The organism is Lentzea sp. NPDC036949 (genome assembly GCF_055608075.1).
This window is the reverse complement of sequence record NZ_JBVJRA010000004.1, coordinates 1-57,671: the sequence shown is the minus strand read 5'-3', so window position 1 is coordinate 57,671 and position 57,671 is coordinate 1. Positions and strand designations below refer to the sequence as shown.

At 70.5% G+C, this 57,671-nt stretch carries 43 protein-coding genes and 1 pseudogene (1 of these 44 running past the window's edge); 26 read left to right on the top strand and 18 right to left on the bottom strand.

Going from position 1 to position 57,671, the window contains the following annotated elements; translation table 11 throughout:
• The 3 genes from ACZ7CD_RS12660 to ACZ7CD_RS12650 form a co-directional block, all read left to right on the top strand.
• Positions 1 to 1,262 carry the end of an ATP-dependent helicase gene (locus ACZ7CD_RS12660; RefSeq protein WP_470378928.1) on the top strand. Its footprint begins 1,876 nt before the window's first position, so the window shows 1,262 of its 3,138 coding nt (coding positions 1,877-3,138); the start codon falls outside the window, past its left edge; it ends in the stop codon at positions 1,260 to 1,262.
• Between the two features lie 198 nt (positions 1,263 to 1,460).
• Positions 1,461 to 1,661: a hypothetical protein gene (locus ACZ7CD_RS12655; RefSeq protein ID WP_470378927.1), complete on the top strand. Its 201-nt coding sequence runs from the start codon at positions 1,461 to 1,463 to the stop codon at positions 1,659 to 1,661.
• Between the two features lie 190 nt (positions 1,662 to 1,851).
• Positions 1,852 to 5,211, top strand: a complete 3,360-nt coding sequence (locus ACZ7CD_RS12650; protein WP_470378926.1) for an ATP-dependent helicase — start codon at positions 1,852 to 1,854, stop codon at positions 5,209 to 5,211.
• Positions 5,212 to 5,264: 53 nt separating this feature from the next.
• Here the strand turns inward: ACZ7CD_RS12650 and ACZ7CD_RS12645 are convergent, their stop codons facing one another.
• On the bottom strand, positions 5,265 to 5,804 hold the full coding sequence (locus ACZ7CD_RS12645; RefSeq protein WP_197289137.1) for a hypothetical protein: 540 nt from the start codon (positions 5,802 to 5,804) through the stop codon (positions 5,265 to 5,267).
• Between the two features lie 75 nt (positions 5,805 to 5,879).
• The gene (locus ACZ7CD_RS12640) at positions 5,880 to 6,260 is read right to left on the bottom strand and encodes a DoxX family protein (protein WP_470378925.1); all 381 of its coding nucleotides are present in this window, start codon (positions 6,258 to 6,260) and stop codon (positions 5,880 to 5,882) included.
• Positions 6,261 to 6,322: 62 nt separating this feature from the next.
• On the opposite strand from ACZ7CD_RS12640, the gene ACZ7CD_RS12635 reads away from it, so the two are divergent.
• Both ACZ7CD_RS12635 and ACZ7CD_RS12630 read left to right on the top strand, forming a co-directional pair.
• Positions 6,323 to 7,732, top strand: coding sequence for a M20/M25/M40 family metallo-hydrolase (locus tag ACZ7CD_RS12635; protein WP_470378924.1), 1,410 nt, complete (start codon positions 6,323 to 6,325; stop codon positions 7,730 to 7,732).
• Positions 7,729 to 8,769: a potassium channel family protein gene (locus ACZ7CD_RS12630; protein WP_360386391.1), complete on the top strand. Its 1,041-nt coding sequence runs from the start codon at positions 7,729 to 7,731 to the stop codon at positions 8,767 to 8,769. The genes ACZ7CD_RS12635 and ACZ7CD_RS12630 overlap by 4 nt, the downstream gene beginning before the upstream one ends.
• On the opposite strand, the gene ACZ7CD_RS12625 is transcribed toward ACZ7CD_RS12630, so the two are convergent.
• Both ACZ7CD_RS12625 and ACZ7CD_RS12620 read right to left on the bottom strand, forming a co-directional pair.
• Positions 8,741 to 9,169 (bottom strand): hypothetical protein, encoded by a 429-nt coding sequence (locus ACZ7CD_RS12625; RefSeq protein ID WP_470378923.1) that lies wholly within the window; start codon positions 9,167 to 9,169, stop codon positions 8,741 to 8,743. The two genes, ACZ7CD_RS12630 and ACZ7CD_RS12625, sit on opposite strands and share 29 nt — an antisense overlap.
• Positions 9,170 to 9,243: 74 nt before the next feature.
• Positions 9,244 to 9,816: a single stranded DNA-binding domain-containing protein gene (locus tag ACZ7CD_RS12620; protein ID WP_360386396.1), complete on the bottom strand. Its 573-nt coding sequence runs from the start codon at positions 9,814 to 9,816 to the stop codon at positions 9,244 to 9,246.
• 79 nt (positions 9,817 to 9,895) lie between these two features.
• On the opposite strand from ACZ7CD_RS12620, the gene ACZ7CD_RS12615 reads away from it, so the two are divergent.
• Complete coding sequence (locus ACZ7CD_RS12615) at positions 9,896 to 10,564, top strand: response regulator transcription factor (RefSeq protein WP_053739297.1); 669 nt, start codon at positions 9,896 to 9,898, stop codon at positions 10,562 to 10,564.
• Positions 10,561 to 11,865, top strand: a complete 1,305-nt coding sequence (locus tag ACZ7CD_RS12610; RefSeq protein WP_470378922.1) for a sensor histidine kinase — start codon at positions 10,561 to 10,563, stop codon at positions 11,863 to 11,865. The genes ACZ7CD_RS12615 and ACZ7CD_RS12610 overlap by 4 nt, the downstream gene beginning before the upstream one ends.
• 32 nt (positions 11,866 to 11,897) lie before the next feature.
• Here ACZ7CD_RS12610 and ACZ7CD_RS12605 read toward each other — a convergent pair whose 3' ends face one another.
• Positions 11,898 to 12,797 carry a neutral zinc metallopeptidase gene (locus ACZ7CD_RS12605; RefSeq protein WP_360386401.1) on the bottom strand — a complete coding sequence of 300 codons (900 nt, stop codon included), beginning with the start codon at positions 12,795 to 12,797 and terminating at the stop codon, positions 11,898 to 11,900.
• A gap of 15 nt (positions 12,798 to 12,812) precedes the next feature.
• Complete coding sequence (locus ACZ7CD_RS12600) at positions 12,813 to 13,901, bottom strand: neutral zinc metallopeptidase (protein WP_360386403.1); 1,089 nt, start codon at positions 13,899 to 13,901, stop codon at positions 12,813 to 12,815.
• A 478-nt stretch (positions 13,902 to 14,379) separates the two neighbouring features.
• Between ACZ7CD_RS12600 and ACZ7CD_RS12595 the strand changes: the two genes are divergently transcribed.
• The 4 genes from ACZ7CD_RS12595 to nudC are packed head-to-tail and all read left to right on the top strand — an operon-like array spanning position 14,380 to position 19,658.
• The gene (locus ACZ7CD_RS12595; protein ID WP_458429256.1) at positions 14,380 to 16,020 is read left to right on the top strand and encodes a DUF2207 family protein; all 1,641 of its coding nucleotides are present in this window, start codon (positions 14,380 to 14,382) and stop codon (positions 16,018 to 16,020) included.
• A 10-nt stretch (positions 16,021 to 16,030) separates the two neighbouring features.
• Positions 16,031 to 17,314 carry a M16 family metallopeptidase gene (locus ACZ7CD_RS12590; RefSeq protein ID WP_360386409.1) on the top strand — a complete coding sequence of 428 codons (1,284 nt, stop codon included), beginning with the start codon at positions 16,031 to 16,033 and terminating at the stop codon, positions 17,312 to 17,314.
• Positions 17,311 to 18,699 (top strand): M16 family metallopeptidase, encoded by a 1,389-nt coding sequence (locus ACZ7CD_RS12585; RefSeq protein ID WP_470378921.1) that lies wholly within the window; start codon positions 17,311 to 17,313, stop codon positions 18,697 to 18,699. The genes ACZ7CD_RS12590 and ACZ7CD_RS12585 overlap by 4 nt, the downstream gene beginning before the upstream one ends.
• A complete protein-coding gene (nudC, locus tag ACZ7CD_RS12580) occupies positions 18,696 to 19,658 on the top strand; it encodes an NAD(+) diphosphatase (RefSeq protein ID WP_470378920.1) in 963 nt (320 codons plus the stop codon). Before ACZ7CD_RS12585 ends, nudC begins: the two co-directional genes overlap by 4 nt.
• Before the next feature lie 18 nt (positions 19,659 to 19,676).
• Here the strand turns inward: nudC and ACZ7CD_RS12575 are convergent, their stop codons facing one another.
• Positions 19,677 to 20,882 (bottom strand): FAD-dependent monooxygenase, encoded by a 1,206-nt coding sequence (locus tag ACZ7CD_RS12575; RefSeq protein WP_470378919.1) that lies wholly within the window; start codon positions 20,880 to 20,882, stop codon positions 19,677 to 19,679.
• A 56-nt stretch (positions 20,883 to 20,938) separates the two neighbouring features.
• Here ACZ7CD_RS12575 and ACZ7CD_RS12570 point away from each other — a divergent pair, with 56 nt between their 5' ends.
• Positions 20,939 to 21,409: a MarR family winged helix-turn-helix transcriptional regulator gene (locus ACZ7CD_RS12570; RefSeq protein ID WP_360386418.1), complete on the top strand. Its 471-nt coding sequence runs from the start codon at positions 20,939 to 20,941 to the stop codon at positions 21,407 to 21,409.
• Here ACZ7CD_RS12570 and ACZ7CD_RS12565 read toward each other — a convergent pair.
• The 4 genes from ACZ7CD_RS12565 to ACZ7CD_RS12550 all read right to left on the bottom strand — a co-directional run bounded on the left by ACZ7CD_RS12565 (position 21,395) and on the right by ACZ7CD_RS12550 (position 29,494).
• Complete coding sequence (locus ACZ7CD_RS12565; protein ID WP_458429253.1) at positions 21,395 to 22,411, bottom strand: DUF2399 domain-containing protein; 1,017 nt, start codon at positions 22,409 to 22,411, stop codon at positions 21,395 to 21,397. The two genes, ACZ7CD_RS12570 and ACZ7CD_RS12565, sit on opposite strands and share 15 nt — an antisense overlap.
• Positions 22,412 to 22,689: 278 nt before the next feature.
• Positions 22,690 to 26,838: an SbcC/MukB-like Walker B domain-containing protein gene (locus ACZ7CD_RS12560; RefSeq protein WP_470378918.1), complete on the bottom strand. Its 4,149-nt coding sequence runs from the start codon at positions 26,836 to 26,838 to the stop codon at positions 22,690 to 22,692.
• Positions 26,835 to 28,025: a TIGR02678 family protein gene (locus ACZ7CD_RS12555; protein WP_360386431.1), complete on the bottom strand. Its 1,191-nt coding sequence runs from the start codon at positions 28,023 to 28,025 to the stop codon at positions 26,835 to 26,837. Before ACZ7CD_RS12555 ends, ACZ7CD_RS12560 begins: the two co-directional genes overlap by 4 nt.
• Positions 28,022 to 29,494 (bottom strand): DUF2397 domain-containing protein, encoded by a 1,473-nt coding sequence (locus ACZ7CD_RS12550; RefSeq protein WP_470378917.1) that lies wholly within the window; start codon positions 29,492 to 29,494, stop codon positions 28,022 to 28,024. Before ACZ7CD_RS12550 ends, ACZ7CD_RS12555 begins: the two co-directional genes overlap by 4 nt.
• A gap of 72 nt (positions 29,495 to 29,566) precedes the next feature.
• Between ACZ7CD_RS12550 and ACZ7CD_RS12545 the strand changes: the two genes are divergently transcribed.
• Positions 29,567 to 30,499 (top strand): cobalamin biosynthesis protein, encoded by a 933-nt coding sequence (locus tag ACZ7CD_RS12545; RefSeq protein ID WP_360386437.1) that lies wholly within the window; start codon positions 29,567 to 29,569, stop codon positions 30,497 to 30,499.
• Here ACZ7CD_RS12545 and ACZ7CD_RS12540 read toward each other — a convergent pair.
• Genes ACZ7CD_RS12540 through ACZ7CD_RS12525 form a run of 4 tightly spaced genes read right to left on the bottom strand, consistent with a single transcriptional unit; the run spans position 30,407 to position 32,958 of the window.
• Complete coding sequence (locus ACZ7CD_RS12540; RefSeq protein ID WP_470378916.1) at positions 30,407 to 31,234, bottom strand: SURF1 family cytochrome oxidase biogenesis protein; 828 nt, start codon at positions 31,232 to 31,234, stop codon at positions 30,407 to 30,409. The genes ACZ7CD_RS12545 and ACZ7CD_RS12540 overlap by 93 nt on opposite strands.
• A 4-nt stretch (positions 31,235 to 31,238) precedes the next feature.
• A complete protein-coding gene (locus ACZ7CD_RS12535; protein ID WP_470378915.1) occupies positions 31,239 to 31,787 on the bottom strand; it encodes a DUF1349 domain-containing protein in 549 nt (182 codons plus the stop codon).
• A 5-nt stretch (positions 31,788 to 31,792) separates the two neighbouring features.
• Entirely contained in the window at positions 31,793 to 32,509 is a 717-nt protein-coding gene (locus ACZ7CD_RS12530) for a fructosamine kinase family protein (RefSeq protein WP_458429247.1), read from the bottom strand.
• A complete protein-coding gene (locus tag ACZ7CD_RS12525) occupies positions 32,506 to 32,958 on the bottom strand; it encodes a low molecular weight protein-tyrosine-phosphatase (protein WP_360386448.1) in 453 nt (150 codons plus the stop codon). Before ACZ7CD_RS12525 ends, ACZ7CD_RS12530 begins: the two co-directional genes overlap by 4 nt.
• Before the next feature lie 63 nt (positions 32,959 to 33,021).
• Between ACZ7CD_RS12525 and ACZ7CD_RS12520 the strand changes: the two genes are divergently transcribed.
• The 4 genes from ACZ7CD_RS12520 to ACZ7CD_RS12505 are packed head-to-tail and all read left to right on the top strand — an operon-like array spanning position 33,022 to position 35,819.
• Complete coding sequence (locus ACZ7CD_RS12520) at positions 33,022 to 33,228, top strand: hypothetical protein (RefSeq protein ID WP_030472678.1); 207 nt, start codon at positions 33,022 to 33,024, stop codon at positions 33,226 to 33,228.
• Between the two features lie 37 nt (positions 33,229 to 33,265).
• Positions 33,266 to 34,261, top strand: a complete 996-nt coding sequence (gene cobC / locus ACZ7CD_RS12515) for an Rv2231c family pyridoxal phosphate-dependent protein CobC (protein WP_360386450.1) — start codon at positions 33,266 to 33,268, stop codon at positions 34,259 to 34,261.
• On the top strand, positions 34,258 to 35,082 hold the full coding sequence (locus tag ACZ7CD_RS12510; RefSeq protein ID WP_360386453.1) for a Nif3-like dinuclear metal center hexameric protein: 825 nt from the start codon (positions 34,258 to 34,260) through the stop codon (positions 35,080 to 35,082). The genes cobC and ACZ7CD_RS12510 overlap by 4 nt, the downstream gene beginning before the upstream one ends.
• Positions 35,079 to 35,819: a zinc ribbon domain-containing protein gene (locus ACZ7CD_RS12505; protein WP_360386456.1), complete on the top strand. Its 741-nt coding sequence runs from the start codon at positions 35,079 to 35,081 to the stop codon at positions 35,817 to 35,819. The genes ACZ7CD_RS12510 and ACZ7CD_RS12505 overlap by 4 nt, the downstream gene beginning before the upstream one ends.
• Positions 35,820 to 35,829: 10 nt before the next feature.
• Here the strand turns inward: ACZ7CD_RS12505 and ACZ7CD_RS12500 are convergent, their stop codons facing one another.
• Entirely contained in the window at positions 35,830 to 36,834 is a 1,005-nt protein-coding gene (locus tag ACZ7CD_RS12500) for an LLM class flavin-dependent oxidoreductase (protein WP_360386459.1), read from the bottom strand.
• Between the two features lie 240 nt (positions 36,835 to 37,074).
• On the opposite strand from ACZ7CD_RS12500, the gene ACZ7CD_RS12495 reads away from it, so the two are divergent.
• A complete protein-coding gene (locus ACZ7CD_RS12495; protein ID WP_470378914.1) occupies positions 37,075 to 37,779 on the top strand; it encodes a hypothetical protein in 705 nt (234 codons plus the stop codon).
• Between the two features lie 5 nt (positions 37,780 to 37,784).
• On the opposite strand, the gene ACZ7CD_RS12490 is transcribed toward ACZ7CD_RS12495, so the two are convergent.
• On the bottom strand, positions 37,785 to 37,997 hold the full coding sequence (locus tag ACZ7CD_RS12490) for a hypothetical protein (RefSeq protein WP_470378913.1): 213 nt from the start codon (positions 37,995 to 37,997) through the stop codon (positions 37,785 to 37,787).
• A gap of 1,164 nt (positions 37,998 to 39,161) precedes the next feature.
• Here ACZ7CD_RS12490 and dpdE point away from each other — a divergent pair.
• Genes dpdE through dpdD form a run of 8 tightly spaced genes read left to right on the top strand, consistent with a single transcriptional unit; the run spans position 39,162 to position 56,522 of the window.
• Positions 39,162 to 42,257: a protein DpdE gene (gene dpdE, locus ACZ7CD_RS12485; protein ID WP_470378912.1), complete on the top strand. Its 3,096-nt coding sequence runs from the start codon at positions 39,162 to 39,164 to the stop codon at positions 42,255 to 42,257.
• The gene (gene dpdF / locus ACZ7CD_RS12480; RefSeq protein ID WP_470378911.1) at positions 42,254 to 44,692 is read left to right on the top strand and encodes a protein DpdF; all 2,439 of its coding nucleotides are present in this window, start codon (positions 42,254 to 42,256) and stop codon (positions 44,690 to 44,692) included. The genes dpdE and dpdF overlap by 4 nt, the downstream gene beginning before the upstream one ends.
• Positions 44,693 to 45,688, top strand: coding sequence for a hypothetical protein (locus ACZ7CD_RS12475; protein WP_470378910.1), 996 nt, complete (start codon positions 44,693 to 44,695; stop codon positions 45,686 to 45,688).
• Positions 45,689 to 45,738: 50 nt separating this feature from the next.
• A complete protein-coding gene (locus ACZ7CD_RS12470; protein ID WP_470378909.1) occupies positions 45,739 to 48,657 on the top strand; it encodes a hypothetical protein in 2,919 nt (972 codons plus the stop codon).
• The gene (locus ACZ7CD_RS12465) at positions 48,654 to 49,397 is read left to right on the top strand and encodes a hypothetical protein (protein WP_470378908.1); all 744 of its coding nucleotides are present in this window, start codon (positions 48,654 to 48,656) and stop codon (positions 49,395 to 49,397) included. Before ACZ7CD_RS12470 ends, ACZ7CD_RS12465 begins: the two co-directional genes overlap by 4 nt.
• Positions 49,394 to 53,815 carry a protein DpdJ gene (dpdJ, locus tag ACZ7CD_RS12460; protein WP_470378907.1) on the top strand — a complete coding sequence of 1,474 codons (4,422 nt, stop codon included), beginning with the start codon at positions 49,394 to 49,396 and terminating at the stop codon, positions 53,813 to 53,815. Before ACZ7CD_RS12465 ends, dpdJ begins: the two co-directional genes overlap by 4 nt.
• 2 nt (positions 53,816 to 53,817) lie before the next feature.
• The gene (gene dpdK, locus ACZ7CD_RS12455; RefSeq protein ID WP_470379111.1) at positions 53,818 to 54,345 is read left to right on the top strand and encodes a phospholipase D-like domain-containing protein DpdK; all 528 of its coding nucleotides are present in this window, start codon (positions 53,818 to 53,820) and stop codon (positions 54,343 to 54,345) included.
• Positions 54,345 to 56,522 carry a protein DpdD gene (gene dpdD, locus ACZ7CD_RS12450; RefSeq protein WP_470378906.1) on the top strand — a complete coding sequence of 726 codons (2,178 nt, stop codon included), beginning with the start codon at positions 54,345 to 54,347 and terminating at the stop codon, positions 56,520 to 56,522. The genes dpdK and dpdD overlap by 1 nt, the downstream gene beginning before the upstream one ends.
• A 652-nt stretch (positions 56,523 to 57,174) precedes the next feature.
• Here dpdD and ACZ7CD_RS12445 read toward each other — a convergent pair.
• Positions 57,175 to 57,671 (bottom strand): annotated as a pseudogene (locus ACZ7CD_RS12445) (IS3 family transposase); the annotation flags it as partial.

Below are 57,671 nucleotides of genomic sequence, written 5' to 3'. Positions count from 1 at the left end.
CGGTGCCGGGGGTGCAGGAGGGCGCGTGGCCCGACCTGCGGCTGCGCGGCACGGTGCTGGGCGTCGAGCGGATGGTGGACGTGCTGGCCGGCCTGGAGCCGTCGGTGTCCGCGGTGGCGCCGATCCTGGCCGAGGAACGCCGCCTGCTGCTCGTGGCGGCGTCGCGGGCCCGGTCGAAGCTGCTGATCAGCGCCGTCCGCGGCGAGGACGAGCAGCCGTCGCGCTTCCTGGACGAGATCGAGTCGTCCGCCGAGGACGAGCGCAAGCTCCACCGCCCCCAGCGCGGCCTGGTGCTCGCCGAGCTGGTCGGCGAGCTGCGCCGGGTGGTGTGCTCGGACGCGGAGCCGGCCGACCGCCGTTCGCGCGCCGCCACCCAGCTGGCCCGCCTGGCCGAGGCCGGCGTTCCCGGCGCGCACCCGGAGTCCTGGTACGGCGTCGCCGCCGTGTCGTCAGACGATCCACTGTGGACGGAAGAGCAGAAGGTCAGCGTGACCCCCTCGACCATCGAGGTGATCACCAAGTGCCCGCTGCGCTGGGTCGTCGAACGCCACGGCGGCCAGGACCCGGCCGAGCTCGCCTCCGTCACCGGCACCCTCGTCCACGCCCTCGCCCAAGCCGCCGCCTCGGGTGCAGACGCCCGCGAGCTGCGCGTGAAGCTCGACGAGGCCTGGGCCGCCGTCGACGCGGGCGCCCCCTGGTTCTCCCGCCGCGAACGCATGCGCGTCGAGAAGATGCTGGACACGTTCCTCGCCTGGCTCACCATGACCCGCAGCCAGCTCACCCAGGTGGCGGTCGAGGAGGAGATGTCCGTCGAGGTCCCGAAACGCGACGGCGGCCCCTGGCTCCAGGTCCGCGGCCGCGTCGACCGCCTCGAACACGACGCCGACGGCCGCCCGATCGTCGTGGACATCAAGACCGGCAAGAACCCGGTCTCCCGCGACGCCGGCCAGGAACACCCCCAGCTCGCCGTCTACCAGCTGGCCACCTCCCTGGGCGGCTTCACGCACATCGGCCTCGGCACCGAACCGGGCGGCGCCCGCCTGCTGTACGTGGCCCGCGAGGACAAGAAGACCGGCGCCGTGGAACGCACCCAGGCCCCCCTGGACGAACAGGGCGTCCGCGCGTGGCTGGAGGTCGTCCAAGACGCGGCCGAGTCCGTGCTCGGCCCCTCGTACACGGCGCGCGAGAACGCCGACTGCGACCGCTGCCCGGCCCGCACCACGTGCCCGGTCCACCCGTCCGGACGCCAGGTGAGCGAGTAGGTGGTGAGGCCCGCCGGTGACCTGCACCTCCCTCCCGGCGCACCGCCGGGCGACCGCGTCCACCCGGCTGGTGCGGAGCCGTTCGGAGCAGGTAGGAAGATGTGCCGGTGACGTTGCTCAGCACCCCGGTCCGGTTCTTCGCCTCGTGCGCTGAGCCGCGCCTTGCCACGGGCGCATGCCGCGCGCGTGGTGGGCGGTGTGGGGTTGTTGGGTGGCGTGGGGCCGTTGGGCGCGCGGTGGGGGAACGACGTGTGGGTGCTGGGGGGCCTGCTGGCGCGGCGCGGCTCCCAGCGGCTGGCGCGCTGGCGCGCATGGGACGGCACGGAGCCGTCGGACGGCATGCGGGCGGTGAGCAGCGGCCGTGCGTTGGCCGCCGTGCGCGCGTTGAGCGCGGTGTAGTTGTCGGCTGGCGTGCGCGCGTTGAGCACGAGCCGTGCGTCGGGCTCCGTGCGCGCGTTGAGTACCGGCCGTGCGTTGGCCGCCGTGTGCCCGTCGAACACCATGCGCGCGTTGAGCACCGGCCGCGCGTTGACCGCCATGCGCGCGTTGATCGGTCTCGTCCCGCTCCCCACCCCACAGGCAGGCGGCCATGACCGTCAGCCCCTTCGAGATCGCCGAAGCCCTCGGCCTCAACAAGCCCACCCCTGAGCAGGCCGAGGTCATCGCCGCCCCCGCCCGCCCGGCCCTGGTCATCGCCGGCGCGGGTGCGGGCAAGACCGAGACCATGGCCGCGCGGGTCGTCTGGCTGGTGGCGAACGGGCTGGTCGAGCCGGACCGCGTTCTGGGCCTGACGTTCACCCGCAAGGCCGCCCGCCAGCTCGCGGACCGGGTGCGGGCGCGGCTCAGGCGGCTCGCCGGCTCCACCCTGCTCGACGACCTCGACCCCAGCGGCGAGCGCAAGATGGCGGTGTTGACCGGCGAACCCGTCGTGCTCACCTACCACGCCTACGCGGGGCGGCTCGTCACCGAGCACGGGTTGCGGCTCCCGGTCGAGCCCGGGGTGCGGCTGCTCACCGAGACCGCGGCGTGGCAGCTCGCGCACCGCGTCGTGTCGACGTGGGCCAAGGACCTCGACACCGACAAGGTGCCCGCGACCATCACCGGGTACCTGCTCTCGCTCGCCGGTGAGCTGGGTGAGCACCTCGTCACGCCCGAGCAGCTGCAGGACCACGCCGCGCGGCTCACCGAGCTCGTCGAGAACGCCCCCAAGGCGCCGCGGCAGCGGGACGCGTTGCCCGAGAAGCTCAAGGAGATCGTTGCGGCGCAACGGTTGCGGGTCGCGTTGCTGCCGTTGCTCGACGCCTACCAGCAGCGCAAGCGCAGGGAGGCGGCGCTCGACTTCGCCGACCAGATGTCGCTGGCCGCGCAGCTCGCCGGGTTCCCCGAGGTCAGCGAGGGCGAACGGGCCCGGTACGGCGCGGTGCTGCTCGACGAGTACCAGGACACCGGGCACGCGCAGCGCGTGCTGTTGCGCAGCCTCTTCGGTGAGGGCGCGCCGATGCCGGTCACGTCGGTGGGCGACCCGGCGCAGGCGATCTACGGCTGGCGCGGTGCGTCGGCGGCGAACCTGCCGCGGTTCGCGGACGACTTCCCGCCGACGACGAAGTTCGGGCTGCTGACGAGCTTCCGCAACCCGCCGGAGGTGCTGGAGCTCGCGAACGCGGTGTCGTTGCCGTTGCGGGAGGCCGGTCTCGACGTCGAGGAGCTCAAGGCCCGTCCGGGTGCGGGGCCGGGGGACGTGCGGCTCGCGCTGCACGCCGACATCCGCCAGGAGCTCGACTGGATGGCGGACAACCTCGCGGCGCAGTGGATCGCGCACCTCGACGCGGAGGGGGCGCCGCCGACCGCGGCCGTGCTGGTGCGGCGCCGGTCCGACATGGCGGCGATCGCCGCGGCGCTGCGGGAACGCGGGCTGCCCGTCGAGGTCGTCGGGCTCGGCGGGCTGCTCGACGAGCCCGAGGTGCGGGACCTGGTGTCCGCGCTGCGCGTCCTCGTCGACCCGCTCGCGGGCACGGCGGCCGCGCGGTTGCTCACCGGCTCGCGCTGGCGGCTCGCGGCGCGCGACCTGGCCGCGTTGTGGACCAGGGCGCGGGACCTGGCCGGTGTCCAGTCACGACAGTCCGCCGTGGACGATCCGCTGCTGGTGATCGCGGACGCGCTGCCGGGGGAGCACGCCGAGCAGGCCGGGCTCGCCGACGCGCTGGACGACCCCGGCAACCCGGACGCGTACTCGACGGACGGGTACCGGCGGATCCGCAGGCTCGGCGGTGAGCTGGCGGCGATCCGGCGCAGGCTCGACCAGCCGCTGCCGGAGCTGGTGGCGGACGTCGAACGGACGTTGCTGCTGGACATCGAGGCCATGTCGCGGCCGGGCATGGTCGGCCGCGCGCACTTGGACGCCTTCGCCGACGTCGTCGCGGACTTCGCGGCCGCCAGCCCGTCGGCGACGCTGCCGTCGCTGCTCGACTACCTCTACACCGCCGAGCACGCCGAGGACGGGCTGGAGCCGGGCGAGGTCGAGGTGTCCGAGGACCGGGTGCAGATCCTGACCGTGCACTCGGCGAAGGGCCTGGAGTGGCACATCGTCGCGCTGCCGCACCTGGTCAAGGACGTGTTCCCGGGCCGCAAGAAGTCGTCGTGCTGGCTCAAGGCGGTCACCGAGCTGCCCGCCGACCTGCGCGGTGACGCGCAGGACCTGCCCGAGCTGAAGCTCAGCGCCGGCCAGAACCGCAAGGAGGTCGACGAGGCCCTCACGATCCACGCCGAGGAGTTCGAGGACCGCAGGCAGGTCGAGGAACGCCGGCTGTTCTACGTCGGCGTCACGCGCGCCGAGCACAGCCTGCTGCTGTCCGGCCACTGGTGGGGCGAGGCGGGCGACAAGCCCAAGGGCCCCTCGGTGTTCCTCACCGACATGCACGCGGTCCTGCAGCGCGACAACGCCCCTGGCGACATCAGCGTCTGGGCCGACGAACCCGAGCCCGACACCCCGAACCCGCTCGCCGAGGACGTGAAGGCCGCGCAGTGGCCCGCCGACCCGCTGGGCAAGCGCCGTGACGCCGTCGTCGAGGGCGCGGAGCTGGTGCTGGCCGCGCTCGACCGGCTCCGCACCGCACCGCCGGAGCCGCTGCCGCTGATCTTCGAGCCGGAACCGGAACCGGAGACCCCCGCCGACGAGGACTACCCGCCACCGGACGAGCCACCGGACGAGGACTTCCCGCCCGAGCCGGAACCGCTGCCCGACGACGTGGTCCCCGACGACCCGGAGCTGCCGGAGGACGCCGACCCCGAGGGCTGGGCCGCGGACGTCGACGTGCTGCTCGCCGAACGGGCCGCCTCGATGAACCGGCGTGAGCAGGTCCTGCTGCCCGACCACCTGAGCGTGAGCCAGCTCGTCGAGCTCGCCAAGGACCCCGACCTGCTCGCCCGCAGGTTGCGTCGGCCGCTGCCGTTCCCGCCGAACCCGCTGGCCCGCCGCGGCACCGCGTTCCACACGTGGCTGGAGAACCGCTTCGGCGCCACCCGCCTGCTCGACATCGACGAGCTGCCCGGCGCCGGTGACGCCGACGCCTCGCCCGACACGGACCTGGACCGCCTCAAGGAGGCGTTCCTGAGCAGCCCGTGGGCCGACCGCACCCCGCACGACGTGGAGGTGCCGTTCGAGGCGGAGTTCGACGGGATCTCGGTGCGCGGCCGCATGGACGCCGTCTACCGGGACCCGGACGGCTGGACCGTCGTCGACTGGAAGACCGGCGCGGTGCCGGACGACGAGGCGCTGCCGGCGTTGTCGGTGCAGCTCGCCGCGTACCGGCTGGCGTGGGCGGCGCTGGTGCACGAGCCGCTGGAACGGGTGCGGGCCGCGTTCCACTACGTCCGGCACGACCACACGGTGCGCCCGGCCGACCTGCTGGACGAGGACGGCCTGAAGGCCCTGATCAGGACCGTGGGCTAGGCAGGACCGCGGGCTGACCGAGGACTGCGGGCTGGCTCAGGACCGGGTCTGGCTCAGGACTGCGGGCTGGTCCCGGCCGGTGCGTGCGAGGCCTTCAGCACGCGTTCGTAGAGCACTTCGAGCAGCCACCGGCCGAACAGCGACGGCCCGAACTCCGGTGAGCGGTCCTCCGGCGGCACCATCAGGTCGGCGGAGTGCTCGTCCGCGACCACGACACCGATGCCGTAGTAGTCGAGCTCGATGAACGACCACGCCTGCGACTCACCGGTCCGCGGCAACATGACCGCACACGGCGCGAGGGTCAGCAACGTGCCGCACGACTGGAGCGCCCGGTCCGTCGTCGACTCGCTGACGAGCACGCCGACCAGCTCCACGGCGGCAACGGGCAGGCGGTCGTGCGCGGCCGGCTCGAACCAGGAGCGGAACCACGACGGGTCCGCGCGCGGCGGCCAGCCGTTCTGGGTTCTCCACTCGTGGACCTCGGGCAGCAAACGCACCACCGCGGACACCTGCTGGCCGAGCACGGCGACGTCCGGAACGGCGACCCCGTCCCAGCCGAGCGCGGCCGCGGCGCGTTGCAGAAGCGTTTGCACAGGGCGCATCCTAAGGTTTCTCGCGCAAGAAATGACAGCGTTTGCCGACACCCCGCCACTCACCACCGGGGGTGGTCAGGGCGACGACTTCGCCACTTTCCACGCCCATGCCACAAGAGGGACCTGCAACGGCAGGCGACCGTAGGCAATTGCCTTGGCTTTGGGTGATTTGTCCCGGAAATCGAGAGCCATCTTCACATTTGCCGGGAACACCGCGACGAACAGCGCCGCGGCGGCGAGACCGCCGAGCCTGCGGGTGCCGGGTGCGGCGACGGCTGCCGCGACGGCGAGCTCGGCCGCGCCCGACGCGTACGTCCACTGCCGCGGGGTGCCGGGCAGCGCACGCGGAACGATCGCGTCGTAGTACTTCGGCCTGGTGAAGTGGGTTGCCCCGGCCAGCCCGAGCAGTGCGGCGAGCGCCAACGCCGATCGCGCTCGGGAACGGTTCGGTTCCATGCCGTCACCCTGTCATGCCTGCACCGCGTAGGCGAGCGCGGGCTGGCCTATTGTCCTGCGGCGTGGCAGGTGATTCTCATCATCCAGAACGGTCCGCGGTCGCCGCGCTGGCCGAGGAGTTCGTGGCCGGGCTCAGCGAGTGGCTGACCATCCCGTCGATCGGCGTCGACCCGGCGCACCACGCCGACGTGCACCGATCCGCCCGGTGGCTGGCCGATCGGCTCAGCGCCGACGGGTGGCCGCAGGTCGAGGTCTGGGACCACGGCCCGGCGCTGCCCGCGGTCTACGCGTGCTGGCCCGCCGAGGACCCCGGCGCACCGACCGTGCTGGTCTACGGCCACCACGACGTGCAACCGGTGGACCCGGTGGAACGCTGGCACCACCCGCCGTTCGAGCCCGTCCTCAGCGGCGACGAGCTGCGCGGGCGGGGTGCGAGCGACGACAAGGGCCAGGTCGCGATGCACCTGCTCGCGGTGAGGGCGCACCTGTCCGCGACCGGGCAGAATGCGCCGAGCGTCACCCTGAAGCTTTTCGTCGAGGGTGAGGAGGAATCGGGTTCCCCGCACCTGCGAAAGCTCCTCGAAGACCACAAAAGCGATCTCGGATGTGACCTCGTCGTGTTCACCGACACGGCATTGCACGATCGCGACGCACCGACGGTCAACACCGGGCAGCGCGGTGTTCTCGGCGGTGAGATCACGTTCTTCGGCGGCACCGACGACGTCCATTCCGGACGCGCGGGCGGTGCGGTCCCGAACCCGGCGACGGCACTCGCGCGGTTGGTCGCGGCGCTGCACGACGAGCACGGCCGCGTCCAACTCCCCGGTTTCTACGACGACGTCCGCGAGCCCACCGAACGGGAACGCGCCGACTACGCCGCGCTGCCGTTCGACGAGCGGAAGTGGCTCGCGGCCAACGGCGGCGGCGCGCAGGCGCTGTCCGGCGAACCCGGCTACACCACGTTCGAACGGCTCTGGGTGCGCCCGACCGCCGAGGTCAACGGCCTGTCCGCCGGGTACACCGGACCCGGCCTGAAGACGATCATCCCGGCGGCCGCGACCGCGAAGCTCAGCTTCCGGCTCGTGCCGGACCAGCTGCCGGAGAACGTCGCCGACCAGTTGCGCGAGTTCGTCGCGAAGCACACGCCCGAGGGCATCAGGGCCGAGGTCAGCTTCCGCGGCACGGGCGTGCCGCCGTACGCCATCAGCCCGGACGACCCGGCGAACGAGGCCGTCCGCGAGGCGTTCGAGCTGGCCTTCGACCAGCCGGTGCGGTTCGCGCGGGCGGGCGGGTCGGGGCCGGCGGCGGTGCTGCAGGCGTGGCTCGGGGTGCCCCTCGTGTACCTCGGCGCGACGTTGCCGGATGATCGCGTCCACGCGCCGAACGAGCGCGTAGTCGTGCCGTTGCTCCTCAAAGGCGCGGAGGCGGCCGCTCACCTGTGGCGGATGCTCCCCGAGAGGTTGACCCGATGAGCCTGTCTGACGAGGCCTCGCACTCGCTCGTCGGCGTGGTCAGGATGCCGGACCAGGTGCAGAGCCCGGTCCGCGCGATCCTCAAGCGCGTCGTCGGCGCGATGGCCGCGTTGCTGCTCGCGGTGCTGATCGTCTACCTGGACCGCGACGGCTACCGCGACGTCAACGAGGACGGCGTCTCGCTGCTCGACGCGTTCTACTACGCCACGGTGTCGCTCTCCACGACCGGCTACGGCGACATCACGCCCGCCTCGTCCACCGCGCGGCTGGTGAACGTCCTCGTCATCACGCCGCTGCGGGTCCTGTTCCTGATCGTGCTGGTCGGCACGACACTCGAAGTTCTCACCGAGCGCTCCCGTCAGGCGTTGCGCATTCAGAAGTGGAGGCGGGTCGTGCGGGACCACGTGGTGGTCGTCGGTTACGGCACCAAGGGGCGGTCCGCGGTCGCGGCGCTGCTCGGTGACGGCGTCGACCCCGGTTCGATCGTCGTCGTCGACACCGTGCAGGAGTCGCTCGACGCGGCGACCGCCAAGGGGCTCGTGGTCGTGCACGGCTCCGGTACGCGCAACGACGTGCTGAGGGTCGCCGGCGCGGCCCGTGCCCGCGCCATCGTCGTCGCCCCGAACCGCGACGACACGGCCGTGCTGATCACCCTCACCGCCCGCGAGCTCGCACCCAAGGCGCAGATCGTGGCGTCGGTGCGGGAACGGGAGAACGAGCACCTGCTCAAGCAGTCCGGTGCCGACTCGGTCGTCGTGTCGTCGGAGACGGCCGGCCGCCTGCTGGGCATGGCCACCGCGACGCCGTCCGTGGTGGCGATGGTGGAGGACCTGCTCACGCCGGACGCGGGCCTGGCGATCGCCGAGCGCGACGTCGAACCGGGCGAGGTGGGCGGGTCGCCGCGGCACCTGTCCGACATCGTGCTGGGCGTCGTGCGGGGCAAGACGCTGTACCGCGTCGACGCACCGGAGGCGGACGCGATCGAGCCGGGTGACCGGCTGCTCTACGTCAAGAAGGTGACCCCGGCCGGGGAGTAGGGAGCACGGCCGGTGCGCGCAGCGGCGCGTAGCGGAAGAGGAACGCGTAGAAGCCGCCCGCCAGCGCTGCGAGGCACAGCAGCAGCGCGGTGAGGCGGCTCGCCATCGGCATCCCGGCCGGGACCGAGGCCGCTGACTGGACCGTGCCGGTGTTCCCCGCGGACATCACGACCTCGACGGTCTCGCCCTTGCGGTGGCCGCACCCGTCGAGCTTGGCCTGCTCCTTCCGGCCGTCGGCGTCCCACTCGACGGTGTCCATGCCCTGGCCGCAGGAGCCGCTCCCGACAACGGTCGCGGTCACCCGCCTCGGGGGCTCCGCCGCTCCCAGGACCCTGGTGGGCACCAGCAGGGCGACCGCGACACCGATGCCCACCAGTCCTACGACCAGCAGGATGAACACCCATCTGTCCGGGCTTCGCGGAACCGCCACACTGCGATGTTCGCAGACGCGGCGGCCCGCGTGGGAGACCGGTTTTATTTCGGCAGCTGACGCAACTGATCGACCTTCACGGTCTTGCCGTCGGACACGGTCCCGGTCACCGCGACGAGGTCGCCGTTCTTCGGCTTCTCGTTCACGGCGGACAGGTCCAGCGGCGTCTGCAGGCCGTCGACCTGGATCAACGTGGCGTTGTCGCCGTTGACGTCCTTGACCGTGCCCTGCGCGCGCGCCTTGGCGAGGGCCACGTTCAGCGCCTTGCCGTCCTTGGCCCGGACGGTCACCCGCTGGTCGGTCTTGAGACCCGCGAGGTCACCGCCGCGCAGCTTCGTGCCGCTGTCGGTGGTCAGCGACACCTCACCGCCGTCGTCCCTGGTGATGGTGAGCTTGCCCGTCTCGACCGCCTTGACCCGGCCGACCACGAGCGTGCTGTCCTTGAGGTTCTGCGCCTTGTCCCGGCCGTGGCCCTTGCCGGGGCCGCCGGGGTGGCGCTCGGCGAACGCCGCCGGCGGGCCGTCGGGGTTGTCGGCCGCCGTCGCGACCGCGATGCCGCCGACGGTGAGCCCGGCGGCCGCGACGAGGGCGCCGGCCCACGCTGATTTCTTCGACATGCGCCCAGCGTGCGCGCGAAGCCTGAATCTGAGCTGAAGGTGGGTCGCCGACTTCGCGGATGATCAGCAGAATGGGGAGGTGTCCGCCAGGGTGTTGGTGATCGAGGACGCCGAGGCGATCGGCGCCGCCGTCTCGTCCGCGTTGCGCGAGTCGGGCTACGAGGTGCAGCACCGCCTGGACGGGCGCCAGCTGGAGGCCGACCTCGGCCGCTTCCGCCCCGACCTCGTGGTGCTCGACGTGATGCTGCCCGGCCGTGACGGCTTCCAGCTGCTCGAGGTGATCCGCCGCGCGTCCGGCGCGGGCGTGGTGATGCTGACCGCGCGCGACGGCGTCCCCGACCGGTTGCGCGGCCTGTCCGGCGGCGCCGACGACTACGTGGGCAAACCGTTCGTGCTGGCCGAGCTGGTGGCGCGGGTGTCGGCCGTGCTGCGCAGGCTGGGCCGCACGCCGTCGACGGTGCAGGTCGGCGACCTCGTCGTGGACGCCGACGCCGGTGTCGTGATGCGCGCCGACCAGCCGATCGAGCTGACCGCGACCGAGCTGCGCCTGCTCGTGTACCTGGCCGCCCAGCGCGGCCGGGTGGTGTCGAAGACGCAGATCCTGACCGCCGTGTGGGGCTACGAGGACTACGACCCGAACCTGGTCGAGGTCCACGTCTCCGCCGTGCGCCGCAAGCTGGAGGAGCACGGACCGCGGCTGGTGCACACCGTGCGCGGCCTGGGGTACGTGCTGCGGGCCGAGGAGTGAACCTGCGCCCGGCGTCCCTGCGCACCGTGTCGCTGCGGCGGCGCGTGGCCGTGTCGGTGCTGCTGGTGCTGATCGTCGTGATGGTCGCGCTGGTGATCTCCGTCGACCGCACCTTCGCCCAGCAGTCCACGAAGGACCTCGGCACGGTGGCCATGGAGACCGAGAACCGCGCCGTGCAGATGTTGCGCAGCGGCCGCCCGCCCCGCCAGATCGCGAAGGACCTGTCGCGCAACAACATGCGCGTGAAGCTCCGCTTCCCCGACGGCCGCGAGTTCGGCGAGACCCCCGACGAGGCCTCACCGGGCCGCCGCGAACGGACCGTGCAGGGCGTGAAGATCACCGTCGACGCCGACTACGGCGCCATCTCGGCCGCCCAGGGCCGGTTGCGCAAACTGCTGGTGCTGCTCGGCCTCGGGGCCGTGGTGCTGGTCGGCGCCCTGCTGTTCTTCGTGGTGCGGCGGGCACTGGCCCCTCTGGACGCGATGACGTCCCTGGCCCAGGCGATCGCCGCCGGCCACCGCGGCGGCCGGTTGAACCCCTCGCGCACGGACACCGAGCTCGGCCGCACCGCGGCGGCGTTCGACGGCATGCTGGACTCCCTGGAGGGTTCGGAGCTGCGCACCCGCCGGTTCGTCGCCGACGCCGCCCACGAGCTGCGCACCCCGATCACCGGCGTGCAGGCGGTCGCCGAAGCGCTGGTGCAGGCCCCCGTGGACTCACCGGACCGCGACCAGATGTCGTTCCTGCTGGTCCGCGAAGCCCGCAGGGCCGGCCGGCTCGTCGACGACCTGCTCGCCCTCGCCCAGCTCGACGCCGGCTACGAGATGCAACGCGAACAGGTCGACCTGCTCGCGCTCGCCGAAGCCGAGGTGGCGCGCACCCGGTTCGTGGCACCGGACTTCGACATCGCAGCCGAAGGCGTCTCCGCGGTCGTCGTCGGGGACGGGCAGCGGCTGGCCCAGGTGCTGGCCAACCTCGTGGACAACGCCCGGCAGGCGACCGGTCCACACGGGACCGTGCGGATCCGGGTGGACCTGACCGGGTTCACCGTCTCCGACAACGGGCCGGGGGTGCCGGACGCGGAACGCGAGCGGATCTTCGACCGGTTGGTGCGGCTGGACGACGCGCGGGACCGGCGGTCAGGGGGGTCCGGGTTGGGGCTGGCCATCGCTCGGGGGGTTGTGCGGGCGCACGGTGGGGAGTTGAGCTGTGAGCCGGCCAGCGGCGGGGCGGTGTTCCGGGTCGTGCTGCCGAGGGCAGAGGGCACGCCTGCTGCGCAGCCCTCGGCCCAGCCGGGCTGAGGCGCCTCGCCTTCGGCTCGGTCGGGAACCGGTCAGGAGACCTGCGCGGGCGGAGCCGCGAACGTGTTGCAGGCCGAGGTCGAGTTCGCCGTGAACCCCGCACCGGCCCACTGGGCCTGGTTCTTCGCGGAACCGTGCGCGTTGTCCTCCGGCTTCTCCTCGATCGCGTACTGGAAGTCCTCCTGCGCCTGCCTGGCCAGCGACGGGGTGACCGAGCCGCGGCCTGAGACGGCGGTGAGGAACATGCCCGCGAAGCAGTTCGCCTGGAGTTCGACGCGGCGCGACATCTCCAGGCCCGCCGGGGTCCGCTCGCCCGCGTCGGTGATCTTCAGGTCGGCTGCGCGCAGCAGGCCGGTGAGGGCCTGGACGTGGTGGCCGTACTCGTGGGACAGCGTGGCGAGGTGGGTGGCCGGGGCCTCGCCGCCGCCGTTGGAGCGCAGGCGGGAGGTCGGCATGTAGATCGTGTGGTTGCGGCCGCAGTAGTAGGCGACCGCGTGGTCGGACTCCGGTGCGGCGCCGCAGGGGCCGTCGTGCAGGACGGGGGAGGCGTCCAGGAGGGGCTTCTCGAACGGCATGTTCGCCGCGGTGAGCAGCGGGCCCCAGGCCGCGTCGAGGCAGGCGACGCCGGCCGCGTAGTAGGCGGCCAGGGCCGGGTCGGAGGTGCCGAAGCGCGGGAGGTCGCAGGTCACCTCGGCCAGCGGCGTGGGCTTGAGCAGCAACGGGTGGTCCGCCAAGCGCAGGACCGCGCGCGGGCGGATCGGGGTCGAGGGGTCCGTCGTCGACGGTTGGGTGAGCGGGCGCGAGGACTCGGCCAGTGCGCGGCCCGCGACGACCTGCGGGCCCGTCAGCTGGCCGATGCCCAGGACGAACGCGACCACCAGCGCGAACACGCCCGCGAGAACGAACGGGTTGTTCCCCGCCGGTTGGGTCACGTGGTGCGCCTTTCGCTAGGAGACGTACTGGGCCTGCGACGCCCAGGTGTTGCACTGCGACGCCTGGTTCGACGAGTAGCCCTGCCGCACCCAGGCCGCGTTGTTCTGCGGTGTGCCGTGGTCCTTCGTGGGGTAGATGTCGTAGTCACCCCGGTTGCCCGCGTCGTTGAGGCCCGTCTGGATCACGTCCATCGGGACCGCGCCGTGGGACAGCGGTGCCAGCGTCATGCCGCCGAAGCAGGTCGCCTGCAGCTCCATCCGGCGGTTCAGGTCGAGGCCCTTCGGAGTATCCCACCCTCCCGCGTCGTACTGCGCGCGGTCCGAGGCCTTGAGCATGCCGGTGAGCCACTGGATGTGGTGGCCGTACTCGTGGGCGAGCTGGCCCAGGTACTTGCCGGGGTGGTTCGGGTTGTTCGGGTTGCGCTCGGAGGCGTAGGCGTTCGCCGTCCAGTAGATGCCGCCCTGGCAGTAGCGGGCGGTCGAGTCCGGGCGCACGGTGCCGCACGGGTACTGCACCGACTCGGTCACGATGTGCAGCTCGACGGGCTGGTACGGCATGTTCGCCGCCTGCATCGCGGGCTTCCACATCGCCTCGATGCACGGCAGGGCCGCGCGCAGGTAGCGGTCCTGGCCAGCCGGTGAGTAGTCCATCGCGGGCAACGGGCAGCTCGCCAGGCGGTTCGCGCCGATGTTGGGCTTCAGGAACGGGTGGTCCGCCAGTGCGTACACGGCCTTCGGGCCCACGGGCGTCGACTGGGTCGACGGCGCGCGTGACGGGGCCGACCGAGACGGGGCCGTCGTTCCCGTCGTCGTCTCCGCGGTGGGCTCGTTGCTGAACGTCGGGCTGTAGGTCGTGTAACCCGAGTAGCCCGCGTCCTTGACCTTGCTGTTCAGCGTCGCCGCGAACAGGCCGATCGCGCCCAGGCCGAGGATCACCACGCCACCGAGCACGAGGGCCACGATCGGGCCGTTGCTCTTCTTCCGCGGCGGAGGCGGATACGCGCCGTAACCGCCCCACGAGGGCTGCGGCGGCGGCATGACCTGGCCGGGAGGAGGCCCGTACGGACCGGGCGGCGGGCCGTAGTGCCGCGGCGGCGGGCCCATCGGGCCACCCATCGGTGCCGGGCCCATCGGCGGCGGCCCCTGAGGTGGCGGGCCTTGGGGCGGCGGGCCCTGGGGCGGCGGGCCCATTGGCGGTGGGCCCTGCGGGGGCATGCCGGGCGGTGGCCCGTAAGGCGGACGCTGCGGTTGCCCGAGCGGTGCGGGCATGGGCGGCGGGCCGACCGGGCGCGGCGGCGGCCAGTTGCCCGGTGGCGGTGGTTGCGTCATCGCCTGAGGTCCCCCCAACGGTGAGCCTGGGTCGGTTACGAGCATAGGCGGACGGGATCTGCACGTCCCCCGACCGGGCTAACGCGTCCCGCCCACCTCTGTGGGACGCGTCGCACGGGTGTCGGTTCACGTGCCGTCCGCCGAGCTCGTGTCGCAGGCACGGCGGTGGTGCCGTCATCGTCGGAAATCCCCCGGATGGCGCCTGGTGCGAACAGCGCCAGAGCTTATGGGGACTCCGCTATTGTCCGCAGCCGTGTTGAAAAACTGGGGCCTGGCGCTCTTCGCCGCCACCGCGCTGGCCACCGCGGTGCCCGTCGGCGCGGCGGCCGGTGCGCTCGCGCAGCCGCTGCCGGGGACCGTCAGCACCGAGGTGCGGATGAAGCTGGAGCGCGACGCGCGGCTCTCCGTCACCGAGAAGGTCCACGTGCCGGACGGGAAGACCGTCAACCGGACCGTCCCCTTGCGACTCGCGGTCGGCAACGACCTGGAGCGCCAGTTCACGATCACCGACGCGAAGGTCGAGGGCAGGGGCAGCGCGACCGTCAGCGGGGACGAGCTGACGCTGCGCCTGGAGGGCGGCGACGCCACCGTCACCTACACCGTCGGGGGCGCGGTCGCCCCCGTCGGCGACGCGCTGGAGGTCCGCTGGCAGGTCGCGGGCGGCTGGGACGTCGAGCTGGACAAGGTCTCCGCCACGTTCTCCGCGCCCGACTCGCCGACGTCGGTCAACTGCCTCGCCGGCCCGGTCGGCTCGTCGCAGCCGTGCACGAGCGCGGACCTCGCCGACGGCAAGGGCGTGCGGGCGCAGGAGATCAAGCTCGCCGCGGGGGAACGCGTCGACGTCGCGGTCGGGCTGGCCGCCGGTGTCGTGCCCGCGAACGCCGTCGTGGTCGAGTCCTCCGGGCTGGCCGCCGCGTTCGCGCTCACCCCGGTCAGCGGTGCCGCGCTCGGCGGGCTGCTGCTGCTCCTGTTCGGCGGCGTCGCCCTGCTGTGGTTCCTGCGCGGCCGGGACGCGGCGGCGCTCGCCGGTGACGTCGGCGCGGTCAGCGTGCTGGTCCGCGACCAGAACGACCGGGTCGCCTTCGCTTCACCCGATGGTGTGCTGCCCGGCCAGGTCGGCACGGTCGTCGACGAGCACGTGGACGTCGTCGACGTGACCGCCACCGTCATCGACCTGGCCGTGCGCAACTACCTGTGGATCGCCGAGACGAGCCAGGAGGGTGGTTTCGGCCACGACTGGCAGATCGTGCGCCGCAACCCGGCCGACGCCTCGCTGTCGGGCTACGAGCGGGCGGTCTACGAGGCGCTGCTGCCCGCCGGCGCGGACGCGGTGACCGTGTCCGAGCTGCGCGGCCGCGGCATCGACCTGGCACTGGTCCGCGACCGCCTCTACGCCGACGTGGTGGAGAAGCGCTGGTTCGCCCGCCGCCCGGACTCCGAGCGCAGCCTGTTCTGGTGGGTCGGTGTCGTGGTGGCGGCGCTGGGCGTCGTGGCCACGGTCGCGCTCGCGCTGACCGTCGGCAACGCCCTGTTCGGCCTGGCCGTCGCGGTCGCCGGCGTGGCGCTGGCGTTCGGCGCCCGCTCGATGCCCGCCCGCACCAAGCGCGGCAGCGAGCTGCTGGTGCACGTCCGCGGCCTGCGCGGGTACCTGCACGGCGTGACGCCGGACGACGTGCCGGAGGAGGACCGCGAGCTGGTGTTCTCCCGGTCGCTGCCGTACGCGGTGGTGCTCGGGGAGACCGAGCGGTGGCTCGCGACGTTCGGCCGGCAGGACCTCTACTGGTACGGCGGCGCGACCGACTTCCGGCGCAGCTTCCCGGCGTTCCTCGGGGCGCTCGACGGCGTGCTCGCCCAGGCGGGCCACCTGCGATCGCTCCGGGCGCCGAACCCGTAGGCTGGCGGGCATGGCCTCACCCGAACTGCACAGGTTCACGTTGCCCAACGGCCTGCGGGTGGTGCTCGCCCCCGACGCCAGCGCACCGGTCGTCGGCGTCAGCGTGCACTACGACGTCGGCTTCCGCTCAGAACCCGAGGGGCGCACCGGCTTCGCGCACCTGTTCGAACATCTCATGTTCCAGGGCAGCGAGAGCCTGGAGAAGCTCGCGCACTTCCGGCACGTGCAGTCGTCGGGCGGCACGTTCAACGGGTCGACGCACCCGGACTACACGGACTACTACCAGCTGCTGCCCTCGGCGGCGCTGGAGCGCGCGCTGTTCCTCGAGGCGGACCGCATGCGCGCGCCGAAGCTCACCGAGGAGAACCTCCGCAACCAGATCGACGTGGTGAAGGAGGAGATCCGGCTCAACGTGCTGAACCGCCCGTACGGCGGGTTCCCGTGGATCCTGCTGCCGCCGGTGCTGTTCAAGACGTTCGCCAACGCGCACAACGGCTACGGCGACTTCGTCGACCTGGAGAGCGCCACGGTCGACGACTGCGCGGAGTTCTTCGACACCTACTACTCGCCGTCCAACGCGGTGCTGACGGTCGCGGGCGACCTCGACGTCGAGGCCACGAAGGCGTTGGTGGAGAAGCACTTCGGTGACGTGCCCGCGCGGCCGAAGCCGGAGCGGCCCTCGTTCGCCGAGCCCGCGCCGCAGGGCGAGGTGCGCCACGAGCACGGCGACGCGCTGGCCCCGCTGCCCGCTATCGCGATCGGCTACCGCGTGCCCGACCCCGGCACCGACATCGACGGCTACCTCGCCTACCTGGTGCTCGCCGGCGTGCTGACCGACGGCGACAGCTCCCGCCTGCAGCAGCGCCTGGTGCACCGCGAGGGAATCGTGATCGACCTCAACGCCGGCTGCGGCCTGTTCGGCCCGCTGGAGGCGCGCGACCCGGACACGTTCAGCATCACCGCGATCCACACCGCCGAGGTCTCGCCGGACCAGGTCGTGGCCGCGATCGACGAGGAGCTGCAGAAGCTCGCGCAGGAACCGCCGTCGGTCGAGGAGCTCGCGAAGGTCACCGCCCGCTGGGCGTCGACCATGCACAAGGAGCACGACCGGCTCACGAATCGCACCCTGGGCCTCGGCTCGGCGGAGCTGCTGTTCGGCCGCGCCGAGCTCATCTACGAACTGCCCGAGCGGATCGCCTCGGTGACCGTGGACGAGGTGTCGGCCGCCGCCAAGGCGCTGCGCCCCGACGCCCGTGCACTTCTCTTCGTCAAGCCCACCGGAGGAACGCAGTGACCGCCGCGAAGACCCACCGCTCCGCCGAGGAGATCGGGCGTACCGAGACCGGTCCGCGCCCGCTGCCGGAGCTGGGCGCGCAGAAGGTGGCCGCCGAGCTGTCCACTGTGGACACCACGCTGCCGAACGGCCTGCGCGTCATCGCCGTGCAGCGCGCGACCGTGCCGATGGTCGAGGTGCGGCTGCGCGTGCCGTTCGCCGACCCGGCCGAGTCCGGCAGCGGCTCCACGCACGCGGCGCAGGCGGAGATCCTCGCCAACACCGTGCTGACGGGCACCGCGAACCGCAGCCGCGTGCAGATCGACACCGAGCTCGCGCTGGTCGGCGGCGAGCTCGACGCCGTGGTCGACCCGGAGCGACTGAGCTTCACCGGCAACGCGCTGGCCACCGGCTTCGGCACGGTGCTCGACGTCCTGCGCGACGTGCTGGCCAACGCCTCCTACCCGGCCGAGGAGGTCGAGCGCGAGCGCGGCCGACTGGTCGAGCGCATCACGATCGCCCGCTCGCAGCCGAACGTCATCGCCCGCGAGGCGTTGCAGCGCGTGCTGTACGGCGACCACCCGTACGCCAAGGAGATGCCGGAGGCCGACGAGGTCGCCGCCGTGTCCCGCGACGACGTGCTGGCGTTGCACCGCAAGGCGTTGCTGCCCAAGGGTTCGGTGCTGGTCGTCGTCGGCGACGTGGAGCCGTCCGAGGCGGTCGCGCAGATCGGCGCGGCGCTGGAGTCGTGGGCCGGTGACGGCGAGGCCGTCCAGCTGCCGCCGCTGCCGCGGGTCGAAGGCGGTGACGTGCACCTGGTGCACCGCGCCGGTGCCGTGCAGTCGCAGATCCGGCTGGCCGCGCAGGCCATCCCGCGCACCGACGAGCGCTACCCGGCGCTGCAGCTCGCGAACCTGGTCTACGGCGGGTTCTTCTCCTCGCGCCTGGTCGAGAACATCCGCGAGGACAAGGGCTACACCTACAGCGCGCGGTCGCACCCCGAGTTCACGGTCCACGGCGCCACGCTGCTGATCGACGCGGACACGGCGTCGGAGGTCACGGCCGCGGCGCTGCTGGAGACCCGCTACGAGCTGGCCCGCCTGGGCATGGTGCCGCCGTCGGAGTCCGAGGTGGACGTCGCGCGCCGGTACGCCATCGGGTCGCTGCTCACGTCCACGTCGTCGCAGGGCGGCCTCGCGTCGTTCCTGGTGAACCTCGCCGGACTGGGCCTGGACATCGACTGGCTGGTCGCCCACCCGCAGCGGCTCGCGGCCGTCACGCCGGAGCAGGTCGCGGCGGCGGCGCTGGAGTTCTTCGCCCCCGGCAACTTCACCGGTGTGCTGGTCGGCGACGCCGAGCAGCTCGCGCCGAAGCTCCGGGCGCTGGGAGGGGTCCGGGTTCCGTGAGCTTCGACCTGGTCGGCCTGCCCGCGCTGTCGCGGGCCGCGGTCGACCGCACCGAGCCGGTGCGCGGCGACGAGGAGCAGATCGCCGCGCTCTGGCCGAAGGCGCGCATGATCGTGGTCGACACCAGGGGTCGCACCCTGGTGTCCGGCCGCGGCACGAGGGTCGTCGACCGGCCGGCCACCGACTTCGGGGACAGGCCGCCGCTGAACGCCGTGCTGCTGGGTGTGCGGGACGACGTGGCCTACTGGGCGGTGCCGGTGCCGGTGCCGGCCGAGGACGACGCCGCCCCCGTGACGCCGCGCGCGTGGTCGGCGCCGGAGCTGACCGACGAGCCGCAGTGGCTCGACCTGCGCCAGGCCGGCGCGACCCTCGACGACATGTCGGCGGGCCTGTTCACCACGGCGGCGGCGCTGTTCCAGTGGCACCGCCTGGCGAAGTTCTGCGCCAAGTGCGGCTCGCCGACGGTCCCGGCCAAGTCCGGCTGGCACACCGCGTGCTCCGGCTGTGGCCGCGAGGAGTACCCGCGCACCGACGCCGCCGTCATCTGCCTGGTGCACGACGGCGCCGACCAGGTGCTCGTCGCACGCGGCCCGGAGTGGCCGGAGGGCCGGTTCTCCGTGCTGGCCGGGTTCGTCGAGGCCGGCGAGTCGCTGGAGGCCTGCGTGGCCCGCGAGGTCCTCGAAGAGGTCGGCGTGGCCGTGCGGGACATCCGGTACCTGGGGTCCCAGCCGTGGCCGTTCCCGCGGTCGCTGATGATCGGTTTCGAGGCGGTGGCCGACCCCGCCGACCCGCTGCTGCTCGCCGACGGCGAGATCGCCGAGGCCAAGTGGGTGTCGCGGGCGGACGTGCGCAAGGCGATCGAGGAACCGGGCAGCGTGCCGGGTCTCGGGCTCGCCGGTGGCGCGTCGATCGCGTTCCGGATGTTGCAGTCCTGGTCGGGCGCCGGCGCTTCCTCGTGAGCGGGGTCCTGGGCCGGCTCAGCGCGACCCGACCCAGGACGCGTACCCGTCGGGCCTGATCGTCGCCTCCTCACCGGCGAGCACGGTCGTCGTTCCCCTGCCGTCGGCCAGGTCCAGCCCCGGAACGAACGTGCCCGCAAGTGGGTGCTCGCAGCCGGTCCCGTACCGGATGTCGGTGCCCTGCACCATCGCCGTGATGCGTTCCCGCACCGCGGGCAGGTCGAGCAGGTCGCTGAACAGGCCGTGCAGCTCGCGCGCCTGCGGATCGGGCCGGGTGAGCGCGACCTGGGCCATCGTGTTGCGCAGCACGCGTTCCGCGACCGGGTGGCGTTCGGCGGTGTAGGTGTCGATCAGCGCGAGGTCACCGGTGGCGAGCTTCCAGCCGAGGTTCAGCGCGTCCTGCAGACCGAGGTTGAGGCCCTGACCGCCGAACGGCGAGTGCACGTGCGCGGCGTCGCCCGCGAGCAGGACGTTGCCGCGGCGGTAGGTGCTCGCCTGGCGGGTGTTGTCGGTCCACACGGTCGAGGTGTGCACGGCGGTGATCCGCACGTCGTGGCCGCTGACCCGGCGCAGCACGGCTTCGAGCACCTCCGGTGTGACCTCGCGCGCCGCCGGCGGGCCGGAGTGGTCGATCATCATGATCCGGCCCTTCAGCGGACCGAACGCGAAGACGCCCGCCGGGGTGCGGTGCCAGCCGAACGGCAGGTCGCCGTCGAGGTCGACGACCGCCTGGTAGCCGGTCAGCGTCGGCCCCTGGCCGGGGAAGTCGAAGCCGGCGAGCCTGCGGACGGTGCTGCGGCCGCCGTCGCAGCCCACGACGAACTCGCTGCCGAGGTCCAGGCCGGTGACCTCGGCACCGCGGCGGACCTCGACGCCGAGCTCGCGGGCGCGGGCCTCCAGGACCCGTTCGAGTGCCTGCTGCGTCAGCATGACGAGCGGCAGACCGTCCAGTTTGAACAGTCCGGCGAAGTGCCCGCCGGACGGCCGGTACCAGGCGAGCCTCGCGGTCTCGGCCGTGCTCTCGGCCAGCACGGCGGGCCCGAGGCCGCGCATGGCGAGCATCTCGAACGTCCGGCCGCTGATCATCTGGGCCTTGATGGTGTCCGCCTGCGCGGTGAGGCGTTCGAGCACGGTGGTGCGCACACCGTTGAGCGCGAGCTCGCAGGCGAGCAGCAGGCCGACCGGTCCGGCGCCGACGACGGTGACGTCCGCTGAGGTTTTCATGCTCAACATTTGAGCGTGAAAACATCGCGCCGTCAAACCTGATTTAGGATGGCCCGGTGAGCGAGCCGATCTACTCGTGGCTGTACGCGCAGCAGGGCGTCGACGCGGTGCGCGCCGCACTGGGGGAGCGCATGGAGGCCGAGGCCGGGTGCTCGCTGCTGGAGCACGTCGCGCTCTACCAGCTGCACCACAACGGCGGGCGGCTGAAGATGCTGGAGCTCGCCGAGCTGCTCGACGTCAGCCCGTCCGGTGTCACGCGGCTGGTCGAGCGCCTGGTCAAACGCGGCTGGGTCACGCGCGAGCAGCCGCAGGACAACCGCAGGCTGGTGTTCGCGGTCCTGACACCGGAGGGCGAGGAGGCCTGCCTGGGTGTCACCGCGCGGGTCTACCGGGCGTCGATCGCCGAGCACTTCACGTCGTTGCTGAACGAACGCGACCTCGCCGACCTGCGCCGCATCGGCCGCAAGCTGATGGAGGGCCACGGCCGGTGGGACGTCAAGCGGTTCGCGCCCTCAGAGGAGGAGTGACGGCAGGACGTGCTCCTCGGTGACCACCAGGCCGGTCGTGGTCATGGTCGCGGCGAGGTCGGGGTCCCAGCTCGCCTCCTCCGGCCTGGTGTTCAGCGTGGGCAGCTCGACACCGCGCGCGATCAGCGTGGCCACGGCCTCGCGGTAGTCGGCGGCGGACATGCGCCACGGCGTCCCGCCGGTGTGGTCGAGGAGCTCGTTCATCCGCCGGACGCCGTCGGGCGTGAAGTCGTCGTGGCAGCGGACGGTCTTGCCGGCGAGGTGGTGCCGGGCCTGCGGGGTCAGCCCGGCCGGCAGGACCACCAGCGGCCCCGGCACACCCGATTCGAGCAGCCGGGCGCTGTGCACGACGGTCACCTCCCGGGCCGCCAGCACGTCGTTGAGCGTCAGGTAGCCCTGCGAGGTCAGCACGGGGTTGCCGTAGGCGTCGGGCAGCACGCCCATGCGTTCCCAGTCGGTGCCCGCGAGCTGCAACGCCTTCTGCACGATGCGGGTGAGCGGGCGGCCGTCGTCGAGGTCGTTGCCCGCCAACGCGAACCGGGTCGTGACGCGGCCGGGGTCGAGCCGCGCCAGCACCTCGGCGGCCTGGTTCGCGAGCATCGGCAACGCGGGCTGCGGGATCTTGCCGTACCGGCGCACGTGCTCGATCCACTCCGCCGCCCACGGCCGCCCGAGCAGACCGTGCTCGCGCAACGCGTACCGCAGCACCGCGTCCGCGGTCGACGCCTCGGTCTCGGCGGACAGGCCGACCGGCTCGCCGTGCACCGCCTCCAGCACCTCGGGCAACGTGCTGCCGTGCGCGCGGACGTGTTCGTCCAGCCGCGCCAACGAGATCTGCCGCCGCGCCGGGTGCGCGACCGGTTTGCGCAGCAGCTCGGACAGGGCCCGCGCGGTCTGCTCGTCCTCGACGCGCAGGCTGAACGCCGACCGCCCGCCGCCTTCGAGGGTCTCGCGGGCCAGGCGCCAGAGCTCGGCGAGTTCGGGGCGGTCGTACACGCTCACCGCGCCAACATAGCCGCCGCTCGCTTCACAGCGACGCCCGGGAAGCGGACGCTCCCGCCGCCGCGTTGCACGAGGTGGCGGTCGCGGTCGGTCCGGCGGTGGTCCGTCCGACTGCGGCTGATCTGGCCGTAGTCTGTCCGGCCGTGGTCGGCCCAACCGCGGCCCGTCCAACCGCGGCCCGTCCAACCGCGGCCCGTCCAGCCGTGGTCGGCCCAGCCGCGATCGGCCCAGCCCCTGTCCGTCCAGCCGCGGTCCCGCCCCGGCCCGTCCATCCCGGTCTAGGGGTCGATGCGGTCCAGCACCGCGCCGTCCCACGTCGTCTGCGTGCACGCCACACCCCGGCCGTTCTTGGGCCGCAGCACGTCGTAGATGTGCATGCGCGGGATCTTGTCGGACACGCCCCAGCCGCTCGGCCAGGTGATCACCCAGTCCATGTCGAGGTCGACCAGCAGTCCCAGCATGCGCGCGATCGTCGGGTCGTCGAGCCGTTCGAACGCCTCGTCCAGCAGCACCAGCCGCAGCGGGTCGAACTCGTCGCTGACCGCGTCGTAGAAGCTGGCCGCCGCCGCGAACAGGGTCACGTACGAGATCAGCCGCGTCTCGCCGGACGACAGCTGCCGCAGCCGGCGTTCGCGCGGGTTGCCGTCGGGGCCGGTGTCGCCGACGGTGACCGTGAACTGGTGCCACGTCCGGTAGTCGAGCGCCCGCGACAGGATCTCCGCGTAGCCGCCGGAGTGGGTGTCGCGCTCGTTCTCGATCCGCTCGGTGAACACCCGGCGCAGCGTCGCGTCCTGCTCCGGCGTGCGTTCGCCGAACGGCAACCGCACCAGCGCAAGCGCTTGCCGGGTCTGGTCGTCGAGCGCCGCCGACGACTTCCACGCCAGCTTCACGTGCACGCCCTGGCTGGACCGCGCCCGCGACAGCACCTCGTTCATGCGCTTGGTCAGGTCCTCGGCCACGGCGACCTGCCCGCGCAGCCACTCCGCCAGGTCGCGGATCAGGTAGTCGGCGAAGATCCCCTGGTACTGCTCGTCGAGGAACCCGCGCTGCTCACCGAGCCTCGTCGAGACCTGCCGTGCGGCGACGGCGACGGGCTTCGCGCCCTCCTCGCCGGTCACCGTGACGGTCAGCAGGCCCGCGTGCTGCTCGGCGGCGATGTCGTGGCTGCCCGCGAGCGACGTCTGCAGCGCCTGGAGCTTCGCGATCACCGTGGCCTCGGTGCCGCCGCGCCGGTCGCCCGCCGCCGCGATCGCCTGGCGCACCGCGGTCTCGCCCGTCTCGCCGTCCCAGTCCGGGAACGCGGCCGCGAGCAATCCCGGCGCCCGCACGGTCGCCGCGAAGGTGCCGCTCGCCCGCTCCCTCGCCGCAGCGGCCTCGGTGACCTGGGTGGAGTTGGTCTCCAGCAACGCTTCCAGCTTCGCGGCCTGCTCGCGCGCCGTCGTGATGCCCTCGCGCACGCCCTTGAGGTCCGCGCGCATCTTCTTGCGCGACCTCTCCAGCTGCGTGAGCTGCTCGCTGATCTCCTTGGCCTCGCCGCCGACCGCGTCGGTGAGCTCGGCCAGCGTCCCCGCCTGCGCCGCGTGGTCCACGCACCGCGCGTCGGCGTCGGCCTCCGCGGTCTGCCGGTCCGCGACGGCCTCGTGGTAGCGGTGCGACGCGTCGGTGAGGTCGGAGATCGTGCCCTGGCACCGCCTGCGCACCGCGTCGGCGAGCAGGTCCGCGGTCCGCTGGGCGTCCGCGGCCGCCGTCCTGGCCTGCCGCAACGCCTCGGTGTCCGCGGGCAGGCCCGCGTCGCCCGCCTGGCGGGTGAGCTCGCCGCGGGCCGCCTCCAGCCGGGAACCGGCGTCCTCCAGCGCCTCCCGCAGCTCGAACGTCCGCTGCCGCGCGCGTGCCGCCGACTCCTCCGCGGCCTGCACCCGGCTGTGCTTCGCGATCAGCTCGCCGTCACCGGGGAACGCCGCCACGTGCGCCTCCCACGTCGCGACGTGCTCGTGCGCGCGGGCCAGCTCGTCCTCGGCGGTGCCGAGCCGCCGGCGCAGCTCCGCGAGCTCCTCCTCCAGCGCCGCGATCCGCCGCCCGCGGGCGGCCTCCCGCGCGCCGGCACCGATGAACTCGGCCTCGGGCTTGGTCCACGACCCGGTCAGCACCCCCGCGCGCCACACGCCGTCCGTGGTCAGGCTCAGGCCCTCCCGGTCGTCCAGCGACACCGCGCGCAGCAGGTCCGCGACGAACCCCTCCGGCACCGGCGACCCCTCCACCGCGGGCACGAGCACGTGGGCGAGCGTGCGGCCCTCGACCGGCGGGCTGGCGACGGCCAGCACGTCGGTGAGCTCGGTGTCGGCGAGCGTCACCCAGGCGTCGAGCAGGCCGCTGGCCTGCAGGGCGGCCTCCAGGCCCGCGCGTTCGGCGTCGGTGAGCGCCGGCGCGAAGTCCACCAGGCGGTAGAACGGGGCACCGGTGGCCGGGTCGCGGTCGGCCGAGACGTACCGGCCGGGCAGCGGCACGCGTTCGGCACCGGACCGCAGGCCGACCAGCTCCTCGTCCAGCGCGTCCAGGCGGGCGCGCAGGTCCGCGCGCTGCTGCGCGTGGGCGTGGGCGGCGTCGCGGGCCGCGCGCACCAGCGGGCCGACCCACTCGCGGGCCGCCGTGGTCAGCGCCTTGGCCGAGGCCGGGGTGACCGTGGCGGGCAGCGGGAACGCCGGGTGGTCGAGGTCCGGTGCTTCCCCGTCACCCTCCCGCGCGCTTCCTCCTTGCGAGGCGGGCGAACCGGCGAATCGAGACTCACTCGACGGGGTGAAACCCGGTCGCTCGTCGACCAGCGGCCCGCTGGTCGTCCACGTCTGCACCTGCGCCAGCCACGTCTGCACGGCCTCGGCGAGCTCCTGCGCCTCCTGGTTGCGCAGGGCGGTGGACTCCGTGGCGGCGAGCTGCGCGTCCCTGGCCTTGCCGCGCAACGACTCCACCTCGCGCTGCTGCGCGTCGAGCGCCAGCGCCTGCTCGTGCAGCGCCAGCGCCAGCGCGCCCCGCTGCCGGGCCAGCGAGGCGATCCCGGCTGCCTGGTCGACCGCGGTCGCCAGCTCGGCCAGCACCTCCTCGCCCGCGGCGGCCGGCGGCACCCGGCGGTCGATCGGCAGCGGTGCGGCCTCGGGATCGGGCTTGGCGCGCACGGTCGCCGTGGTCACCGTCGCCTCGGCGGCCGGCACCTGCGGCACCACCGGCGCCAGGTCGACGTCCATGCCGGCCAGGCGCAGGTTCTCCCGCAACGGCTCGGTCAACGCGTCCGCAGCCGACAGGTCCTCCGCCAGCCGCCGCAGCAACCGCAGCACGGTGTCGACCGCGGCGTCCTCCTGCGCCCGCTGCCGGTGCGCCGTCTCCAGCGCCGCGACGGCGGAGGAACGCATCTGCGCCACCAGGTTCTCGCGCGTCTTCAGGTCCTGCAGGTCGCGGAACGCCGGCAGCTCCTTCAGCGCCGCGATGGTCTCCTCCGCCTGCTGCTCGCCGGTCTCCATGTCGACGAGCGCCTGCTCGGCCGCCGCGCGTTCGACCCGCGTGAGGTCCAGCTCCGACACCAGCTTCGACTGCTCGCGCTGCAACCGGGTCAGCGCCTTCTCCGCCGCGTCCAGCCGTTCGGACGCCGAGCGCAGTCCACCGAACGCGTAGTCCGAGTAGGTCTTGAGGAACGTCGACAGCGCACTGTCCGCAGTGGACAGCCGGACGATGTTCTCGCGGATCGACTCCAGGTCGTCGAACGACGTGGCCAGCTGCTCGACCATCGCCTGGTCCAGCGGCGGCAGCGCGTCGGACAGGATCTGCTCCAGCTGGCCTTCGAGCACCTTCAGGCCGACGTCGGGGTTGCGCAGCGTCCGCTGCAGGTGCAGCAGGTCGCCGTAGCGCGCGGCGGGCACGCCGTACACCGCGTCGGCGACCTTCGCGCGGAACGCCGGTTCCTCGAACATGCAGTCCGCGCCGATCAGGTCCCGCAGCTGCGCCGGGCCGTGCGGCACGCGTTCCGGGCCGGCGAGCTGGAGTTCGGTGCCCACCCGCATCGGCGTGACGAACCGCCACGAGTCCGTGATCGCCTGCGACGTCTTGGACGCCTTCACGCCCAGACCGCAGGTCAGGTACTCGTTGCCGGAGTGGTCGGCCGCCTCGCGGACCAGCTCCACCCACGCGTAGCCGATGCGGTTCGGACCGCCGTCGTAGTCGTCGAGCATCAGCCGCCGGATGCTGACCGTGTCGAAGCCCTTGGACCCGAGCTGGCGCAGGTCGCCGTCCAGGCACAGCGGCAGCAGCAGCTCCAGCGTGCGGGACTTGCCGGAACCGTTGGTGCCCTGGAAGATCGCGCGGCCACCGGAGAAGTCGAACGTCTGCTCGGTGTACTGCCAGATGTTGACCACGCCGCCGCGGTGCAGCCGCCACCTGCTCATGACACGTTCTCCTCGTCGAACAGGGACCAGCTCGGCACTTCGCGCACCACAACGGGTTCCGGTTGTTCTCGTTCCGGGTCGCCGTCGGGTGACGGCAACCAGCGGTGCGCGGCAGCGCTGATCGACCAGCCCTCGGCGCACGGGACAGCGAGTCCCATGCGCCGCAGCAGTTCCGCCACCTCGGCGACCAGCCGGTCGAGGTCGTCGGTGAACTGCTTCGACCACGCGGCCGGGTAGTCCTCCACCAGCCGCGCGCAGACCTCGCGGAGCCGGTCGACCGTGACGACGTGCCGTGCGGGCGCGTCGTCGGACGGGTCGTCCAGCAGGTCCGGCAACGCGAGCAGCGCGATGCGCGCGACCGTCGAGACACCGGGGAACGACAGGTCCGTCAGGTAGTCCTCGGGGTCGGCGGCCAGCACGCCCTCGACGCGGCACTCGGTGAACAGCCCGAAGGCCTGCTCCAGCAGCGCCGTCTCCTTGCGCTGGTTGCGCCGCAGCCACTCCGCCTGGTCGGCGGGCAGGTCCGCGTAGAGCACCAGCGGCGTCTCGACCAGCTTGCGCCGCACCGCGTGCTCGACACCGCGCGGACCCGGCCTGGCCGCCAGCTCGACCAGCCGCGCCGGGGAGTCGGCCTCGCCGACCGGGCCGGTCACGAGCTGGCCCAGCAGGTCCGTGTCGATCGTGATCAGCGCCTCCTGCGGCACCACGTCCTGCGCGACCGAGCCCTCGGTCTCCTGCAGCACGCCGAGGGACACCAGGTGCCGCAGCGCCGCGGTCAGCGCCCGCCGCTCGGTCACGTCGTCGGGTGCGCTGATGCCCGCTTCGGCCGCGGCGGACCGGATGTCGGCCACCAGCCGGGACAGCAGCGCCTGCCGGCCGGTCCCGGTCAGCACGGCCAGGGTCAGCGCCAGGTAGGCGTACCCGCGCGGCGACATGCTCAGCACGCCGCGGGTGTCGTCGTTGCCCGGCCCCGACTTGTACAACCGCGCGAACCGGCGCTCCACCACGAGCCGGTACCCGAGCAGCCCGGCGAACAGGTCCTGCAGCACCGCCCGGTGCCGGTAGACGAGGGCCAGCAGCTCGCCGTCCGGGCCCTCGGAGCGCAGCAACGGCCTGCGCAGCAACGTTCGCGCGCACCGCACCACGTTCGCGGCGTCGATCTCGGAGAGGGTGTCGAAGTGGTTCATCGCTCCAGGGCCACCGTGGCGTCGTGCAGCGTCAGCGTCCCGGCGGCGGACTTGATCTGAGTGGTCGTGCCGGGGGTGATCGCGAGCTTCAACCCGCGCACGGGATCGCTGGCCGACCCGCTGTCGCGCGGTGAGTCGCGCTGCGCCATCGCCAGGGTCAGCAGCTCGCAGAACACCTCCAGCGCACCGTGCGACAGCGTTGTGCCGCCGAGGTTCCCGGCCGCGGAGGTCAGCTCGGCCACGTGCCGCGCGCGGACCTCCTCCGCCTCACGCGCCTCCGCCAGCAGCGACTGCTCGGTCATCGGGTCGTCGAGGATGCGCGACGGCCGCCCGCGCCCGCCCCGGTCACCGCGCGACCGCACGCTGACCGTGACGTCGCAGACCGGGCCGTCCCGCCACGGCGTGCGCTCGTTGTCGGAGTCGTGCTCGGGCGCGGGGGAGAGGTGGCGGGAGGAGTAGAGGCCGAACGCGGAGGCGTAGATCTCGTGCGCCTCCGCGCGGGTGGCGCCGTCGAACCAGCTCGCGAGCTTGAGCAGCTCGGCCCGCCGGCCGGGCAGCAGGCCACCACCGGACGTCGCGCGCTTCACGCTCGCCAGCAGGCTGCCGATCGCGCGGGCGGTGGCCTCGCGCAACGCCGTGACCTGGCTCGGGCGGCCGGGCCGGTCGACGAACCAGTCGGTCAGCTCCTGCCAGTCCTCCGGCGTGCGGCCGCGGGCGCGTTCGACGTGGGCGCCCAGGTCGGTGCCGAGCAGCCGGAGCAGCTCGGAACGGGCCTTCGCAAGCGCGGCGAGCGCCGCCGCGATCGGCGGCGTGTACTTCAGCACGTCCTCGACGACCCGCTGGATGTACTCGACCAGCAGGCTGCGGAAGCCCGCGATCTCCTCGGGCGCCAGGTGGTTGCGCGTCACGACCTGGCCGAGGTAGGCGTAGAAGTCGCGGACCGTGGCGGCGAGCTCCGCGTGCTGCAGGAACAGGGTGGTGACGCGTTCGGCGAGCAGCTCCCTGGTCTTGTCGCCCTCGTTCAGCAACGCCACCGACAGCGACCCGCCCAGCTCGTTGAGGCCGCGTTCGATCGCGGGCAGCAGCTCGCGCGACACCTCGCGGGCGCCCTCGGGCACCCGCAGCAGCTCGTCGACGTCGCGCTGCACGCGGACGGCGAGCTTGGAGACCTGGTAGCGGACGCTGCCGTGCTGGAACTCGGCGATGCTCGCGGCCACGACCTCGCGCCGGCCCTGCACCAGGTTGCCCCACTCGACCAGCTGCCGCAGCCGGTTGATCACGTTCTCGATGCGCGACTCGCCCTGCTCGACACGGCCCTCGCGCTCCTGGCCGGCGAGCGCTCCCGCGACCTCGCCCGCGCTGAGGTCGGCGAGCAACGTGGAGGTGAACAGCCGCATGATCGCCAGGTACGTGCGCTGGTGATCGCGCGCGTCCAGATAGGCGTACAGCTTCAGCCTCTTGTGCTCCACGACCGGCCACCCTAATGCGCGTGCCCGGGCGGTGCGGCGCTACCGTGCCTTCGACGAGCTGGGGAGGATGCCGTGGGCGCGGGTCGCGCGTTGGGGTTGGTGCTGGGCGTGGCCGCGGACGCGGTGTTCGGCGATCCACGCCGATTTCACCCGGTAGCGGCATTCGGGACCGCCGCCGCGGCGCTGGAGGAGCGCGTGCACGCCGACTCCAGGGCCGCCGGCGTCGCCTACACCACCGTCCTGGTCGGCTCCGTCGTCGCAGGCGGGGTCGCCGTCGAACGGCTCGCGCGCCGGCACTGGCTCGCGCAGGCGCTGACCACCGCCGTGGCGACGTGGACCGTGCTCGGCGGCCGGTCGCTGGCCGACGAGGGCACGTCGATGGGCCGCGAGCTCGACTCCGGTGACGTCGAGGCCGCCCGCGCCCGGCTGCCCCACCTGTGCGGCCGCGACGCAGCCCGGCTGGACACCTTCGGCCTGGCGCGCGCGACCGTGGAGTCCGTGGCGGAGAACACGTCCGACGCCGTCGTCGGCCCGCTGGTGTGGGGTGCCGCGTTCGGCGTGCCCGGCCTGCTGGGCTACCGCGCGGCGAACACGCTCGACGCGATGGTCGGCCACAGGTCCGCGCGGTACCTCAGGTTCGGCTGGGCGTCCGCGCGGCTGGACGACGTGCTGAACCTGCTGCCCTCGCGGCTGGCGGCGCTGCTCACCGTCGGCGGTGCGCCGGTCGTCGGCGGCTCGGCCCCGCAGGCGTGGGAGACGTGGCGCCGTGACGCCGCCGCCCACCCGTCACCGAACGCGGGCCAGGTCGAGGCGGCCTTCGCGGGCGCGCTGGAGATCAGGCTGGGCGGCCGCACGGTGTACTCGCACGGCGTCGAGGAACGGCCGGTGCTCGGCCACGGCCGCAACCCCGACTCAGGTCACGTGACGCGTGCCGTGGAGCTGTCCCGCGTCGTCGGCCACGGTGCCGCCCTGGTCAGCGCCTTCGTCGCCGTCTTCCGCAAGTAGCTCGGCGATCGACTTCCGCTTCGCCTTCGCCTTCGGCGCGGTGTCGAGCGCACCGCCCGGCCGCGCCTCGCGGATCGTGAAGTACAACCACCCGCCGACCGCCATGACGCCGAACGCGATCCACTGCAGCGCGTAGGAGTAGAACGGCCCTGACTCGATCCGCGGCAGCGGCATGGTGTCCAGCGCGCCCGCCTGGCCGTCGATCAGCTGGTAGTGACCGGGCTCGATGCCGGGCCCGACGGCGTCGTTGTTGATCGAGTAGATCTGCCGGTGCCCGTCCTGCTGGATCGCCGGTCGCGCGTCCGACTCGTTGGTGCGCGCGAGCCCGACGATCGTGACCTCGCCCGTGGGGGCAGGGGCGAACCCCGGCGGCTTGATGCCGTTGACCGGCCGCACGTAACCGCGGTTGACCAGCACCTTCTTGCCGCTGTCGGTCTCGAACGGCGTGATGACGAGGAACGCGGCCTCGCCCTGGACCGTGCGCAGCCGGGCGAGCGCCTCCCCGTCGGGCAGGTACCGGCCCTTCAGCTCGACCTTCTGCCACTCGTCGTGCTGCGCGCCGAACGGCACCGCGGCACTGGCCAGCGACCTGGTGATCGCGGAGTTCTGCCCCTGGCGCTCGTCGTTGCGGCCGAACTGCCACGGCGCCAGGAAGTAGACGCACGCACCCGCGAACACCCAGACGGCCAGCGTCAGCGCCAGCCAGCCCGGCTTGAGGAGGAACTTGAACCGCACCACCTCACGGTAGATGCGTGACCTGGACCTCCTGGAACTGGGTCACGAACCCCTCACCCTCCGGGCTGGCGGCCATGACGCCGACCTTGGTCTCGATGTCCGGCGGGAAGTAGGCCTGGCGCAGCACCGCGGTGGGCTCCTCGCCGTCGACGCCGTACCGGATCCAGACCGCGTCACCGCGGCGTTCGGCGGAGACGGTGAACCGCTCGAAGTCGCCGGTCAGAGCCAGGTTCCAGTCGGAGAAACCGCGGGTCACGACCGCGCTGGGACGCAGCTGCCCGTCGAACAGCTCGACGCCGGCCTTGATCCACGTCTCGTCGTCGACGAGCAGCCCGATGCCCGCGTGGTCGTACTGCGCCGCGTACTCGCCGGAGAAGGTCGCGGTGATGGTGAAGTCGCCGGCCAGCGTGACGCCGTAGAGGTGACCGCTGTCACGCACGACCCCGTTGCCGGTGCGGCGCCAGAAGTCCGAGCCGGGGTCGGCGTGCACGGTCAGCGGGGTGGCCGACCACTTCGCCGGTTCGTTGAGCCAGGTCCAGGTGGTGAGGTCCATGACCCTCATCTTCCCCGCAAAGCGGTCCGCGCCGCCGCCACCGCCTCTGTCCGGTATCCGCCACCGAACAGCACGGCGTGCACCAGCAGCGGGAACAGCTGGTGCAGCGGCACCCGCTCTCGCCACCCGTCGGCCAGCGGCGCGACCTCCCGGTACGCCCCGAGCACGTGGTCGAGGAACGGGCAGCCGAACAACCGCAGCATCGCGAGGTCGCTCTCCCGGTGCCCGCCGTGCGCCGCGGGGTCGATCAGCCACACCTGCCCGTCCGCGCCCCACAGCACGTTCCCGCTCCACAGGTCCCCGTGCAGCCGCGCGGGCGGCTCGGCAGGCCCGGCGAGGTCGGCGATGCGCTCGTACAGCTCGCCCAGGTCCAGCCCGACCCGCACCGCGTAGGGCTCGATCCGCTGTGACGCGAACCACTCCGGCCACGACGGCGCAGGTTCGTTGACCATCGGCGCCTGTCCGATCGTGGCCTCCCGCGGCCCACCGGGTGGCGGTGCGCCGAACGCCGGCGCGCCCGCCTGGTGGAGTGCGGCCAACCGGCGCCCGAAGGTCACGGCCGCCTGAAGATCCGGCGGGCCGACCGGGACCTCGTCGATCACCAGTTCGCCGCCGTCCGCCGAGTGCACGACTGGTACCGCGGGGCCGCCGTCGACGCGCAACCACCGCAGGCCGGCCGCCTCCGCCGCCGTGGCCCGCGCGGACTGGACCTTGCGCCTCAAAGCCTTTCCCGCACCCACGCCAGCAGCCCCGGCACCGCCGCCTCGATCATGCCCAGCACCTGGTCGAAGCCCTGCCGGTCGCCGTAGTACGGGTCCGGCACGTCCACGCCGTCCGCGTCAGGGTCGAACGACCGCAGCAACCGGACGCGACCAGGATCGACCATCCGGCGCAACGCGCGCGCATGACCGGAGTCGAGTGCGACGAGCAGGTCGGCGTCGAGGTGCTCTGGGCCAACCTGCGCGGCCACGTGGTCGGTGGGGTAGCCGTTGTCCGCCAGCGTCTTGAGCGCACGCGGATCGGCCGGGTCCCCCACGTGCCAGCCGCTGGTGCCCGCACTGGACACTTCGACGTGGGAGGACAATCCTTCGCGCAACACCCGCTCACGGAACACGAGCGCTGCCACGGGGGACCGGCAGATGTTGCCGGTGCAGACAAAGGCGACCTTCACCGCCACACGGTAACGCTCAACCCTTGTCGCAAGATGTACGGACAAACGACATGGAGGCCGCCCATGCAGACCGGTACTGACGTGCCCCCGCAACGGGAGATCATCGGGTGCACCGACGCCCTCGGGCGCCGTCGTGCGTTCGAGGTGTACCTCAACGAGAAGGGGCGTGTGTGCTTCCGCACCCCGCCCGGTGAGTCCGCGCAGCTCGACGCGTTCCAGCTGGACGAGCTGATCAGCCACCTCACCGAGCTCCGCCGCTACATGCAGTGACGCGCGCGCCTGGGCTGGTCGCTTACTATTTGCCGCGATGACCAGCCCAGACCTGCGCCACCACGGTGACGTCGACGCCGCAGCGGGCCTCGCCGACTTCGCCGTCAACGTGCGGGTGCCGCGCCCGCCCGCCTGGCTGCGCGACCGGCTGTCCGCCGCGCTCGACGACCTGGGGCGCTACCCGTCCGCGGCAGCGGAACAACGCGCCCGTGAGGCCGTCGCCGGCCGGCACGGGCGCTCACCCGACGAGGTGCTGCTGCTCAACGGTGCCGCCGAGGGCTTCGCGCTGCTGCCGAAGCTCGCGCCCCGCCGTGCCGCGATCGTCCACCCCGGCTTCACCGAGCCGGAGGTGGCGCTGCGCGACGCCGGGGTCCCGGTGGAGCACGTCACGCTGAGCGGCGACTTCACGTTGCCCGAGGTCAGCGCGGACGTCGACCTGACCGTCGTCGGCAACCCCACGAACCCCACCTCCGTGCTGCACCCGGCCGCGCGCGTCAAGCGGCTGCCCGGTCTCCTCGTGGTCGACGAGGCGTTCATGGACGCCGTCCCCGGCGAGCCCGAGTCGCTCGCGCACGACCCGGACGTGCTCGTGCTGCGCAGCCTCACCAAGACGTGGGGGCTCGCCGGGCTGCGCGCCGGCTACCTGCTGGGCGACCCGGAGACGTTGCGGCGCTTGGCGTTCGGCCGCCCGCACTGGCCGGTCGGCAGCCTCACACTCGAAGCAGTCACCGCGTGCTGCGAACCGGCGGCGCTGCGGGAGGGCGAACGGCTCGCGTTCGAGGCCGCCGCGCACACCGCGCACGCCGTGCAGCAGCTGGGCGACCTCGTCGTCGTGCCGCCGAAGGGCCCGTTCGTGCTGCTCAGGGTGCCGCGCGGAACGCGTGAGGCGCTGCGTGACAAGGGGATCGCGGTGCGGCGCTGCGACACGTTCCCCGGACTGGACGACACGTACGTGCGCGTCGCGATCCGGCCGCCGGAGGAGTTCGCGGTCTTCGTGGACGCGCTGCGGGTAGTGATGGAGGAACTGGCGTGAAGCTCGCCGAGGTGATCGCGGTGCTGGCGGACGCGTACCCGCCGCGGATCGCGGAGAAGTGGGACGCGGTCGGCCTGGTCTGCGGTGACCCCGCGGAGGAGGTCACCAGGGTCCTCGTCTGCGTGGACCCGACCCGGTCCACTGTGGACGAGGCGGTCGAGGTGGGCGCGCAGCTGCTCGTCGCCCACCACCCGCTGCTCCTGCGCGGCGTCAACGGTGTTCCCGCCGACGAGCCCAAGGGCGCGTTGGTGCACAGGCTCATCCGCAGCGGCACCGCGCTGTACTGCGCGCACACCAACGCCGACAGCGCGCTGAACGGCGTGTCCGACGCGCTCGCGCAGGCCATCGGGCTCCAGGTGACCGGCCCGCTGGAGCCGACCGACGAACCCGGCGTCGGCCTCGGCCGCATCGGTGAGCTTCCCGCCGCCGAGCCGTTGCGCGTGTTCGCCCAGCGCGTCGCCGACGCGTTGCCCGCGACCGTGCAGGGCGTGCGCGCCGCCGGCGACCCGGACCGCCCGGTCAAACGCGTCGCCGTGTGCGGTGGCGCCGGCGACAGCTTCCTCGGCGCCGCCACCGCGGCGGGCGTCGACGCGTACGTGACCGCCGACCTGCGCCACCACCCGGTCTCCGAGCACGTCGAGGCCGGCGGGCCCGCGCTCGTCGACGTGGCGCACTGGGCCAGCGAGTGGCCGTGGTGCGAGCAGGCGGCGGAAATCCTGCGGGAGGCCTTCGGCGGTAGGGTCGACGTACTCGTCTCCACCCGCCGGACCGATCCGTGGACCGTCGGTGCGACGAGCTCAGCAGCAGGAGGACTTGCGTGAAAGCCGATCCCGCAGTGCAGCGCAGGCTGCTCGACCTGGCCCAGGTCGACGCCGAACTGGCGCGTGTCACCCACCGGCGCCGTACGCTGCCGGAGATCGCGGAGATCGCCGAGGTCGAGCAGCTGGTGCGCACCAAGCAGGACGCGCTGGTGGCCGTCGAGACGACGCTCGGCGACATCGACCGCGACGTGAAGCGCCAGGAGACCGAGATCGACCAGGTCCGCGCCCGCACCGACCGCGACCGCAAGCTGATGCAGTCAGGTTCCGTCGGCGCCAAGCAGCTCACCGACCTCGAACACGAGCTCGCCACCCTCCAGCGCCGCCAGGGCGTCCTCGAAGACGACCTCCTGGAGCTGATGGAGCGCCGCGAGGCCGTGGCCGCCGACGCCTCCTTCGCCCGCGTGGAGCTCGACAAGGCCCGCGAGACCCTCGAAGCCGCCGCGCGCCGCCGTGACGCCGCACTGGCCGACCTGGAGGCGACCGAGACCCGCCGCACCGCCGACCGCACCCTCATGGCCAAGGGCTTCCCGGACGACCTGCTGAAGCTCTACGACCGCCAGCGCGAACAGCGCGGCATCGGCGCGGCCGTGTTCCAGACCCGCAGCTGCGGCGCGTGCCGCATCGAGCTCGACCGCAGCGCACTGGGCAAGGTCAGGGAGGCCGCCGCGGACGAGGTCGTGCGCTGCGAGGAGTGCGGCGCGATCCTCGTGCGCATCGCCCAGCCCGCGGGCGCCTGACCCACCCTCGTCACCCGGCCGGCTGCCGCCCCAGCGCGGGAGCCAGCCGCGTGGCGATGTCGGTCAGCAGCTGCACGTAGTCGGCGTGCTCGAAGCTGAACGGCAACGCGAACGCCACCTCGTCGACCTCCCGGAACGCCGGGTCGGCGTGCAGCTGCTCCGCGATCTGCTCGGACGTGCCGACGAGGTCCCGCGCGAACATCATCCGCCGCGGCCCCACCGGACTGGCCGTCCGCGGCGTCCGTTCGTCCACGTACCGCTGGTACTTCTCCCGCTGCTCAGCCGTGGCCGAGTCGGTCGGGATCACCACGAGCCCCTGCGACACCCGCGCCTTGTCGCCATCGGGGTGGTGCTCGCGGAACTTCCGCACCAGCGCGTGCTGAATCCGCGCGAAGTCCTCGGACTCCTCGGCCTGCACGACGTTGCTGGTGAGGAAGTTCAGCCCGTTCTCCGCAGCCCACCGCGCCGACCTGAGGCTGCCCCCGCCGTACCAGATCCGCTCGCCCAACCCCGGCGAGTGCGGCTGCACCCGGTCCGACCAGACCTCGATGCCCTCCCTGCCGCTGAACTCGACGGCCTTCTCACCCCTCACGAACCGCAGCAACCGCTCCAGCCGCCCGTAGCCGAAGTCCTCCACCTCGGCCGTGTCCGGGTAAAGCGCACCTTTGACGTCGTCCCAGTGCATCGGCGGCCCGACGCTCAGCCCGGGGTTGAGCCGCCCACCGGACAACACGTCCACCGTGGCCAGGTCCTCCGCGAGCCGCAGCGGGTTCTCCCACCCCAGCGGGATGACGGCGGTGCCGAGCGCGATCCGGCTCGTCCGCTGACTCGCCGCCGCCAGCACCGCGACCGGCGACGAGATGCCGTGCTGCAGGTGCCGGTGCCGCACCCACGCGCTGTCGAAGCCCAGCTCCTCGCCGAGCTCGATCAGCTCCAGGGTGGACCGGTGGCCGGCAGCCGGATCGTGCTCGTCGAACTGCCCGATGGTGAGGAACCCCAGCTTTCGCAACGGCATGCCCGCCAGGGTAGGTGACACCTCAACTACCCGGCCACCACGTCCACATGCTGGTATGCGCGCATTTTCAAAAGTGGACACAATTCTTCGTGAATTGTGGACAACTGCGATCAAGCGGGGTGCATGCCTCGTACAGGTTCCCGAAACTACGAGATTGTTGCGCAAATCTTATTCTCTGCGGATTTTCGGTTCATGACGTACGTTCCAAGGGTCTTGCTCCTCTCTGCCAAGGTGGGCGAAATGGCGATGTCTCGAAGGCAGGCGTTGGTGAACGCCGGTCGCGGTGCCGCGGTTCTCGCAGTCGGTTCACCAGCGCTGACCGCCTGCGGTGCGGCCAAGCCGATGCTCGCGGGAGCGGCGGGGGCCTGGCTCGCGGAGCTGGGCGACGCGATCAAGGCCGACATCGCGGCGAAGGCCGTCGAGAAGGGGAAGCTGGCGTTCGAGGAGCTGTGGAAGAAGTGGGAGAAGCCCACCTCGGACATGAAGACGAAACAGGTCGCCGAAGGGTTCGCGTACTTCGGGACCACGATCTACGGCCACGCCGTTCCAGGCACGACGCTGGTGAGCGTGCACCGGGTGAGGCAGGTCGACCCGGCCACCGATCGACTGGCCTGCGTGAGGGAGTCAGGTGAGCACGTGGTCCTGGAGAGCTGGGCGTGGAAGGGGATGCTCGCCTTCATCAAGCACGAGCTGGAGGGCAAGGAGGGCGACGACAAGCTCCACGCCCTCCAGCTGCTCGCCATGACCTTGATGCCGCACGGTGCCGTCCTGCCCGGCACGACGCCTGCCGGATCGGTCAGCTGGGTCAGCTACCCGGCGCGCGACGGCGCGGTCGAGATCATCAAGTTCAGCGACGGCGGCAAGGACAAGGTCGGGATCACCGCCTCCGGCTACTTCTCCGGCGACCACGGCAAGGCTACGAAGCTGACCTTCGACCTTGCGTGATCGGCTCACTCGTCATGATGGGGTGTTGGCACTGTCTGGATTTTCGTTGCCTGCCCGCCGGCGGGCAGGCAACGATGCCAGTGCATGGTGCCGCTGGGGCCGAAGAGCACGACGTTGGAGTCGTTCTGCGCCACCAGCCGGTCCGCCGTGGTGTAGACGACGAAGTTGTAGTCCGACTGCATGAGCAGCCGGTACCGCCCGTTCGGCGTGACGGCCACCGACCGCGTTGATCGAGTAGACCTTGTTGCCGCCGTAGCTGCTGGCGTGGATGAGCTTGCTGGGCGCGCTGGCAGGACTTCCCGCGCCAGGTGCCGTTTTCGCTGTGGCCTGAGCCGGACAGGTGGCCGGTGGTGGCCACCGACTGGCACGACCGGTGGGTGTGTTCCAGCGGCGTGCAGAGGGTCCTCGGGGTGTGATGCCGGGGACGGTGTCGCCTCTCGGGCGCGCGAAGGCCTTGAGCAGGAGACAGCAAAGGAGGCCGTCTGCGCGACGACCTCTCAGTGCGTGTGGTTAACGCTGGCGTCTGAGGACAAAGTTGTACACTATTCACCCATGTAGCGCTTCCTTGCTCTGAGTAGGCGCATCTGGCCCATGGGGGCGCATGAGGCCCGTCCGGCGACGGTCGCGCGGGACAGGCCTCTCCTGTTGGATCTCAGCGCTTCACCAGCATGAGGCCTCCCGCAGGACGCGGGACGGGCTGCGCTGCGGCCGTCCCGTCGGTGGCGCCAAGACCCGTGACGGCTGCTGCTGGCACACCTGGCGGGACAGGACGGCTTGTTCGTGGCGTCGGTCCTCAATATGACCGTCGTCGTGCCTTGTCCGGAGGTAACGCGGACCGCCGAGTGCGCAATGCAGCTGATCAGCTGAGGGCTCTGGACCCTTGCTGGCTGGTCCGCGAAGTCGGTGTGAAGTGCTCGGCCGGAAGTTACGCTGGACCCGGTCGTCGGTCTTGCCGAACTCGTCGATCAGCGCCATCTATTCAATCTGTCGACGCGGCCGCGCCGATAAGTCCATGCCCACCGCCGAACACAGTGTTGACGACATCGGTATCTACGCACCCAGTATGTTTGGTCGAACGGTCAGGGCACTGAGGGGGAATCACCGGTCGGTTCCCTCCAGTCTGAGCAACGAGTCGGTGGTTGCGCGCGGTTCTTGTTCGGACTGCGGGTCCGGTGTAACGCTGCCCAGGACCACTCCGATATGACGGTCACACCGGCAAGCAGGAGCCGGATCGACTGGTCGCGCGGTGTCGTGGAGCCGGCCGCGATACTCTTTGGCGCCACTACTGCAGTCAGGTGGCGGGCAGCATCGGTGAGCAGGGCAAGCAGATCGTCCGCTGATTATCGAACGCAGTATTTGGCGGGCCGCAGGGAGGGGTATGCGTGCAGAGGTACCGAATCGTCAAGAACGCGGAACTGGGCTGGGCGCGTCTGGACTCCGATTCGGGTACGGTCGCATTCTTCGACACGCCGGTCGCGCCAGAGTCGGTCATCCCGGCGGCCGGGCGAACCTGGCACGACAAGGAGTTGCCGGAACAACACCGGGTCTGGTGGTTCGACGGAGATCGCTGGATGGTGGGAAGAGTCTACGGGCCTGACACCGAAGAGTTGAGCGCCTACCACGTTCATTTTCCCAACGGGTACACCGCGCTCGTGCCCGTCTCTGAACTTCGGGTTCGCTGGTCGAAACCGCTGGCCGATCCGTTGGCCCTGCTCAAAGCGGGCACTGTGGAAAGTCGCTTTTTCCACACGCGTCGAACGCAGTTCCTCCGACACGTGTTCAAACAGCGAAGTGCTTCCCGCGGGCTCGGCGCTGTCATGTCATCGGGCGTTGAAATCCACGACCACCAGGTCGGGGCGGCACGTCGGGTGCTTTCCGATCCGGTGTCCCGGTACCTGCTGGCCGACGAGGTTGGGCTGGGTAAGACGATCGAGGCCGGGATGGTGCTGCGGCAACTCCTGTTGGACTGCACGGGGGACGCCCTCGTCATCGTTCCCGATGCGATCGTCGAGCAGTGGCGCCTCGAACTTTCCACGAAGTTCCGCATCGACGATTTCCCCGGCCGGGTAGAGGTCGCCGGACACTCGGATGTCGAGGACATGAGCGACGAAAAGCGGTTGCTCGTCGTCGTGGATGAAGCTCACAGGTTTACCGACAACCTAAAGTACGACGGCCAAGGCGCGCGTGTGCGGCAGTACGAGGCGCTTTGCGCGATAGCGCACGCCTCGGAATCCCTGCTGCTGCTAAGCGCGACCCCTGTGCGCAGCAACGAGGACGCATTCCTCGGCCTCCTTCACCTATTGGACTCGGAGAACTACCCGCTTTCCGACGTCGATGCCTTCCGGCGGCGGGTCGAGATGCGCGATGAACTGGCCCAAGCCATGTCATCGTTCGACCGCGACACCCCGCTCCGCTACCTCCGGGAACCCATCGACTTGGTTGCGAACCTGCTCAGCGGGGACCTGGTCGTCGCAGAACTCGTGGCGGAGTTGCGTCGGTTTATCGACGAACGGCAGCAGGAGAAGGTCCACGCGTGCATCGACCGCTTGCGCATCCACATCGCGGAGAGCTATCGGCTGCACCGGCGGATGATCCGCAATCGGCGCGACACCGTGGCCAAGCGAAGCTTTCCCGTGCGGGGTCGCACCCTGGGGACGCCGTGGGCCGTGGTAGATCCGGACCCTCGGCGGGACCCGCTGTTCCGGGTACTCGACGACCTCCGACTCGGTCTTGAGCTGTCCGATTCACCGGACGCGGGGGCCATACTCCAAGTCGTCTTCGGCCGCTGCTCGGCACCGCTGCAGGCCTTGGCGGACCTGGCGGCGGCTCTCCGCGGCGAGGAGAGGCACGACCTGTCGAGTGAGGAGATGAGAGTCGTCGAATCGTTCCGCGACACGGACGCCGGACAAATTCTGGCACGTGCGCTGGAGCAACTGCTCGCCGTCGAGGCGGAGGTCGACCGCCTCTCGGCTGCGGTCGACTGGGCTCGCCGTCGCGTCGGACGCGGCAAGTTCGCGATTTCCTGCACGTTCCCGCGTACCGCTGGACTTGTCGCCGACTCGCTGACGCAGGAACTAGGCTGGCACCGGGTCGTCGCCCTCCTCGAAGGGCAGGACAGCATTACCCGGAACCGCCTGGTGACCGAGTTCGCCGACATCGGTGAACGCAGCGTCCTGGTGATCGACAGGTCGGCCGAAGAGGGTGTGAACCTCCAATTCGTCGACGAGGTCATGCACCTCGACGTCCCCACCACGACCTCCGCGCTTGAACAGCGCCTCGGCCGGTTCGACCGGTGGAGCGAGGTCAAGAAGCCTGTGCGTTCTGTGGTCTTCACTGAATCCGATCCGGAGCGTCAGGCCCACCTTGGTGCGTGGACGGCAACGCTCAAGGACGTGTTCGAGGTGTTCGAGGCGTCCACCTCCACCATGCAGTACGTCCTGTCGGATCTGGAACGCGAGTTCTTCCGTACCGCGATCGGTGGTGGTCTCGCCGGAGCACACGAGTTGATGAAGACCCGCGTCGATGTGTTGGAAACCCAACGTCGGCAGATCGCGGTACAGGACCTACTGGACAGCGTCGAGGACGCGGGCGACGACGAGGAGTTCGCGGACCGGCTCGCCAAGGTGGATGGGAAGAGCCGAGAGTTCGAGCGTGCCGTCGTCGCCTACGTCCATGAGATGCTGAACTTCCAGGTCGACTACCCGGACAGCGACCGCCTGCGTTTCCGCGTCAACGAGCACAAACCGCCGTTGCTGTCGAAGCCAGAGGTACGCACCATCGGCAACTCCGTTTTCCAGCGGGTGTACACAGCCGACCGCATCACCGCGTCCGAAGGACTGGGACTACTCCGCTGGGGCGAGCCGTTCGTCGACGCCTTCGCGGCGTTCGCGGAGTCGGACGACCGGGGGAAGGTGTTCGCCGTGGAGTTGGAACTGCGAGCGGGGCAACCAAGCCTGCCGCCGTCGTTCGCGTTCTGCTTCGACATCGAAATCGGACCGGCCCCGGTCGAGCCGAAGTCCGATGCGGCTTTCCAGCGGGCTGTCCGGGCTCGTACCTCGCTGTTCCTGCCCACGACCATCGAACGGGTGTGGTGGATGCAGGGAGCAGAAGAATGCGCGGCGGAGCAGATCTCCTTGCTGGAACTCAGGGAGGGCATCAACCTGGGTAGTCGTCCCGACCGCTTCCGCGAGCTCACGCAGGGCTCCGACTGGGCACGTCAGTGCGATGAAGCAGCGGAACGGGCGTTCGCCGTGGCCCGCCGTCGTCCAGAGGTCTTGAAGCGGCTCGCCGGCGCGGTCGAGCGAGCGACGGCGGCCAAGGCCAAGGAGGTCGCGATCCTGACCGCCCGGTCCCAAACCACTGAGATTCCAACCGTCGATCACGAGGTCTTGACCGCGGTGGAGGAGGCGTTGGCCAACCCGGTGTTCAGGCTCGAAAGTTGTGGCGCGGTCATAATCACCAGGGTGAACCACTCATGACGGCACTGACGCTCGCGGAGCTCGCTCAAACCGACGACCGGCTCAACCGCAGGCTCAGATCGTCCCGGTCGTGGCGGGCCGCCGAACTCCTGCCGCTGATCCGGTCGGAGTTGGTGCGCCGCGGCTACCAATCGGTGGCAACCGACGTCCCGGCGCTGAAAGACATCCCCGCAGCCGACTGGGTGTCCCACGGCTTTGATCGCACGGCGGATCACGAGTGGGTGTCGAGGCCTTGGTTGCCCTCGTGGATCGACCACCGAGGCGTCGCACCTGATGAGGTCGTGGCCCGCCGTGAACAGCGCCGTCCGTTGTGGAAGCTGGCCGCCGACCGGTTCCACGCCGAGGTCACGGGGCACGGTGATTACCTGAGCCCAGGACAGCGGGAGTGCGTCCGTGCTGTCGCTACGGCACAGGGCGGCGATTCGGTCGTCTGCGTGCTGCCCACCGGTTCCGGCAAAACCGATGTCGTGCTCTCCCGGGCGATCCGGAGTCGTCCGAGGCAGACGTGCATCGTCGTCCCGACGGTGTCGCTGGCTTTAGACCTCGAACGGCGGGTGCGACTCATGACGGGCGAGGCAGATCGCCTCGCCTACCACGGAGGGCTCTCGACGGAGGACAAGACGTCGCTCGTCCAGCGCGTGCGGGACGGCGCGCAGTGGCTGGTCATCACCTCGCCGGAAGCCGCGTGCACGGTGCTCTCCCAGCCACTGGAGGTTGCGGCCCGAGAAGGCCGCCTGGACCAGTTGGCGATCGACGAAGCGCACATCGTGTCCGAGTGGGGCGACGACTTCCGGCCCGCCTTCCACGTCCTGTCCGGTCTGCGCCGGCGACTGCTCGCCGGAGCCTCGCCAGATCAGCGGCCGATCACCGTCATGCTGACGGCTACGCTCGACGATTACGGGCTGCAGACGCTGCGGCGGCTCTTCCCTGGTGATCGGCAGCTGCTCGTGTCCGCACAAGCCACGCGTCCGGAACCGGCTTGGTGGTCGCGGCGGTGCGAGAACGAGGACGACAAGCGTCTGCGGTTCTTGGAGACGTGCCGGCACCTGCCGAGACCGCTGGTCGTGTACACCGCGCTGCACAGTTCGCCCCGTTCCACCACTGTCGCCGACGTGCTCGGATGGCTGAAGGGCTCCGGTCTGCACGCGGTCACGGGGGTGCGAGGAGGAGCCTCCTCCAAGGTGAAGAACGCGGCGGTACGGGGACTCGGGTTGGCCGGCGAGTTGTCGGAGGACGTGGACGTCGTCGTTGCCACCTCCGCATTCGGGCTCGGGGTCGACATCCCCGACGTGCGGGCCGTGATCCACCTCTGCGTGCCCGAGTCGGTCAACCGGCTCTACCAGGAGGTCGGTCGCGGTGGACGGGACGGTGTGGCTTCGCTGTCGATGGTGTTGTGGACCGACGCGGACGCCGCCGTCGCCGGCGATCTCGCCGACGCGAGGTCGATCGGCGATGACAAGGCGTGGCGGCGCTGGCAGCAGATGGCACTGGGAGAGACGGTCGGCGACGTGATCCAGGTCGACCTCACCTCTGCGATCGACACGGTCACCTACCCGTGGAGCGAGGCGAACCTCTTCTGGAACGTGCAGACCCTCATAGGTATGGACCGCGCGGGGATGATCGCCATCGAATGGCCTCCTCCCCCCGAGTTGTCCGTCGACGCCACGGAGGACGACCTGCGGAACGCGTTCGCGGCGCACCACGCCTCGATCGCGGTTCGCCCGCTCCACGGTGACCTCGACGAGACCCGATTCCGGGAACGGTTCCGCCGGGCGCGGAACATGAGTCGCAGCGCCTCGGCTGCCTCGTTGGACTCAGCGACCGCGATCTTGGAAGCGCGAACCACGTGCGTGAACGAACTGCTGGCGCAGCAGTACCGGTTGCACAGCGATTCCAGCCTGATCTCGGTAGCACGGCAGTGCGGCGGCTGTCCGGCATGCCGGGCCGATCAGGTACCACCCCGGTTGCTCCGCCACCCCGTCGAACCCCAGTTCGGGGGTGGCCCGCTCACCCGTGGCGCGGGTGCTGCCCTCGCCAGGCTGGCCGGAGGTGTGAAGCTCTGCTTCTGGTCGCGCGAGGGGCAGACCGAGGAACAGGAGGAACTCGTTGACCGACTGGTCGCTAACGGTGTGGTGTCGCTCGTCTCCGAGGGAGCCTGGTGGCCGGAGCCGCGTCGCAAGGACGCGTTCTGGTGGCACGACAAGGTCGTGGATGTGATCGACGGCACCGTGCTGCGCGTGCCGACGCTGGTCCGGGTCGACGAGGAGGGCCCGACACCGAAGAACGCCGCGCTCCTGTTGTCGAGGCTGTCCCGCGGGCCTTTGACGATTGTGCTCACCAACGAGAGCACCCCGAACCCGTTCGATCCCCGTGCCCGACTCCGAGAGTCGTGGGGACCTGCGTACCCCGTCGACCAAGCATTGCGGAGAATTTAGATGTCCCTCCTCACTTCCCCTGACATGCTGCCGGAGGCAATGCGCTTCCTGGTGCGCGCGCTCCTGCTGCATGGGCGCGATGGCGTGGAAACCGCGGAAGTCGTCGACCTGATCGCCCCATCCTCTCTCGTGGAGGCGATGAGGTCGCTGGAAGGCGACGGCGGGAAAACACCGACTGCCGGCAGCACCAACGCCGCCGGCCAATTGATGGTCAGGCAGTCGCTGGTGGCGCTGAACACCTTCGGAGCCCTGTCCGAGCGGACTCGCGTTGTCGCGCTCGCCGACGACCTGATCGAACGCTGGGCCGCCCCGGGTGACGTGACAGCCCCGGTGTTCTGGACGTTCCTGCTCGACCGGCTCTTCGAGAAAGCGAAGCCGAACGAGCCGAGCGGTAGCGACGAGGGCGTCACGGACCTTATCCAGGCGTTGGAGTTGCTCTACACCGCCGATGAGCCGATGTGGCCGTTCGACCGCTTCGAAGCCAGCGACAACGAACGGACGCGCAGGGGGCGCAGCTTCCGGGACTACCAGGCGTCGGTGCTGGGTGGCGGCCCCAGCCAGTGGCCGGTGCCCAACAAAGAGCAGTGGCAGCCGTTCCTGCGCTGGGCGTCCTACCTGGGCCTCGCTCGTGAGGTCGGATCCTCGGGGGTCATCCCGGACGCCAGTGCCGCGCTTGCCGCCCGACTGGCCGACATCCCGGCCGGCAACTACGGCGTCGAGGACTTCGTGACCAGGTGCGCGGCGGTCCTGCCGTTGGTCGACGGCGGTGAACTGCAGACCCTCCACCAGTCACAGCGCGAAGGTGATACGGAGGTCCTGTCGGCAGGATTGTCGCTGTCCCTGATGCAGTTGGAAGCCGACGGCGTGGTGGGCTTGACGAAACAGAGCGACACAGGGGTGCGCATCATGCGCCTCGGGCGGAACAAGGCCCTGGATCGCGCGGTGACGACCGTGGAGTGGAAGCCCCGAGCCCAAACCGAGGGGGGCCGCAAGTGAACAGGTACCCGGTGTGCTGGGACCGGTCGGCGATAGCCTATGCCACGCAGGTGGACGTCGGCGGCCTCGAACTGGACGACCCGCGTGCGGACGCGGTCTTCTCGGCGATCCACCACCCATTGCCCCTGCGCCGCGTGCGGGAGGTCGACTCCGACGAGGAGTCGGAAGCCTCGGAAGACGACGTCTTTCGGTCCTTCACCAAGCCGGTCAGCGGAAACGAGCCGGTGCTGGTGTTCGTCACCGGCCAGCGGGGCACCGGCAAGAGCCACCTCGTGCGGTGGCTCAAGTCCAAGGTCGGCGTCCCCGGCAACTGGCACGTCGTCTACATCGCAAAGCGCAACACCAGCCTGCGCAAGGTGACGGAACTGATCCTGGAGGGCATCGACACCCCCAAGGCGAGGGAACTCAGGCAGTCACTCGACCGGGCGTCGTCCGACATTTCGAGCGACGAAGAAGCGATGACCGCGCTGCTCAACAAGTTGGACCAGTTGGTGACCTACGACCAGGCAGGCGACCTGCAGGCGCTCTCCGGCATCCCACCGGAGGAGTTGGCCGACCTGCGGGAGAAGGCGCACCGCCTGCTCGGCGACTTCACGTTCCGAGCGGAACTGAGCAAGCCCGGCGGCCCGATCCACCGGATCGCCCGCCTCGCCGGCGGCTACGACGAGAGCGAGGAGAGCGACGAGGCCGACCTGAGGTTGACCGAGGCGGACTTCTTGGTCGAACCCACGAAGTTCGACGACGCGATGCCCGACCTGCGCAAACTCGTGCTGTTCATCTGCAACCACACGCAGTTCCGCACCGAGATCGCGGCGCTGTGCGACTCGTACCTCGGCAGGGCGAAGACCGAGGTGTTCGTCGGACCGCGGACCGACCTTCTCGCCGTCTTCGAAGACGTCCGCAGGGTCGTCGCGTCGCAGGACAAGGAACTCTGCCTGTTCGTCGAGGACCTGGTGCTGCTGCACGGCATCGACAAACAACTCGCCCAGGCGCTGACCATCCCGGCGAACGGGGAGCTGTGCAAGCTGCGCGCAGCGATCGCGGTCACCGACGGTTATTTGAAGTCGATCGGCACCTTCACCGACCGTGGTGAGCGCTACCGGCTCGACGTGGACCTGAAGGACGTTCCCAGGGCTGACCTCCGCGAGTTCGTCGGTCGGTACCTCAACGTCGGCCGGTTGCCCGAGGGGGCGCTGGCGGACGAGGAGAGCGCCTGTCTGCGTTGTGAATTCATCGAACAGTGCCACGGGACATTCGGTGCCACCAAGCTCGGGCACGGCCTCTACCCGTACAACGCGGCAGCGTTGGACCGACTGATCGCTTTGGCGAGCAAGAACAAGTTCCGTCCCCGGGAGATCCTCCGGGAAGTGATCCGGGCGCCTCTTGAGACCGCCGAGGACGAGTTGCCGAATCCGGGGACGTTCCCGTCCGCGAACTTCGCCCGGTCGCTGGACAAGAACCGTGAGAACGTGCCGCCCGCGGTCCATGTCCAGATCGACCGCCTGAACCCGGGAGGTCACGAACAGGAGGTCGGTCTCCGGGCTTTCTACGCCGTGGCCCCGCCAGTGGCCGATCCCGGCCTCCGCAGGATCGCGGAGCGCTTCGGTGTGTCGATCAGCGAAACCTCGATCGACTCTTCGACCGGCACCGCGGACATGGCGACCGAAGAGACCCCACCTCAGGGCAAAGGTCGGACCCATGACCACGAGAAGACCGAAACACCCGCGCCGCCGGAGCTGGACCAGTTCGACAAGTGGGCGCTCGACGACGACGTCCTGCTGAACGCCAGAACGGCAAACAGAATCCGCGTCTGGATCTGTGATGCCGTCGTGTCACAACTCCGGAGCGGTCGGTACGGTCTTTCCGTCACCGCCACGTCCTCCGGCACCATCCACAAGTGGCAGATCGGCGCACACACCCTGTTCGCCACAGACATCGACATAGAGAAGTCGGGCGGTGCAGGAAGTCGCAAGTCGGGCACGCTTTTCTCCATCGAACGCTCGCACGATAACGCCGTCCTCCTGCGAGGTGTGTATAACGCGACGATGGGAGGTGCGCTGGACGAGTTCGATGACGGCTTGTGGTACTTCCCGCTGCAATCCCGAATCAGTGACTACGCCGCCGAACTCGCGCAACTCGCCCAGGGGGCACCAGAGCTCGGTGCCGCCGTGCGCACCCTCATGATCATCCGCAACGTGGCGGCACTTCCTGGTGAAACGGTCCGAGAGGCGCTGCCGGTGATGTTGAAGCCGGTCCCAGCCGACCGTGCGCATGTCGCGGTGAAGGATTTCGCCGACAGCGTCAACAGCATCCGGAAAGAAGCGCTGGAAGTGCTGCGGGACCACGTCACGGCTGCGAAGGGCGACGGCAAGCCGTCGCTGATCGACGTGGCCGAGATTCATTCGCATGTGCGCTCCAACCTGAAGACGACGTCGGAGGACTTCGACACCGCCGCCGACGTGCACGGCAGCGGCATCGGAATGCGCTTGGCGGTGAAGATGCGGACGTCTTCACACAAAGCATGGTCCGACGTCACCGATGAGGTCAAGAAAATCGACCGACTGCTCGATCCCCAGGAAAATCTGGAGCACCTGCAGCAGGTGATGCGGAAACTCGTGGAGGAAGCCCACGTCGGCCAGAAACTGCCCCGCGCCGACTCCAAGGAAGAATTCGAACGAGTCGCCTCGGGTCTACTTCCGAAAACCATGGAAACCTATCGGCGTTTCTCGGAGGTGGTCGCAAACGGTCCCGCTCCTGGTGATCTGTGGAAGCTCCGGAACAGCCCGTTGCCCACGCTCCGGGCGTTGCGGAGCTTTGCCGAGACCACGATGAGGCTTCTTGGACACCTGGAATCATCGCTCACACCCGTCGGCACCGACGGTTCGGCGGTCGACACGGATGGCCTCGTGAAGGACTTTCGGGCGTTGGCCGACAAGTTGGACGAGATCGCCAGTGGAGGAGCACGATGACGACGTTCGCCTCCCGGGCGGAGACGCTGCTCAACCGGCTGGGCCAGATGAAGTCCGAACAGCGGGACGTGAACGCCCGGGCGAAGGTCGAACGAGTACGAACCCGTGCGGTGGGCGCGGGCGAGAAACTCGCGGCCATCTCCGCCGCGGACACCGAACTCCGGCAGATGGGTGTCGTCGCCCGCGTGCGCGAAGGCCTCCCGTCGGAGGCTGGCCAGGCCAGGCGGGCATTGCGATCCGCGGCGAGTGCCGTGACGGGGGCAGCGGCCACGGACGTGGCGACACGTGTCGGTGCGGAGTCGGTGGACGAGGCGCTGAAAACGGCCGAGAAAATCGCCAACGAGCTCCTGACGAACCTCAACCGCGCGGTGGACCGACGCCGTCTGGCCGAACGCCCCGCCGGCGTCGAAGCGGACATCGCTGTCTACCCCGGCGTGATGGAGTCACTGGTCGTGCGGCTGCAAGGCGTGCAACGCCGCCTGAACACGCAGGTGGACAAGGTCGCGGCCCAGGACCTGGCGAACCGCCTCCGGGAGATTCTCGCTGACGTCGAGACTTGGCAACATGATCACCCACTGCTCGATGAAGTGCTGGAGCGGCACCACCCCGAGATCAAGGATTTCCTCCGCCGAGCCGCGACGGCCGAGGGCGCTCCTTGGGAGCTCATCACGCCAAGGGTGAGAGAGTGGCTGGGTGACGCCCGCAACACCGTCGACCTGAGGGTGGTGCTGCGTTCATGAACGATGCGTCACCCGACCCCGTGCTGACCGCGCTCGACCTCATCGAGGAGGCGGAGGCGCGGAAGATCGCATGGGGCCTGCTCGACGAGTCCTGGACCCGTGCGACGCTCTCGGAACTCCTGCGAGAGCAGAAGTGGGACGGCGCCGACGCCGGGAAGTGCATCGACGAACTCGTGGCACGGAACCTGCTCGTGCAGTTGCCGAAGGAGTGGCCGGCCAGGTTTCGCACCAGGATGGCTGAGGCCGTCCGCTTGTTCAGCCGCCTGCGGCAACTCTTTCCGGGGCGCCCCTGGCAGGCGTCCAGCACTCTTGTGTCCGACATTCGGTTCATGCGACGCGCCCGCACTTTCCCGAAGCGCGACATCGCCGCGTCCGACGCGCTGGACCGGTTGGCGGAGAGGGATGTCCCGACCGCTCTGCTGACCGAGGTGGAACGGATACTGCGCAGGCGGCCTTTCCTCTCGCTTTTCCAGGTGCACGCCACGAACGCGATCCTGGCGGCGTTGAAGGTGCAGCGGGATCGCGGTGTGGTGGTGGGTGCCGGCACCGGCAGTGGCAAGACCCTCGCTTTCTACCTCCCCGTGCTCGCGTGGCTCGCCGCGTCCGGACCGCGCGGTCCCCGTGCGGTCGCGATCTACCCTCGGAACGAACTGCTCAAGGACCAGCTCGCCGCCGCCTTGCGTGAGGTGCGCCGCCTCCGGGAGGCAGGCGGTCGCCAACTGTCGGTGGGCGCCTACTTCGGTCCCACACCGCGAAGGGCGAACGAGGACCCGGACCCTCGTGGTGGGTGGAGGCTGCGAGGCAAGAGGTGGATCTGCCCGTTCCTCACCTGTCCGGCGGAGCCTTCGGGCGTGCAGTGCGGCGGGGAACTCGCCTGGCACCCAGCCGGCGGTCGAGGAACGCAGTGGGGCGAACTGGTCTGCGTCGATTGCGAGAAGCCGGTCACCTCCCTGGAACTGCGACTCACCCGCGATTCCATGGCGGCCGAAGCACCTGACATCCTGTTCACCACGACGGAGATGCTCAACCAGCAGTTGAGCGACGGCTGGTCGCGTCACATCTTCGGCGTCGGTACGCAAGTCGATCGGCCCCCTGCCGTCGTGCTGCTCGATGAGATCCACACCTACAGCGGCACGAGCGGTGCCCAGATCGCCTACTTGATGCGACGTTGGCGCAGGTTGCTCGGTCGACACGTGACGTGGGTGGGCCTGAGCGCCACCCTGGCCAACGCGGAGGTGTTCTTCGCCGACCTGTGCGGTATCGAGGTCGAAGCGGTGGACGACATCCGGCCGCAACCCGACGAGATGGAGCACGTCGGCAGCGAGTACCAGATCCTCCTCCGCGGGGACCCCGCATCGCAATCGGCCCTGCTGTCGACCACCATCCAGAGCCTGATGCTGCTGCGGAGGATCCTCGACGAGAGCCCCGGGGATCCGTCCGATGCCCACGGGACGAGGGTGTTCGCATTCCTGGACAACCTCGATCTCGTCAACAGGCTGTTCCGCCAGCTCCTCAGCGCCGAGGGCCGTGATCCCTTCGGCGCACGCATCCCCACTGCGACCGTGCTGGCGGCCTTGCGCATGGGCGACCACGTGCAGGACCGGTCGGCGGCGGATTACACGGCGTTGAACCGCGCGGGCCAGCACTGGTGGCTGTCGGAGCACCTGGGCTTCGGGCTGCGTGCGCTCGACATCGCCCGCACGTCCTCCCAGGACACCGGTGTGGACTCGGGCGCGGATGTCGTCGTGGCGACGGCGTCCCTCGAAGTGGGCTACGACGACCCGCGCGTCGGCGGCGTTCTCCAGCACAAGGCGCCTCGCGATGTGGCGCAGTTCCTCCAGCGCCGCGGACGTGCCGGTCGATCGCGTTCCCAGCGCCCGTGGACCGTCGTGGTGCTCTCCGACTACGGGCGCGACCGGCTCGCGTTCCAGTCGTACGAGTCGATCCTCGACCCGGCGATTCCCGCCAAGACGTTGCCGCTGGGCAACCAATCGGTGCGGAAGATGCAGGCGGCGATGTGCCTCGTCGACTGGGTCGCCGACCGGTTGGGTGTCAACCGCCCACCATCGACGTTCGTCCGCAACGTCTGGGCGGCTCCGGGTCGTGGGAGCGCCCGCTTCAAGGCATCGTGCGTCCAACTCCTCCAGGACGTGCTCGACGGCGGCCCCGCCCGGCGTGACCTGGTCGAATTCATCCGGAGCAGTCTCGCGCTCGAAAAGGACGAGATCGAGGCCTTGTGCTGGGAGCACCCGCGATCACTGCTGATGGAGGTCGTGCCGACCATCCACCGGAGACTGACCAGCGACTGGGCCACAGTCCGGGAAGGACAGGTCACACCGGGCACCGACGTCTCGACCCGTCAACCACTGCCGGAGTTCATCCCGTCGACGCTCTTCACCGATCTCGTGCTGCCCGAGGTCGTGGTGGTGCCGCCCGATGGCTACGACCCCGCTGCGGACACCTCGATCCCGGTGGGGATGGGCCTCAACGAACTCGCGCCCGGCAAGGTGACACTCCGGTGGGCGGTCCGGGCGGTCAAGGGCCTGTGGATTGAGCCACCGTCCTCCGGCGTTGTCGAGCTGGACGAGTCGTTGGCACCCGGTGGGCAGGTCGTGACCGAACTGCCCGTGGACGGGGCCTCCGTTCCCCTGGTCCGTCCGATCCGGATCCACCCGGTCAAACCGAGCCCTGAAGTGCTACCGACGTCGAACGGCTCACTTCAGTGGCGCTTCCTCTTCGACCGGGAAGCCGTGGGTACGGAATTGTCCCGTCCCAAGAGCAGCCCGTTGGGTGACCTGGTCCCTGCCCTGCGGGCATTTCTCAGCGTCGATCGCGGTTCGCTGCGCATCTGGAGGTACGCGCTGCAGGGAACCGCAGAGGTCGTGACCCGAAAGGGGCGGGACCGGCAGGACTACACCTTCACCCGTGCCGGGCATCCGGCAGCCATCGGGTTCTCGGCCGACGTCGACGCCCTCGCAGTGACGGTGGCGGTGCCCGCTTCGATCGAGGTGTTCGACCTGACCGGGGACGAGCACCGGTTGAGACAGTTGCGCACCGACCGGTTCGTCTGGCTCGTCAAGACCGGTCTGGACCAGGTGGGGCTCAACCCCTTCATCGCAGGATGGATCGCCGAGGTAGCCGTGTCGATCGCGGGTGAATCCGCACTGCGCGGCGCGGGCATCGCCGACCTGACGGACATGTCGCCCGGCAGGTGGCAGTCCTCGGCGGAGTCCGTCGTCGATGGGGTCATGCTCGCTACGGTGAACGTGGACGACGACGAGCGCCCGTTGCGCGACATGGTGCTGGACGCGCTCGGAAGACCGGATGTCGTTGGGGTCCTCGGACAGGCGCTCCCGGCGCTGGCAGAGCACCCCGACGAGTTCTGGCTGCCGTGGATCCGTTCCCGATTTCTGCAGACCGTCACGGCGGCCTGGCAGTTCGCGGCCCAGCAGGTGTGCCCCGACTTCAACGTCGACCTCGATGTCCTGGCGGACGTCGTGGACGAAGGCGGATCCGACGCCACGATCGTCCTGTGCGACGCGGCACCCGGCGGCGGAAGCGTGATCGAGACGCTCACCCGGCGACTCGCCGACGACCCCAGGCGATTCGACTCGCTCGTCGCGGCGGCCGCGGAAGCGACCGACACGGAGGAGGTGGACCCGTCGCTGCGCCGGGTACTGCACCTCCTGGCGACGAGCGACAAGGTGTCCCAGGCGGCCGCGAGGTTCCGACAGGGCGCCTCCGACCGGCTCGACGCCTGGCAAGCGCTGATCGCGCGGTTGGGCGAAGAGGGGATCACCCGCACCCACGTGAACCTCGCCGCGCTGTCCACCCGGATCTTCCCACCGGGCTCGGGGCCCGACAGCGACGAGCTGGTTCGTCTGCTGCTCGCCAAGTGGGACGAGTTCGACCTGCGCGCCGGGTTCGCCATCGATCACCGGGCGGTGTGCGCTTTCCTCGCCAAGGACCCAGAGGTGCTCAAGCGGGTGGAGCGCATCGCATCGCCCTCGATTCCGGGAACCTCCCAGGCCAGGGCCCAATCAGTGCTTCTCAGCCTGTTGTGGACAAGAGCCGTTGCGCGCCGGCCGGAAACACTGCGGGCCAGCAACCGCTACTCGTACGACACACCCCCGACGGAAAGGACCCTGCTGCGAGCCGTGCTTCCCGAACCGGCACAAGCCGTCGACGTCGACTCCGCCGAGTGGCGACAGGAGTTGGCCGCGGCGCTGAAGCGACACGGTGAGGCCCGTCTGTCCAGTTCCAGCGAGAACACCGTTGGCCTGGCCGAGGCGGTGCGCGAGTTGATGGTCGACCCGGTCGAGGTGGACTGGCTGTACGCCCATCCCCAGGTCGACGGTTTCGGCCGCGAGAACGGTCGGCACTGGGTGTCGGTCACACTCCGAGAGGCGCCCCTGTGAGCATGCGGCTCATCCACCGGACCGCGGCCTCGTCGAGTCGCGACATCGACGAGTGCCTCACCGGCCTGCTGTTCTCCGAACTGCTCAGCCCAGGTCGGCGGCTGATCCTCGTCTCGCCCTGGATGTCGGATTTCCCTGTGCTGGACAACCGCGGTGGCAGGTTCACGGCGGTTGACCCGGCGTGGACCGCGGGTCGAGTGCAGTTCTCCGCCGTGCTGAGGGCTCTGCTCGCCCGCGGTGTCCTCATCAAGATCGCATGCGGTGAGGGCGACCGCGAGGACGACTTCCTCGACAGGGTTCGGCTGGGTGCACGGCTGGACGGGACCGCTGACCGCCTGGTGGCGTTCCGACCTCCCCGGGACCACCGCGTCTTCAGCCACGAGAAAGCGTTGATCGCCGATTCCTGGGCGGTCTACGGCTCGATGAACCTCACCTACAGCGGAGTGACGATCAACGGCGAGTTGATCACAGTGACGACGGACCCCTCCGCCGTGGGTACGGTTGCGATGCAGATGGGGCAGTTCTTCTGATGAGCGCAGTCGATCGGGAACAGGCGTGGTCGGCCTTCGTCGACAGGTTCTTCACACCGCCCAACGAACTCCGGGCGGAAGGTGACCCTGCGGTCGAGAACGTCGTCGTGCCGGCGCGGGCTGCGTGGTTCGCCGAGGCGTCCCCGTTCTTCCTCCCCGTCCTGGCCTCAGGTTGGCGCTACTGGTACGTGGTCTGCCCCGACAAGGAGCAGCGGAACTGGGTCGCGGACCTCATCCGCGCGAATCTCGGGTCATGGATCGATTTCGACGGCCAGCCAGTCCAAACGGACTCGAAGTTGTCGATGGACCAAGCCGTCCGGGGACTGGTGGGCATGAGAGGATGCGCCTTTCGACTGCGCCTGCCCAAGAACGAACAAGCGGTGGTCCAGGTCGAGCAGGCCGTCGGGCGCCTGGTGCGAACCCTCGCCGCACGACCGCACCGGCGAGTGCTGTTGACGGCTCCGGTCGGCAGGGTGATCAGTGACTTCCAGGACGCCATCGTCGCGGGCGCGCAGGTACGTGCGGAGAACCTCCTCGATACCCTGGAGCAGGACCAGCGGCTATCACGAGCGAACCGCCTCTTCCTCCGGCTCCAGTACCTGGCGGCCTTCGAGCAGTGGGATCGGATGGCGGAACTGGAGCAGTTGCCGGATCTGCTCCGCATGGACCGGCCCGCGTTGGCCTCCGACGCGTTGGCAAGGCTCGCGATCTCCGGACTGCCCGTGGACGCGAGCCTCGATGACTTCGTGGCGGGCACCGGCCAGTTCGGTGCCTTGGTGCCATCTGTGACCGCGATCCGATCCAAGTCCGGCGCCCGTTACTACACGCTGTGGTCACTCGCATCTGGAGAACCGGCCCAGGAGGTGCTGGCACGGCTGGAACGGTCAGGATGGCTGCCGCAGGTCTTGGGCATGGACGTGCTCGCGCTTTTGCTGGGCGGTGCCAAACAGCGGGCAGAGCCTGCCCACGTCAGTTTGGCAGACCTCCACCGGGCCGTGAACGAAGGTCGTTACGACGCGGCTATCGACCTACTTCGTCAGGTACCGCCGGCAGAGGAGTTGGTCCCGCTCTTGGTCGACTTGTTCAACCTGACCTTCAGCGGTCGGGTCGCCGAGTTGTTCCAGCAGTGGAGCACGGCTTTGGGTGAATCCGTCGTCCAGGCGGCGCTATCCGTACGGCAACGGGACACCTCAAAGGAGCTCGACCTCGCGGCCTTGCCGTTCGGTGAAGCGGTTGTGCGCACCTTGGAGGCAGGAGAGGCGGCCGAACGCGACCGGGCCCTCAACGACCTGCGCGACCAATCCGTCCCGCAGTTGATGCAACCAGGCGCGCTGACCGAATTCGTGGAGGCGATGGGTCGAGGCGAGAGCCTCGAACTGGTCGACTTCGCCCTGGACGTGGAACGTGACCTGTTCCAGGCTGCGGGTGACGTAGCCGGAATCCAGGACCTGCGGCTGCGCATGGTGGAGATGTGGGCCCTGCTCGACGAATCGGGTGACCGACGCCGGGCCCTCCGACTGTCCGAGGTGATCGCCCGAACCCTGCGAACCGGCATCGGACGAGTAGCGCTCGACAACCTGGTGGAGCAGGTAGACGCCGCGTGGACCCCCTTCCTCACCGACGCCGACCTGCCCATGGGGCTTGAGGTGCTCGAACTGCTGGCCGCGTACCTCCCTAGGGAGAGCGTCGCGTTGCGCGACTTCGCGAGCAGGATCCTGAGCCGCCTCGGTCCGCACAGCGCACGGAGGGTCGACCCTGCCTGGCTGCACACCGCCGCGTCGCTGGCATCCGAGTTCGACCTGGTCGTCGAAGTACCCGAGTCGGCTGACGAGGAGGCGAACGCGACTGGCAGATCGTCCGGTTCGGTACCAGCAGGGACTTTTATCGCTCTCTACTCGTTGATGGAGCCTGCTGCTGTCCGGGCCGCCTCGATCATCCGCCGAAGGTATCCTGCGGTTCGCGTGGAGACTCTGGTCGCGAAGGTCGGGAACGACTCGTTGCGGAATGCCGCGCGCAACGCAGACCTCCTGGTGATAGCCGACAAGGCGGCAAGTCATGCTGCGACGGATGCCCTCAAGGCGGCGCGTGGCCGACGTCCGGTCGAGTACGCCCGTGGTGGCGGAACAGTGTCACTGATCGAGGCCGTGATGACCGGACTGAAAGCGCTCTTTCGCTGAACGTCCTCGCGTGGCCGCGTCCGAGATCACAGTCTCGGCAAGCGAGGCACCGTGCTGCAGCCGACCGATCTCAACTTTGCGTGAAGCACGAAGCGGGTCTGAGCCGCGCGTCTGATTGAAATGGTCGTAATGGTCTGTCCTGGGACAATCAGCTTGGCCCTGTCGGGGACCTCTGTCGCCGTTATGTCAGTACACTCGACACTCAGCTACCGGACTGAAGCGCTTAGGTCTGCTGCACGAGTAGGCGACATCTGAGTTGCCTTTCCGTGACGATGAGCTAGTCTGGTGTCTGGTGTTGCTTGCTCTTGGTCTGTTCGGGTGGAGTTGGACAGGGCGTCGTCACGATGCTTTTGGCAGCTGGGTCTCGGTTTGACCGAGGGAGCTGACTGTGGTCACGTTGACGAATGCCGAACTGGTTGCCGCGTTGACGGAACGTCGCCGTTCAGTGGCATCGTCTTAGGAGCCTGGCCTGCGCTTTGCGCTCTACGGCCGGATGTCGACGAGCACCGTTTCAGGATGTGCAGACTTCGCGCGCGTGGCAGCGCGCGGTGTCGGATGAGTTGATCGATGGCGTTGGCTCGGTTATCGCGGAGTTGGGTCTGCTGCACGAGTAGGTGACAGTTGTAGTCACGCAGCCTGGCTGGCTGGCTGGCGTGGCCATAATTGCTTCGTATTCGATGGGGGTCAACCGGCCGAGGGCGGTCTGGCGTCGGCGGCGGTGGTAGGTGCGCTCGATCCAGGTCACGATCGCGATCCGCAGTTCGTCTCGGGCGGGCCAGGTGCGTCGGTCGAGAACATTGTTCTGCAGCAACGCGAAGAAGCTCTCCATGGCCGCGTTGTCGCCCGCGGCACCGACCCGGCCCATCGAGCCGGCCAAGCCGTGACGAGCGAGTGCACGGACGAATTTCCTGGATCGAAATTGCGAGCCGCGGTCGGTGTGCACCACGCAGCCGGCGACGTCACCGCGGCGGGCGAGGGCGTTGGTGAGCGCGGTGACGGCGAGGCACGACTTCATCCGGGAGTCGATGGAGTAGCCGACGATTCGGTTGGAATGGATGTCCTTGACCGCGCAGAGATACAGCTTCCCTTCTGTGGTGCGGTGTTCGGTGATATCGGCTAGCCACAGCCGGTTCGGCGCCGCGGCGGTGA

What these genes read in the sequence shown, in the direction of transcription:
- ACZ7CD_RS12650 (WP_470378926.1), top strand. Translation starts at nt 1,852, where the DNA reads ATGACCGTCAGCCCCTTCGAGATCGCCGAAGCCCTCGGCCTCAACAAG.
- ACZ7CD_RS12640 (WP_470378925.1), bottom strand. Translation starts at nt 6,260, where the DNA reads ATGGAACCGAACCGTTCCCGAGCGCGATCGGCGTTGGCGCTCGCCGCA.
- ACZ7CD_RS12630 (WP_360386391.1), top strand. Translation starts at nt 7,729, where the DNA reads ATGAGCCTGTCTGACGAGGCCTCGCACTCGCTCGTCGGCGTGGTCAGG.
- ACZ7CD_RS12620 (WP_360386396.1), bottom strand. Translation starts at nt 9,816, where the DNA reads ATGTCGAAGAAATCAGCGTGGGCCGGCGCCCTCGTCGCGGCCGCCGGG.
- ACZ7CD_RS12600 (WP_360386403.1), bottom strand. Translation starts at nt 13,901, where the DNA reads ATGGGCCCGCCGCCGCGGCACTACGGCCCGCCGCCCGGTCCGTACGGG.
- ACZ7CD_RS12590 (WP_360386409.1), top strand. Translation starts at nt 16,031, where the DNA reads ATGGCCTCACCCGAACTGCACAGGTTCACGTTGCCCAACGGCCTGCGG.
- ACZ7CD_RS12575 (WP_470378919.1), bottom strand. Translation starts at nt 20,882, where the DNA reads ATGAAAACCTCAGCGGACGTCACCGTCGTCGGCGCCGGACCGGTCGGC.
- ACZ7CD_RS12560 (WP_470378918.1), bottom strand. Translation starts at nt 26,838, where the DNA reads ATGAGCAGGTGGCGGCTGCACCGCGGCGGCGTGGTCAACATCTGGCAG.
- ACZ7CD_RS12555 (WP_360386431.1), bottom strand. Translation starts at nt 28,025, where the DNA reads ATGAACCACTTCGACACCCTCTCCGAGATCGACGCCGCGAACGTGGTG.
- ACZ7CD_RS12535 (WP_470378915.1), bottom strand. Translation starts at nt 31,787, where the DNA reads ATGGACCTCACCACCTGGACCTGGCTCAACGAACCGGCGAAGTGGTCG.
- ACZ7CD_RS12520 (WP_030472678.1), top strand. Translation starts at nt 33,022, where the DNA reads ATGCAGACCGGTACTGACGTGCCCCCGCAACGGGAGATCATCGGGTGC.
- cobC (WP_360386450.1), top strand. Translation starts at nt 33,266, where the DNA reads ATGACCAGCCCAGACCTGCGCCACCACGGTGACGTCGACGCCGCAGCG.
- ACZ7CD_RS12500 (WP_360386459.1), bottom strand. Translation starts at nt 36,834, where the DNA reads ATGCCGTTGCGAAAGCTGGGGTTCCTCACCATCGGGCAGTTCGACGAG.
- ACZ7CD_RS12495 (WP_470378914.1), top strand. Translation starts at nt 37,075, where the DNA reads ATGGCGATGTCTCGAAGGCAGGCGTTGGTGAACGCCGGTCGCGGTGCC.
- dpdF (WP_470378911.1), top strand. Translation starts at nt 42,254, where the DNA reads ATGACGGCACTGACGCTCGCGGAGCTCGCTCAAACCGACGACCGGCTC.
- ACZ7CD_RS12475 (WP_470378910.1), top strand. Translation starts at nt 44,693, where the DNA reads ATGTCCCTCCTCACTTCCCCTGACATGCTGCCGGAGGCAATGCGCTTC.
- ACZ7CD_RS12465 (WP_470378908.1), top strand. Translation starts at nt 48,654, where the DNA reads ATGACGACGTTCGCCTCCCGGGCGGAGACGCTGCTCAACCGGCTGGGC.
- dpdJ (WP_470378907.1), top strand. Translation starts at nt 49,394, where the DNA reads ATGAACGATGCGTCACCCGACCCCGTGCTGACCGCGCTCGACCTCATC.
- dpdK (WP_470379111.1), top strand. Translation starts at nt 53,818, where the DNA reads ATGCGGCTCATCCACCGGACCGCGGCCTCGTCGAGTCGCGACATCGAC.
- dpdD (WP_470378906.1), top strand. Translation starts at nt 54,345, where the DNA reads ATGAGCGCAGTCGATCGGGAACAGGCGTGGTCGGCCTTCGTCGACAGG.